This window comes from Sinorhizobium sp. BG8 (assembly GCF_016864555.1).
GTDB lineage: Bacteria > Pseudomonadota > Alphaproteobacteria > Rhizobiales > Rhizobiaceae > BG8.
Genome location: NZ_CP044011.1, coordinates 3833553 through 3890985 on the forward strand (window position 1 = coordinate 3833553; position 57433 = coordinate 3890985).

Annotated in this window: 46 protein-coding genes and 2 pseudogenes (1 of these 48 running past the window's edge); 20 read left to right on the top strand and 28 right to left on the bottom strand. The window is 62.1% G+C overall.

Going from position 1 to position 57433, the window contains the following annotated elements; all coding sequences use genetic code 11:
- Positions 1-189: the 5' end (the start) of an ankyrin repeat domain-containing protein gene (locus F3Y30_RS17970; protein ID WP_203426669.1), read on the bottom strand. Its footprint begins 366 nt before the window's first position; the window shows 189 of its 555 coding nt (coding positions 1-189); the start codon lies at positions 187-189; the stop codon falls past the left edge of the window.
- Positions 190-457: 268 nt separating this feature from the next.
- On the opposite strand from F3Y30_RS17970, the gene F3Y30_RS17975 reads away from it, so the two are divergent.
- Positions 458-2386: an adenylate/guanylate cyclase domain-containing protein gene (locus F3Y30_RS17975; protein ID WP_203424056.1), complete on the top strand. Its 1929-nt coding sequence runs from the start codon at positions 458-460 to the stop codon at positions 2384-2386.
- A 79-nt stretch (positions 2387-2465) separates the two neighbouring features.
- Here F3Y30_RS17975 and F3Y30_RS17980 read toward each other — a convergent pair whose 3' ends face one another.
- The 5 genes from F3Y30_RS17980 to F3Y30_RS18000 form a co-directional block, all read right to left on the bottom strand.
- The gene (locus F3Y30_RS17980) at positions 2466-3257 is read right to left on the bottom strand and encodes a hypothetical protein (protein WP_203424057.1); all 792 of its coding nucleotides are present in this window, start codon (positions 3255-3257) and stop codon (positions 2466-2468) included.
- 325 nt (positions 3258-3582) lie between these two features.
- A complete protein-coding gene (locus F3Y30_RS17985; RefSeq protein WP_203424058.1) occupies positions 3583-4155 on the bottom strand; it encodes a transglycosylase SLT domain-containing protein in 573 nt (190 codons plus the stop codon).
- A gap of 131 nt (positions 4156-4286) precedes the next feature.
- Positions 4287-5933 (bottom strand): alpha/beta-hydrolase family protein, encoded by a 1647-nt coding sequence (locus F3Y30_RS17990; RefSeq protein ID WP_203424059.1) that lies wholly within the window; start codon positions 5931-5933, stop codon positions 4287-4289.
- Positions 5934-6041: 108 nt separating this feature from the next.
- Positions 6042-6416, bottom strand: a complete 375-nt coding sequence (locus tag F3Y30_RS17995) for a DUF427 domain-containing protein (protein WP_203424060.1) — start codon at positions 6414-6416, stop codon at positions 6042-6044.
- A 189-nt stretch (positions 6417-6605) separates the two neighbouring features.
- Positions 6606-7082 (bottom strand): Lrp/AsnC family transcriptional regulator, encoded by a 477-nt coding sequence (locus F3Y30_RS18000; protein ID WP_203424061.1) that lies wholly within the window; start codon positions 7080-7082, stop codon positions 6606-6608.
- A gap of 117 nt (positions 7083-7199) precedes the next feature.
- Between F3Y30_RS18000 and F3Y30_RS18005 the strand changes: the two genes are divergently transcribed.
- Entirely contained in the window at positions 7200-7730 is a 531-nt protein-coding gene (locus F3Y30_RS18005; protein WP_203424062.1) for an alpha/beta hydrolase, read from the top strand.
- A gap of 196 nt (positions 7731-7926) precedes the next feature.
- Here the strand turns inward: F3Y30_RS18005 and F3Y30_RS18010 are convergent, their stop codons facing one another.
- The 7 genes from F3Y30_RS18010 to recQ all read right to left on the bottom strand — a co-directional run bounded on the left by F3Y30_RS18010 (position 7927) and on the right by recQ (position 17365).
- Positions 7927-8220, bottom strand: a complete 294-nt coding sequence (locus tag F3Y30_RS18010) for a GYD domain-containing protein (protein ID WP_203424063.1) — start codon at positions 8218-8220, stop codon at positions 7927-7929.
- A gap of 147 nt (positions 8221-8367) precedes the next feature.
- Positions 8368-9198, bottom strand: a complete 831-nt coding sequence (locus F3Y30_RS18015) for a DUF930 domain-containing protein (RefSeq protein ID WP_246752787.1) — start codon at positions 9196-9198, stop codon at positions 8368-8370.
- 248 nt (positions 9199-9446) lie between these two features.
- The gene (gene rpoD / locus F3Y30_RS18020; protein ID WP_203424064.1) at positions 9447-11504 is read right to left on the bottom strand and encodes an RNA polymerase sigma factor RpoD; all 2058 of its coding nucleotides are present in this window, start codon (positions 11502-11504) and stop codon (positions 9447-9449) included.
- A 443-nt stretch (positions 11505-11947) separates the two neighbouring features.
- Positions 11948-12985, bottom strand: a complete 1038-nt coding sequence (gene tdh, locus F3Y30_RS18025; RefSeq protein WP_203424065.1) for an L-threonine 3-dehydrogenase — start codon at positions 12983-12985, stop codon at positions 11948-11950.
- Between the two features lie 32 nt (positions 12986-13017).
- Entirely contained in the window at positions 13018-14205 is a 1188-nt protein-coding gene (locus tag F3Y30_RS18030) for a glycine C-acetyltransferase (RefSeq protein WP_203424066.1), read from the bottom strand.
- 134 nt (positions 14206-14339) lie between these two features.
- Positions 14340-15371 (bottom strand): heparin lyase I family protein, encoded by a 1032-nt coding sequence (locus tag F3Y30_RS18035; RefSeq protein ID WP_246752788.1) that lies wholly within the window; start codon positions 15369-15371, stop codon positions 14340-14342.
- Positions 15372-15499: 128 nt separating this feature from the next.
- On the bottom strand, positions 15500-17365 hold the full coding sequence (gene recQ, locus F3Y30_RS18040; RefSeq protein ID WP_203424067.1) for a DNA helicase RecQ: 1866 nt from the start codon (positions 17363-17365) through the stop codon (positions 15500-15502).
- A 159-nt stretch (positions 17366-17524) separates the two neighbouring features.
- Here recQ and F3Y30_RS18045 point away from each other — a divergent pair, with 159 nt between their 5' ends.
- Positions 17525-18148: a class I SAM-dependent methyltransferase gene (locus F3Y30_RS18045; RefSeq protein ID WP_203424068.1), complete on the top strand. Its 624-nt coding sequence runs from the start codon at positions 17525-17527 to the stop codon at positions 18146-18148.
- Positions 18149-18219: 71 nt separating this feature from the next.
- Here F3Y30_RS18045 and F3Y30_RS18050 read toward each other — a convergent pair whose 3' ends face one another.
- Positions 18220-19659, bottom strand: coding sequence for a PLP-dependent aminotransferase family protein (locus F3Y30_RS18050; protein WP_203424069.1), 1440 nt, complete (start codon positions 19657-19659; stop codon positions 18220-18222).
- Positions 19660-19697: 38 nt separating this feature from the next.
- Between F3Y30_RS18050 and F3Y30_RS18055 the strand changes: the two genes are divergently transcribed.
- Positions 19698-20435 carry a pyridoxamine 5'-phosphate oxidase family protein gene (locus F3Y30_RS18055; protein ID WP_203424070.1) on the top strand — a complete coding sequence of 246 codons (738 nt, stop codon included), beginning with the start codon at positions 19698-19700 and terminating at the stop codon, positions 20433-20435.
- 31 nt (positions 20436-20466) lie between these two features.
- Here F3Y30_RS18055 and F3Y30_RS18060 read toward each other — a convergent pair whose 3' ends face one another.
- The gene (locus F3Y30_RS18060; protein WP_203424071.1) at positions 20467-21279 is read right to left on the bottom strand and encodes a transporter; all 813 of its coding nucleotides are present in this window, start codon (positions 21277-21279) and stop codon (positions 20467-20469) included.
- 180 nt (positions 21280-21459) lie between these two features.
- On the opposite strand from F3Y30_RS18060, the gene F3Y30_RS18065 reads away from it, so the two are divergent.
- Positions 21460-22452 carry a threo-3-hydroxy-L-aspartate ammonia-lyase gene (locus tag F3Y30_RS18065; RefSeq protein ID WP_246752789.1) on the top strand — a complete coding sequence of 331 codons (993 nt, stop codon included), beginning with the start codon at positions 21460-21462 and terminating at the stop codon, positions 22450-22452.
- A 96-nt stretch (positions 22453-22548) separates the two neighbouring features.
- Here the strand turns inward: F3Y30_RS18065 and dnaG are convergent, their stop codons facing one another.
- Complete coding sequence (gene dnaG, locus F3Y30_RS18070; protein ID WP_203424073.1) at positions 22549-24525, bottom strand: DNA primase; 1977 nt, start codon at positions 24523-24525, stop codon at positions 22549-22551.
- 176 nt (positions 24526-24701) lie between these two features.
- Here dnaG and F3Y30_RS18075 point away from each other — a divergent pair, with 176 nt between their 5' ends.
- On the top strand, positions 24702-25574 hold the full coding sequence (locus F3Y30_RS18075; protein ID WP_246752790.1) for a hypothetical protein: 873 nt from the start codon (positions 24702-24704) through the stop codon (positions 25572-25574).
- An 83-nt stretch (positions 25575-25657) separates the two neighbouring features.
- On the opposite strand, the gene F3Y30_RS18080 is transcribed toward F3Y30_RS18075, so the two are convergent.
- A complete protein-coding gene (locus F3Y30_RS18080; RefSeq protein ID WP_203424074.1) occupies positions 25658-26107 on the bottom strand; it encodes a GatB/YqeY domain-containing protein in 450 nt (149 codons plus the stop codon).
- 322 nt (positions 26108-26429) lie between these two features.
- Between F3Y30_RS18080 and carA the strand changes: the two genes are divergently transcribed.
- Both carA and F3Y30_RS18090 read left to right on the top strand, forming a co-directional pair.
- Positions 26430-27638, top strand: a complete 1209-nt coding sequence (carA, locus tag F3Y30_RS18085; RefSeq protein ID WP_203424075.1) for a glutamine-hydrolyzing carbamoyl-phosphate synthase small subunit — start codon at positions 26430-26432, stop codon at positions 27636-27638.
- 481 nt (positions 27639-28119) lie between these two features.
- Positions 28120-28467 (top strand): antibiotic biosynthesis monooxygenase, encoded by a 348-nt coding sequence (locus F3Y30_RS18090; RefSeq protein WP_203424076.1) that lies wholly within the window; start codon positions 28120-28122, stop codon positions 28465-28467.
- 52 nt (positions 28468-28519) lie between these two features.
- On the opposite strand, the gene F3Y30_RS18095 is transcribed toward F3Y30_RS18090, so the two are convergent.
- The 3 genes from F3Y30_RS18095 to F3Y30_RS18105 all read right to left on the bottom strand — a co-directional run bounded on the left by F3Y30_RS18095 (position 28520) and on the right by F3Y30_RS18105 (position 32457).
- Positions 28520-29938, bottom strand: coding sequence for an MATE family efflux transporter (locus F3Y30_RS18095; protein ID WP_203424077.1), 1419 nt, complete (start codon positions 29936-29938; stop codon positions 28520-28522).
- Between the two features lie 192 nt (positions 29939-30130).
- Complete coding sequence (locus tag F3Y30_RS18100; protein ID WP_203424078.1) at positions 30131-31381, bottom strand: TCR/Tet family MFS transporter; 1251 nt, start codon at positions 31379-31381, stop codon at positions 30131-30133.
- A gap of 149 nt (positions 31382-31530) precedes the next feature.
- On the bottom strand, positions 31531-32457 hold the full coding sequence (locus tag F3Y30_RS18105; RefSeq protein ID WP_203424079.1) for a LysR family transcriptional regulator: 927 nt from the start codon (positions 32455-32457) through the stop codon (positions 31531-31533).
- Between the two features lie 96 nt (positions 32458-32553).
- Between F3Y30_RS18105 and F3Y30_RS18110 the strand changes: the two are divergent.
- Positions 32554-33548 (top strand): annotated as a pseudogene (locus F3Y30_RS18110) (aldo/keto reductase).
- 57 nt (positions 33549-33605) lie between these two features.
- On the opposite strand, the gene F3Y30_RS18115 reads toward F3Y30_RS18110, so the two are convergent.
- Positions 33606-34553, bottom strand: coding sequence for a neutral zinc metallopeptidase (locus F3Y30_RS18115; protein ID WP_203424080.1), 948 nt, complete (start codon positions 34551-34553; stop codon positions 33606-33608).
- A gap of 600 nt (positions 34554-35153) precedes the next feature.
- Here F3Y30_RS18115 and F3Y30_RS18120 point away from each other — a divergent pair.
- A complete protein-coding gene (locus tag F3Y30_RS18120; protein WP_203424081.1) occupies positions 35154-36182 on the top strand; it encodes a zinc-dependent alcohol dehydrogenase family protein in 1029 nt (342 codons plus the stop codon).
- A gap of 43 nt (positions 36183-36225) precedes the next feature.
- Here F3Y30_RS18120 and F3Y30_RS18125 read toward each other — a convergent pair whose 3' ends face one another.
- Positions 36226-37794, bottom strand: a complete 1569-nt coding sequence (locus tag F3Y30_RS18125; RefSeq protein ID WP_203424082.1) for a DUF2272 domain-containing protein — start codon at positions 37792-37794, stop codon at positions 36226-36228.
- A 521-nt stretch (positions 37795-38315) separates the two neighbouring features.
- Here F3Y30_RS18125 and carB point away from each other — a divergent pair.
- The gene (gene carB / locus F3Y30_RS18130; RefSeq protein ID WP_203424083.1) at positions 38316-41801 is read left to right on the top strand and encodes a carbamoyl-phosphate synthase large subunit; all 3486 of its coding nucleotides are present in this window, start codon (positions 38316-38318) and stop codon (positions 41799-41801) included.
- A 215-nt stretch (positions 41802-42016) separates the two neighbouring features.
- Here the strand turns inward: carB and F3Y30_RS18135 are convergent, their stop codons facing one another.
- Positions 42017-42286, bottom strand: coding sequence for a hypothetical protein (locus F3Y30_RS18135; RefSeq protein ID WP_203424084.1), 270 nt, complete (start codon positions 42284-42286; stop codon positions 42017-42019).
- A 235-nt stretch (positions 42287-42521) separates the two neighbouring features.
- Here F3Y30_RS18135 and greA point away from each other — a divergent pair, with 235 nt between their 5' ends.
- The gene (gene greA / locus F3Y30_RS18140; protein ID WP_203424085.1) at positions 42522-42998 is read left to right on the top strand and encodes a transcription elongation factor GreA; all 477 of its coding nucleotides are present in this window, start codon (positions 42522-42524) and stop codon (positions 42996-42998) included.
- An 83-nt stretch (positions 42999-43081) separates the two neighbouring features.
- Positions 43082-44152: a glycosyltransferase family 4 protein gene (locus F3Y30_RS18145; protein ID WP_203424086.1), complete on the top strand. Its 1071-nt coding sequence runs from the start codon at positions 43082-43084 to the stop codon at positions 44150-44152.
- Between the two features lie 18 nt (positions 44153-44170).
- Here F3Y30_RS18145 and F3Y30_RS18150 read toward each other — a convergent pair whose 3' ends face one another.
- Positions 44171-45250, bottom strand: coding sequence for a polysaccharide pyruvyl transferase family protein (locus tag F3Y30_RS18150; RefSeq protein WP_203424087.1), 1080 nt, complete (start codon positions 45248-45250; stop codon positions 44171-44173).
- 67 nt (positions 45251-45317) lie between these two features.
- Here F3Y30_RS18150 and F3Y30_RS18155 point away from each other — a divergent pair, with 67 nt between their 5' ends.
- Entirely contained in the window at positions 45318-46205 is an 888-nt protein-coding gene (locus F3Y30_RS18155) for a 3-deoxy-manno-octulosonate cytidylyltransferase (protein ID WP_203424088.1), read from the top strand.
- Here F3Y30_RS18155 and F3Y30_RS18160 read toward each other — a convergent pair.
- Both F3Y30_RS18160 and F3Y30_RS18165 read right to left on the bottom strand, forming a co-directional pair.
- Positions 46132-47166 (bottom strand): glycosyl transferase, encoded by a 1035-nt coding sequence (locus F3Y30_RS18160; protein WP_246752791.1) that lies wholly within the window; start codon positions 47164-47166, stop codon positions 46132-46134. The genes F3Y30_RS18155 and F3Y30_RS18160 overlap by 74 nt on opposite strands.
- A gap of 5 nt (positions 47167-47171) precedes the next feature.
- A pseudogene (locus F3Y30_RS18165) lies at positions 47172-47638 on the bottom strand (Lrp/AsnC family transcriptional regulator).
- 235 nt (positions 47639-47873) lie between these two features.
- On the opposite strand from F3Y30_RS18165, the gene trxB reads away from it, so the two are divergent.
- The 6 genes from trxB (at position 47874) to F3Y30_RS18195 (ending at position 54303) form a co-directional block, all read left to right on the top strand.
- Entirely contained in the window at positions 47874-48848 is a 975-nt protein-coding gene (gene trxB / locus F3Y30_RS18170; RefSeq protein WP_203424089.1) for a thioredoxin-disulfide reductase, read from the top strand.
- A 145-nt stretch (positions 48849-48993) separates the two neighbouring features.
- Complete coding sequence (locus F3Y30_RS18175) at positions 48994-49890, top strand: LysR family transcriptional regulator VtlR (RefSeq protein ID WP_203424090.1); 897 nt, start codon at positions 48994-48996, stop codon at positions 49888-49890.
- Positions 49891-50468: 578 nt separating this feature from the next.
- Positions 50469-50762, top strand: coding sequence for a metalloregulator ArsR/SmtB family transcription factor (locus F3Y30_RS18180; protein WP_203424091.1), 294 nt, complete (start codon positions 50469-50471; stop codon positions 50760-50762).
- 60 nt (positions 50763-50822) lie between these two features.
- Positions 50823-51944 carry an alkene reductase gene (locus F3Y30_RS18185; RefSeq protein WP_203424092.1) on the top strand — a complete coding sequence of 374 codons (1122 nt, stop codon included), beginning with the start codon at positions 50823-50825 and terminating at the stop codon, positions 51942-51944.
- A 185-nt stretch (positions 51945-52129) separates the two neighbouring features.
- Positions 52130-53080, top strand: coding sequence for a transglycosylase SLT domain-containing protein (locus F3Y30_RS18190; RefSeq protein ID WP_203424093.1), 951 nt, complete (start codon positions 52130-52132; stop codon positions 53078-53080).
- 107 nt (positions 53081-53187) lie between these two features.
- Complete coding sequence (locus F3Y30_RS18195; protein ID WP_203424094.1) at positions 53188-54303, top strand: calcium:proton antiporter; 1116 nt, start codon at positions 53188-53190, stop codon at positions 54301-54303.
- A gap of 308 nt (positions 54304-54611) precedes the next feature.
- Here F3Y30_RS18195 and F3Y30_RS18200 read toward each other — a convergent pair whose 3' ends face one another.
- On the bottom strand, positions 54612-55766 hold the full coding sequence (locus tag F3Y30_RS18200; protein ID WP_203424095.1) for a GGDEF domain-containing protein: 1155 nt from the start codon (positions 55764-55766) through the stop codon (positions 54612-54614).
- 136 nt (positions 55767-55902) lie between these two features.
- A complete protein-coding gene (locus F3Y30_RS18205) occupies positions 55903-57105 on the bottom strand; it encodes a pyridoxal phosphate-dependent aminotransferase (protein ID WP_203424096.1) in 1203 nt (400 codons plus the stop codon).
- Between the last annotated feature and the right edge of the window lie 328 nt (positions 57106-57433).

Here is a 57433-nt window from a genome sequence, read left to right on the forward strand (position 1 = left end):
ACCGCGATCCAGGAAGAGCAGGACGACATCAGGATGGCCGGCGAGTGCGGCTATCAGCAGCGGAGGTTCCCCGGCCTCGTCGGGTTCGGCGATGCTCCTGCCCTGGTCGAGCAGCTGTTTCGCGCGAGCAACGTCCCCGTCCCTCGCAGCATCATGCAGGGGACCTGCAAAAGCGGCCGATACTCCCATGGCGAGCCCGGCAACGGCAGCAAAAATAAATTTCACCGTGCAACCTCCGCCCCAGCTTCGGTTTCGGTTTTTACATGTGCGGAATATGTTCAATGTATCACATGCGCGTCGCTCTGATCAACGATCGCGCCCGCCCGTCCTGCTTGGGTTGTGCCGAACGTCACACGCGACGAAACCTATTGCCGAAACGGCTTGCCGGGCGCAGGTTGCCCCGGAAAGGACGATTCGCGCGGCCCATGCCAGCGGGAGGACTTGAACAGGAGGCGCGATGAACGAACCCGCTGAAAAAACGGGATCATCCGGCAGAATGAGCTCGCTGCGGTCGCTCTTCAGCGCGATAACGGTTTTGCTGCTCGTCGCCGTTTCCGGAACACTCGTCGGGCTTGCCTACATCAGGGGCAAGGAAGCCGCGATAGAGCGCGTCAACGCCGAGATGCACAGTTTCTCCGATCGCCTTGTCGGCCGGCTGGAGGTACTTTCGGGTGATACGACCGCGCTCGTCGGCCTCGTTGCTTCCGTCGCAAATTCGTTTCTCGCGCCGCCCACGGAGCGCATGGACGACAAGGTCACGGCACTGCGCGAAGCGCTTGCGCGTTCGCCGCACATCGATGGCCTCTATGCGGGCTATCCGGATGGTTCGTTTTTCCAGGCCGTAAGCCTCCGGGATGAGGCCTGGCGCAGCCTTCTGGATCCTCCTGATGGAGCGACGCTGGCGATCCGGGCAGTTGGCGCCACCGATCAGGGCAAGGCCCAGTTGCATCTGCTGTTCTTCGACGCCGACGGAAAGAAGATCGGGCCGGACCGGCTGGCATACTCGGCGTTCGATCCACGGACCCGACCATGGTATCGCCTGGCGGTAGACAAGACCTCGCCTGTCGCCTTTGGCCCCTATGCCATGTACACCACCGGCGCCCTCGGGGTCAGCATTTCGCAGGCCCACAAGGGCAACGGGAAGATCGTCATCGGCGCCGATGTGGTGCTGAACCAGATCACCGACTTTCTCCGCCAGGAACGGTTGACGCCGGATTCGATTGCGCTCGTCGCCGACAACCGCGACAAGCTGATACTGCATTCCGATCCCGTCATCATGAATCGTATCCTGTCCTCCAAGCTGGAACGAGATCTCGACGACACCGTAGACTCCGATCCCCTGATGTCTGCCATGAAACGGGCGCATCCGGCGCTCGGGACTCTCGCGTTCATCGACGTCAACGACCGCACCTATGTCGTCATGGCGACGGCGATCGAATCCGCCCTGCTCTTTTCCGGCTATACGGCGGTGATCGCCGCTCCTCTCGATGAATTGATGGCATCGGCCAACAGGGACGCAGTGCAGGGGCTTACGATCGCCGGAACGGTAGTCCTGCTCGCAATCGCCTGTGCGCTCGTGCTTGCCCGCATGATCACACAATCCCTGCGCCAGCTGACAGCCAGCGCGAATCGCCTGCAGAATCTCGACTTCTCCACGCCCATCGACGTGTCGTCCCGGGTGCGGGAGATTTCGACGCTCGGCAACGCGATGAACCGCGCGCGCGACGCGATCTTCTCTTTCGCGCTCTACGTGCCCAAGGAACTGGTGCGAAGGGGCATGGAATCCGGTGAATTCTCGGGCCGGACGGCACGCCGCCAGGAGGTCACTGCCCTATTTACCGACATCTACGATTTCACCACGATCAGCGAGCGCCATGCGCCGGAAGAAGTCGTGAGCATGCTGTCGGAATATTTCGACATTCTGAACGAGGCCGTGAAGGCCGAGGGAGGCACGATCATCCAGTTTCTCGGGGATTCGATCTTCGCGATGTGGAACGCACCCGCGCCCGATGAACGGCACGCGGAGAAGGCCTGTCGCTGCGCGCTCTCCATGGAAGGCCGGCTCGAGGCGTTCAACGCCAAGCAGAAGGCTCTCGGACTACCCGCCTTCCGGACACGTTTCGGGATCCATACCGGTCCGGCGGTTGTCGGCAGCGTCGGTGCCAGGGACCGGCTGCAGTACACGGCGATGGGCGATACGATCAACGTCGCCTCGCGGCTGGAAGGGTTGAACAAGACCTACGGCACGGAAGTGCTGGCGAGTGCCGCAGTGGTGGCCCAGTGCGGTGGCTGGATCCGCTTCCGTCCGCTCGGAGAAGTGCACGTGAAGGGACGAGAGACCGCGCTGGAGGTCTTCGAGGTTGTCGGCGCGAAGGACGACCTGTAGAGGCCGGCGCCGGCAACCTGCGTAACGTGGGGCCAACCGGCCGAGACCGGTGCCAGACCTCCGAGCGTCCCGTCTCGCTTTAGAAATTCACCACAAGGCCAAGAATGGGACCCTGCTGAATGACGTCGAATTCAAATCCGCCACTGCTATAGTCGACGCCCAACGCACGGTAGCCCGCGACGGCCGAAATGGTGTTGTTGAAACGATAGCCGATCGCCGCTGCCACATCCCAGTCGATATCGGCGCCGCCCGCTCCCACGAGCCCCCATCCCGTGAGGTAGATCTCGGGCGTAATCGAGTAAGTCGCCTTCAAGCCTGCCAGCGCATCCACCCAGGTGTCGCCGTCGCTCTTGGACACACCATCAAGAATACCGCCGTCGAACGAAAGGTCCGTGTCCACCGACCAGACCCTGGCACCGCCGATCACGTCAAGCCGGCCTGCATTGTCCTCGAAAAGCGCATAGCCGACACCGAGGAACGCCGCGAAGGTTTCGCTGTCCACATCGACGCTTTCGGCAAGAATGCCTCTCGGGGTCCCCGCAGAACCGGAGATCTTCGTGTAGATAACATCGCCGACGATACTATAGGGCCCGTAGCGTGCCTCGCCCATCGCCATCGCGCCGAAGTCGAGATGGTCCCAAATGTCACTGAAACTGGAATCGACATGGACGGCCGGGAGCCCGAAGCTCGCCAGATCGCCGGAAAGGCCTGCCGCCCAGAAATAAGGTTCGAACGCGAAGGTCCAGCCGCTCTCCGTCGTAGTCTCCTGAACCTGAGGCGTCATGGGTGAAACGATGTCGGCGGCCAATGTCGGGCCTGCAAGAGGAAGGAAGCCGACACACGCGAGCACGCAGATAGAACTCGATTTCATGTTACCCCCTAGCGATTCGCTATACTCAAATCCCCATTCCCTTCATGAGCATGATCGAAAAAGACGATTCATCCAACTTCTTTCTTGCGGGAGCCCTCCTCGGGTTTTCCACGTTGCGAGGCTTGGGGGTATGCGGTGTCGTCGAAATCGGCTGCCCCAAAGGGGTAACGCAAAGCCGCTTCATGACTTCCGGCAGTCGATTGGCACGCGTGGAAATTGCCCGTTGAGCTAGCCGACGCACATAAGGCCTCCCACACGGGGAGGCCTTATGTGGATGCAGTGCGCCGGTCAGGGCAAGCAGGCCTGCTAGTAGGCGGACCGGCCGTCAGGCGCCGCAGTTGCTCAGCTGGTGGGAGTAGGACTTCGCCATTCTCGCGGTGCGCCCGGCACCGACCTTGGCCTGGTCGCTCCATTTGCCGCGCGAATAGCCGCCGTGCCCCATGTAGTAGGCGATGTAGAGACGATAAGGATCGTTGAGCGCGATACCGTTCTTCTCGTGGCTCTTGTGGTGGTACCAGCCGATGAAACGGATGGCATCGGCAAAATCCGTTCGCCGTGCGCTCCATCGCCCTGTCTCGCTCTTGTAGCGATCCCAGGTCCCATCGAGGGCCTGCGAGTAGCCATAGGCGCTCGACACGCGCTTCCACGGAATGAAGCCGAGAAGCTTCGTGCGCGGAGGCTTGGCGTTATGCCGGAACCCGGATTCCGTATAGATCGTCGCCATCAGGACCGGTACCGGCACGCCATATTCGCGCTCCGTCCGATAGGCGGCGCGACGCCAGTTTCCGAATACGCCGTCACGCTGCTCGAATACCGCACAGGCATTGGTAGTCTGCCGCGGAACAGTGCCGCAGCCAGCAAGGATCATCATGAGGGCGACGACAAATACGCCACGCATCGCTCAACCTCTCGTTTTCGAGAGATTGATAATTGGTAAAGCTTAAAGTTTGGTTTTTAGACAATACCTTAACACATGCGGGCAGGTCCGTGGGCAAAGCTGGAAAGTGGCGCAAACATGCCCGGATCCGGTCAGCGGTCGGCCCTGAACTTGTTCTTCAGCCGCGCTATATTCTCCGCACTCCACCCCTCGATCCCGAGAACCGCGACCCAGCCGTCAATGTAGTGCTCGCCTGCGAAGACATGCCCGAATCCCATGGGGGATGTCGTGGACATCGCGAGGTCGAGACCGAGCTGCAGGAACGTCACGACCGGATACCACTTGAACTGGGGCGACACATCGGGGCCGATCGGTGCGACCATCCATTCTGGGCGCCGGTAGAGCGACTGATAGGAGAAGAAGGTTATCGGATCGCTCGCATATTGCAGGTAGACGATGCGCATCGCCCCCCAGGGTGCGTTGGCCTCCGAGAGTGCATTGCGCTGGCTGGTGAAGCGCACGAACGATCCGTCCTTCACCCGAGGCAGCCAGGCCGGCGATGCCGGATCGCGCATGTTGGTCATGGACCGCCATATCCGGCTCGGAAACGGAGGCCCCGCCCAGAATGCGCCCTGGTAGGGATCGCCGATGACCTCGAAGAGTTCGGCCGATTGCTCTGAACTCAGTGCCCCGAGACTGAGCCCGTGCAGGTACAATTTCGGACGCGCGTCCTTCGGCAGGCTGGTCCAGTACCCGTAGACCTCGCGGAACAACGCCTGTGCGGCCTGTGCTCCATAGTCGGGCTCTACAAGCAATGAAAGCCAGCTCGAGAGGTAGGAATACTGGATTGCGACGCTCGCGACATCCCCGCGGGTCAGGTACTCGACGGGACCGATCCCCTCGGGATCGACCCAACCGGTTCCCGTGGGCATGATGACGATGAGTGTCGAGCGCTGGAACCCGCCAACACGGATCAATTCCTGGAGTGCGAGCTTCGCGCGGTCCTCAGCGCTCGCGGCACCATTCAGCCCCACATAGACGCGGATCGGTTCGAGCGCCTCTCCGCCGAGAAACGCCGACAGCTGGTCCTTCGTCGGGGCGTTGGCCACGAATTCCCGCCCTCTCCTGCCGAGATCTTCCCAGGTAACGAGCGATGCCTCGCTGCCCGTTCGCGCGGGGTCGGTCGGTCGCGGGGTATCGGGCTCGATGAGCTCATCCAGTGCGCGCAGGGAAGAATCGGCCGCGTGGAGTGCGAACCGGAAAAGGACGCCTTCCACGGCGCTCCAGAACAGTACGACCGCGAGAACGCCTCCGATGACATAAGAAAGACGCGTCGGTGCGAAGCGTTGCGATATCCGTGAAGAGGCGAAAAGCACGAAACGGAACAGCCGAGCAAGAGCGATGAGGACAAGGAAAGCGACGAGCGCAATCAATCCGACCTTGAAGGGATGCCCGGTCTCCACCGGCTCGAGATGCATGAGCGAGCGGATGGAGTTCTGCCATTCCGCGGTGCGCCAGAGAAATACCGCAACAACGATTGCGCAGGCCGCCGATGCCAGGAGCTTGATCAGGCGGGCAACGCGACTGCGGGGCACCGGAAGTTCGAGATAGACCCAGATGGCATAGAACAACACGCCGAGGCCGTAGCCGATGGCGAGCGACACGCCGGACAGGACGCCCTGTGTGACGTAGGTGCGCGGCAGCAGGCTCGGAGTGAGCGAGGCGGCGAAGAAGAGTGTTCCGAGAAGCAGGCCGATGGACGAGAACGAAAACCAGAATCTGGCAAGCCAAAGCTGCATGTCATCGTCCCCGGTGTGCGTGCGTAAGGATGCGGGCACAACTTGGCACGGGCTCGCAGCCGACGCAATGCGGCGAAGGTTCAGCCTCCGCCGCCTGCCAAGTCCCCGTCAATCCTGTGCGATGCGATCGACGCGATCTGGATAGAAAGCCAGATGGTCCTTGATCGCAACGACCGACTGATAGGGCGCCTCGTAGCTCCAGGCCGCATTGACCGCCCCTTCGCCGCCGAAAGGAATGCTGTAATACGAACACTGGCCCTTGTAGGGGCAATAGGTCGTGTGCAGCGATGTCTCCAGCAACGACATGTCCACATCGTCGCGTGGGATATATTGCACCGGTGGGTAGCTCGCCTCGCGAAGGGTCAGAGCCCTGCGGCTATCGGCGATGACGCGGCCCGCAAGCGTCACGACAACGCGCGCTGGATTGGCTTCGATCGTGATCGGATGATCCGGTCCGGGAATTCTGACGGGCTTTTCCGGCATCGTCAGGTGTCCTTCTATTGAAAGTGTCACTTGGTTGACGCGCGGGGGCTGCCATTACATCGAAAGATCGCAATTCCGTCGAGCGCCGTCATCCGCGATCGTCTTGCGAAAGATGGCAATTTTGAAAGCGTTCGAAGCGATTGCCGGACCTCAAGGCACACAAGAGCGCCGATTGGGGGAATTGCCCCCCTAGCCGCGCTGCAGGAGAGCCCGTCCGATCGGCTTCGGCGCCTCGCTGCGAAGAACCAGCGAGGTGGTGACCGAACCGTATCGGGCGATCGAATCGACGATCGTCTCCAGTTCTCCGGGGGAAGGCACGAGCACCTTCAAGAGGAAGCAATCCTCCCCTGTCAGTCTGAGAACCTCGATGACATGCGGCATTTCCGCGAAACGTTGCAAGCACGTGCGGATGTGTTCGTGCGTGGTGCGAAGCCTGATCACCGCCATCATGCCGAGGCCTAGCGCGGCAGGCTCGACCCGCGCGGCATATCCCGAGAGGATGCCGCGCTCCTCCAGCCGCCTTACCCGCTCGGATGTCGCCGGCTGCGAGAGCCCGACGCGTCGGCCGAGTTCGGATATGGCAATGCGGCCGTCGGACTGAAGGATCTCGATGATGGCGATGTCGGTCGGATCGAGAGCCGGTGATCGCAATGAGGCGTCGGACATGGCGGGACCTTGAATGTATTTGTCGGACGGATGTTTTTCCGATGACTCTGCATAGCCCATGGACGCCCGATCCGCCAGAATCCGGTTGGTTTCGATTGGTTTCAATGAGGACAAGGCATGAAGGACGCAATCATACTCCCCGGCATCGGCGGTTCCGGCGCAAGCCATTGGCAGAGCATATGGGAGGAAAGACATCCAAGTCTCCGACGTTTCGAGCCCGCGGATTGGAACAAGCCGGAACTTGACGACTGGTGCGAGGCGCTCGAGCGCGCCGTCGCCGCGTCCGCGGAGCCGCCGGTCCTCGTCGCCCACAGCCTCGCATGCCTTCTGGTCGCCCACTGGCAGGCCCGCAGCGGCACTCAGGTAAACGGCGCGCTTCTCGTCGCGGTTCCCGATCCCGCATCGGACGCGTTTCCGCCCGAGGCAAGCGACTTCGCCGACCCGCCGCGGGCCCCGCTTCGCTTCCGCTCGCTTATCGTTGCCAGCACCGATGACCCGTATGGAACGACCGACCACGCCCGGGACATGGCTGCCCGATGGGGAAGCGATATCGTCTTAGCAGGTGCGCTCGGCCACATAAACGGCAGCAGCCGCCTCGGTGACTGGCCGGACGGCTGGGCACTGCTTCGGGAATTTGCATCGAAATAGCCGCAAGCAACTGCGCTCGCGGCCGGTTCTTACCGCCGGCCGTTCCGAAGCGCGGGGCCGCCCTCGTTGCGGTCTCTTTTCAATGCCCCGTCAGAGCAGGCGACAATACGCCTTTGTCGCCGAGCGCCGGTCTCGGCGTGCAACGCCAACCCGGGCAACGTCCCTGCGCTTTGCCGTGCCCCTCGAAACGCGAGGATCAGCCAAGCGAGCTGATCAATTCGCGATAGGCCTTCTCCGGGAATGCTTTCAGGGTCTTCGTGCGAACATTGCCGGCCATGCCCAGGCTGAGGCAGAAGCGTGCGGCGACCGCGTCGTCCGGCGCCTCACAGACGGCAACCATGTCGTGGTCACCCATGGTGAGATAGAAATCCTTGAAGGAACCGCCCATGTCTCCGAGAAGTTTCTTCGCCGCGTCGAGACGCTTCGGCGAATCCCGAACGTTCTTGATTCCCTGCTCCGTCCAGTTGATCAGAACGATATACATAGTCATGGCACACCTCCCCTGCTCGCGTCCGAAGGATGCGGCGGCAATGCCCAAGCCCACTATCCAATATACGCCCGTGGCAGATGGGCCACAAGGAATGCGACGGCGCGGAGTCGGTGCCTGGTCCCCACGTTCCGGGGCGGATCTCTTGCCCTAACGCGTCGGAAAGCCCCTCTTCCGCCATTCGCTTTTCGGGACTTCATTGCCCACGGCAAAAGCGAACGAGAGGACCCTTGTTGCGCCTTCATCAACCTCGCAGCGGAAGCGCAGATCGTACCAGCGACGGTCGGCGTAGAAGGCCGCGCGGCGCACTTCCAGCACCGTTCCCTTTGACAATCGGAAGGAGGGGATCATCTGCGGATCGTAGCGAGGCGCCCCATGCCGAAGCTGCGCGTAGAGTTCAGAGCTGCACAGCTGCCCGACGCGATCCCCGCGGGGAAGATCGCCCATCGCGGTCATTGCCACCGGATTGTCGGTGGCTTCCGTGGAGAAAATCTTCTTGGCTTCGGGAAGCGGCTCCTCCGGCACATCTGCCGCCTCGGCGGCCTCCGCTTCGCTCGCCTCCGCTTGCGTCGTATCCGATTGTTCTTGCGGAGGCTTGGCCTCTTCCTTCGTCAGATCGCTCGTATCCTTCCGTGGACCGGCGTCCTTCTCGCCGAAAGCGACCACCGGCCGCAGGACAGGAATGGGCACACGCGCCGGCGGCTGCTCCTGCGTTTCCTTGGTCTGCTCGGGCTGCTGAGCTTCGGCAGGCTTTTGTTCCGGAGCGGGTTGCTCCTCGGCCTTCTCCTCAGCCTTCTCCTTCTCCTCCTCCTTCTTCTCCTCCTCCGGCGGCGTAACGAGTTCGACGTTGACGCTCTCTTCCTTCGGTGGGGTGAAGTCCGGCAGCGGAAGACGCACGAGCAGGACGACGAGGATCATTGCGTGAAGCACGACCGAAATGATCACACCCCAGCCGGGGATCTGCCAACGCTCTTTTCCCATCCGCCGCAACATCCAAAGCACCTGCCGTCCCGAAGAACGCCACTCCGCAGGAGACTCGTCCGGGGCCGAAAACGAAACCCGGCCAGTTTGGCTGGCCGGGCTGCAATATCAATAGGGACTATCCGCATGAAGAGCAATGCGGCAGGCCATCGGGTGGTTCGGGGCATGGCTCCAACGGAAAAGGCCGGACGCTATGCCCGGCCTTTTCCAATCCTATGAGCGATCGTCTCGATAAGCCGAGCGATCCGTTAGCTGTCGAGAAAGCTTCTCAACTTCCTGGAGCGGCTCGGGTGCTTGAGCTTCCGGAGCGCCTTCGCCTCGATCTGACGGATACGCTCACGAGTGACCGAGAACTGCTGGCCGACTTCTTCGAGCGTGTGGTCGGTGTTCATGCCGATACCGAAGCGCATGCGCAGGACACGTTCTTCACGCGGGGTCAGCGAGGCGAGAACACGGGTGGTCGTCTCGCGAAGGTTCGCCTGAATGGCGGCGTCGATCGGCAGAAGCGCATTCTTGTCTTCGATGAAGTCACCGAGATGCGAATCTTCTTCGTCACCGACAGGGGTTTCGAGCGAGATCGGCTCCTTGGCGATCTTCAGGACCTTGCGGACCTTTTCGAGCGGCATGGCGAGCTTTTCGGCCAGTTCTTCCGGCGTCGGTTCGCGGCCGATCTCGTGCAGCATCTGGCGCGATGTGCGGACGATCTTGTTGATCGTCTCGATCATGTGCACCGGAATGCGGATCGTGCGTGCCTGGTCGGCAATCGAGCGGGTAATCGCCTGCCTGATCCACCACGTCGCATAGGTCGAGAACTTGTATCCGCGGCGGTACTCGAACTTGTCCACGGCCTTCATCAGGCCGATGTTGCCTTCCTGGATCAGATCGAGGAACTGCAGACCGCGGTTCGTGTACTTCTTGGCGATGGAGATCACGAGACGAAGGTTGGCCTCGACCATTTCCTTCTTGGCGATGCGCGCCTCGCGTTCACCCTTCTGCACCATGGACACGATGCGGCGGAACTCGGCGATCGAGATGCCGGTCTCGGTTGCCAGATTCTGGATTTCCTGGCGGATGTCGCGAATCGTCGAATTCTCGTTCTTGGCGAACTCCTTCCAGCCCTTGGCCGCAAGGTTCGCGATCGACTTCATCCAGTTCGGATCGAGTTCGGCACCGGAATACTGCTCGAGGAACGACTCGCGCTTCACGCCATAGGATTCGGCAAGCCGCAGCAGGCGGCCTTCGTTCTGCATCAGGCGCTTGGAGATGTCGTAGAGCTGTTCCACCAGGCTGTCGACGCGGTTCTGGTTCAGAGACAGCGACTTGACGGCGGTGATCAGCTCGTCCTTGAGCTCCTTGTAGCGGCGCTCCTGGGCGGGCGACAGCGTACCGGTTGCGGCAAGGCGTGCTTCAACCTGCTGGTCCTGCAGCTTGCGCAGCTTGCGATACGTGTCGGCGATGCTGTCGAGCGTCAGCATCACCTGCGGACGGAGTTCCGCTTCCATCGCGGCAAGCGAGAGGTTCGACTCGTCGTCGTCCTCTTCCTCCTCCTCCGGAGGCATCATGTCGCCGCCGACATTGGTGATGTCGTCATCGTTCGCCGCAGTGCGGGTCTTGCGGGCCTTTTCCTTCTCTTCGGCTGCCTTGCGGTCGGCCTCGATCTTTTCCGGGCTCTGGAACTGCGGCGCAGCCTTGGCTTCCGGACCGGAATAGGTCGTTTCGAGATCGATGATCTCGCGAAGCAGGGTCTGCCCCTCGTTCAGTTCGTCGCGCCAGATGATAATGGCCTGGAAGGTCAGCGGGCTCTCACAGAGACCAGCGATCATGGTCTCGCGGCCGGCCTCGATGCGCTTGGCGATAGCGATTTCGCCCTCGCGCGACAGAAGCTCCACCGAGCCCATCTCGCGCAGATACATACGCACCGGATCGTCCGTGCGATCCGTCGGTTCCTTCTTCTTGGCCGTGGCCAGCGCCGTGCCGCTCGAAGGCGCGAGTTCGCCGCCTTCGCTTTCGCTGTCGTCGCTCGAATCGTCGTCGTCGCCGCCCTGGGCGCCTTCCTCGGCATCTTCATCCTCGATGACGTTGATGCCCATGTCGGAAAGCATGGCCATCGTGTCCTCGATCTGCTCGGAGGTCACTTCCTCCGAGGGCAGTACCGAGTTCAGCTCGTCCATCGTGACATAGCCGCGCTTCTTCGCGGCCTTGATCATTCTCTTGACTGCGTCATCGGAAAGATCGAGAAGCGGGCCGTCCGGTGCGCCTTCGCGTTCAGCTTCCGCCTCTTCGTTTTCTTTGACTTTTGTCGCCATTTATTTCGTCGCCTTCGTGAAGCATCCAGTTTTGGAACGATGCGGGACTAGCGGACGACCATTGTCGCCACGCGTCCTGCGAGTCAGCGTCCCAGACCTAACGGAATGACAATTAAATCCTGATTAACCACGCCCTGACCCTCAAGGTCGCGGCCCTGTTGCCTCGGCAACATGATTGACATGATTTCCCGATCCGCCGTACCCATCCACCTGTGCTAGGAATGGTGATTCCCAGAATTTTTCGATCCGTCAAGCTTTTCCGGCAAAAAACCGGCAATACCCGTAGGTTTTGCGCTATTCGGTGGAAAAGCCGCCCATATGCGGGTTACAAGGCATGATGTAGTGAGCGTCTTCTAAAAGACAAGGGCAGCCAGCGCCATGGCGTCGTCCTCAGGTTCGTTTGCCGCGATTCGCACCGATACGCAATGCCTCTTTCCACAGCATTAGTACCAGTCCATGACGACCTTTCCGGAGTTGCCGGATCGCATGGCCTCGAAGCCGTCACGGAAGTCGTCGATCGCGATGCGGTGGGTGATGATCGGCGAAAGGTCGAGGCCGCCTTGTACGAATGCGATCATCTTGTACCAGGTCTCGAACATTTCCCGCCCGTAGATCCCCTTGAGGGTCAGCATCTTGAAAATGACCTTGTTCCAGTCGATGCCGAAGCCGTCCGGCGCGATGCCGAGAATGGCGATCTTGCCGCCGTTGTTCATGGCGTCGATCATAGAGCGAAAGGCGGGCGGCGCGCCCGACATTTCCAGCCCGACGTCGAAACCCTCCGTCATGCCGATCGTGGCCATCACGTCCGCCAGGTCCTGCTTTGACGCATCGACCACATGGTCGATGCCGACCTTGCGCGCGAGATCCAGCCGTACGGGATTGATGTCGGTGATTACCACCTTGCGGGCACCCGCGCGCTTGGCCACCATCGCGCCCATGATGCCGATGGGCCCGGCACCGGTGACGAGCACGTCCTCGCCCACGAGGTCGAAGGAAAGTGCCGTATGCACCGCATTGCCGAACGGATCGAAGATCGCTGCCACCTCGTCCGGCACCTCGACGGGGATCGGCACCACGTTGTGTTCGGGAATGCAGACGAACTCGCCGAACGATCCTGGCCGGTTGACGCCGACGCCCTGGGTAAAGTGGCAGAGATGTCCCCTGCCCGCGCGGCAGTTGCGGCACTTGCCGCAGACGATGTGCCCTTCCCCGGAGACGCGTTCGCCGACGTGATACTTGGTGACGGCCGAGCCCGTCTCGGCGATCTCGCCCACGAACTCGTGACCGACGACCATCGGGACGGGAATCGTCTTTTGCGCCCAGTGGTCCCAGTTCCAGATATGGACGTCAGTGCCGCAGATCGCCGATTTCTTCACACGGATGAGAACGTCGTTGGGTCCGGGTTCGGGAACAGGCACTTGCTCCATCCAGAGGCCTGCTTCAGGCTTCGATTTAACAAGGGCACGCATCATGTTCGACATGACGAAATCTCCGCAAGCGATTCAGAAGACTCTCAAATCACACCCAGTTCACGTCCCACTTCAGCAAAGACGGCGATCGCGCGCCTCACGTCATCCTCTTCATGGGCGGCCGACATCTGGGTGCGGATGCGGGCCCGCCCCTTCGGCACGACAGGGAAGGAAAAGCCGACCACATAGACGCCCTTCTCAAGCATGCGGGCAGCCATCTCCTGGGCGAGCGCCGCATCGCCGAGCATAACGGGAATGATCGGGTGACCCTCGCCCGCAAGCGTGAAGCCCAGCTTCGTCATCTCCGAGCGGAAGAGCGCCGCATTGGCGTATAGCCGCCCACGCAGGGCATCCCCGTTTTCCACCAGATCGAAGACCTTGAGCGAGGCGCCGGCAATGACCGGTGCCAGCGTGTTGGAGAAGAGATAGGGGCGCGAACGCTGGCGAAGCCAGTCCACCACTTCGCGCTTGGCCGACGTGTAGCCGCCGGACGCGCCGCCAAGCGCCTTTCCGAGCGTGCCGGTGATGATGTCCACCCGCCCTTCGACGCCGCAGTACTCGGCCGAGCCGCGACCATGCTTGCCCACGAAGCCGACGGCGTGGCTGTCGTCCACCATGACCATCGCGTCATATTTGTCCGCAAGATCGCAGACCCCTTCGAGGTTGGCGATAATGCCGTCCATGGAGAATACCCCGTCGGTGGCGATCATCCTGAAGCGGCAGGCCTCCGCCTTCTTCAGCTCTTCTTCGAGTGCTGCCATGTCGTTGTTCGCGTAGCGAAAGCGTTTCGCCTTGGAAAGCCGCACGCCGTCTATGATCGAAGCATGGTTCAGCGCATCCGAGATGATTGCGTCCTCTTCGGAAAGCAGCGTCTCGAAGAGACCGCCATTCGCATCGAAGCAGGAAGAATAGAGGATCGTATCCTCCATCCCGAGAAAGCTGGAAATGCGCTCCTCGAGCTGCTTGTGCTCTTCCTGCGTACCGCAAATGAAGCGCACCGACGCCATGCCGTAGCCGTAGCGGTCGAGCGCCTGCTTGGCGGCCTTCGCCAGTTCCTCGCTGTCGGCGAGCCCCAGATAATTGTTGGCGCAGAAGTTGAGGACTCGCGCGCCGGAGGAAACTTCGATCTCGCCGGCCTGCTTGGACGTGATGACGCGTTCGGATTTGTAGAGACCGGCGGCCTTGAGGTCGGCAAGTTCAAGGCGGAGGTGGGTGAGGAATTGGGATGTCATGGCAGCGGGCCCATTTCCGGAGGAGGAGTGATCCACGGTTCAGTTGCTGAAATGACTATCACGCCGCCGCCGGCTTGTCCTCATCTCGCATTGGCGCCAAGGAGCATCGGCCGCTCCCTTGTGTCGCTCTGCCTTCAATCGGGCGCAAGCGTGCCATCCGGGTCTACATCTGCCTTCTTCTCGCTTCTGGCATAGCGGGAAAGGCGCGTGAGCGTGGTGAACCAGGCCGGGTTGCGGTAGGGACCGAACTTGAAGAACTGCCGGTCCTCCGCATCGAACGGCCGGAAGCCGATCCGCCCCGTGGTCCGGGAAATCTTGCGACCGTTCGCCCAGATCTCGACCAGTGACTGCTCGTCAGCTCCGATGCGCAGATGATAGACCATCGTCGTCCACTTGCCGAAGGGATCGGGCAAGGGGGCGAAGACCTCCACGCTGATGTCGCGGGCGCACGAAACCTCGGCCTCCTCTTCCCCCGGAGCGACGGTGTGGGTAACCCCCTTCAGATCGTGCCCGATCGAAAGCGGAGGCGACGACTGTATCTCGTCAAAAAGGGTCGGCGCGTTGAGGTCGTGCCCATCGCCGTACCCAGGCCGCGACCGGGCGGTCTCCTGCGCGGCGATGACGACGCGGCAGAGCACGTCCGCCGGATTGCGCTCCGGCAACTCGTTATCCTGTTCGATCGTGACCTTGAATATGCGCTCGTTGAAACGCTGGGCGAGGAGTGGCGCATCCTTGGGCGGATCGTCCTGCTTCCATTGCCCGATGACGAACCGCCCGGTACGCGAAGTGATGCTGTCGTCGACGAACATGTCGAAACGATACCAGATGTCGGTGCCTATCGGCTTCCAGACAGCTTTCGCTTCCCAGAGTTCCGCCCGCTCCTGGCCATCCGCCGTGTAGGAGCCATCCTCGTTGCGGCATCCGGCGTGCGACTGGGGCGAAAGCAGAGCGCCGGTTGTACGCCGGTTTCGGACGGTCGCCGTCGCCGCTGACCGTCCTTCGCCGTCCACCGGTCCGAAGGTGAAGCTGTTCTCGCTCCGGCTGCAGACAAACCAGTTTGGCGAGGGGCTACCGCTCCCGAAATCATCGAAGATCGCCTGGGCCGCTGCAGGGCAGGCCTGGGACGCCATGAAGCAGGTGATCAGAGCGGCAGGACCTGCACGCACATAGCTCTCCCTCGGAAATCAAGTGTCAAACGAGGCTGCCTCCCGGATGGCCGAACTTAGCATAACGCAATTTTCGGTCCCCTGCGGCGGCAAGCGACGAATTTTGCGACTGCCGTTTCGGGTGCGCGTTATCCGCCCTCCAGATACGCCTCGATGACCGCCAGGAACTGGTCGCCGTATCGATCGCGCTTCGCCTCGCCTATGCCGGGAATGTCGAGCAGTTCGACATCGTCACGCGGGCGCTCTTTTGCCAGCGCAATGAGCGTCGTGTCGGGAAAGACGACATAGGGCGGCACGTCCATCTCCTGAGCGATCGATCTCCGCTCGGCCCGCAGCAGTTCGAAGAGTTCGAGATCGGAACCGGAGAGCGCAGACCGCTCGCGTCCGGCGGAAGTCCTTGCGCCACGAGCCGCCTTGCCCGACGTCAGGCGATCCTTGCGGAACAGCACCTGGCGCTCGTGCCGGAAGACCGCCCGGGACTCGGGTTCGAGCTGAAGTGCACCGTAAGCGGCATGATCGACCTTGATCAGTCCGGCAGCGAGAAGTTGGCGGAACACGGATTGCCAGGTTCGGGCGGGAATATCCTTGCCGGCTCCGAACACCGGCATGCTGGTGTGGCCGAAGCGCTCGGTCTTCTCATTGACGTTGCCGGTGAGCACATCGATCACGTGGCCGGCGCCGAAGCGCTCGCCGGTGCGGTAGACTGCGGCAAGCGCGGTGATGGCGGCTTCCGTTCCGTCCCAGGTCTCGACCGGATTGCGGCAGGTATCGCAATTGCCGCAGTTGCCCGGATGAGCCTCACCGAAATGGCCGAGGATCGCCTGTCGTCGGCATCCCGCCGTTTCGCAGATTGCGAGTAGCGCATTGAGCTTCGATCGTTCGATGCGTTTGATTTCCTCCGCCGCCCCGCCTTCGTCGATCATCCGGCGGCGCTGGAGCACGTCAGCCATCCCATAGGCCATCCAGACCTCGGAGGGCAGTCCGTCGCGCCCTGCCCGCCCCGTCTCCTGATAGAAGGCTTCCACAGAGCCCGGAAGATCGAGATGGGCGACGTAGCGCACGTCCGGCTTGTCGATGCCCATGCCGAAGGCGACCGTCGCCACGAGGCAGAGATTTTCCTCCTTGAGAAAGGCGTCCTGATTGGCGTCGCGCACGGCGCGGTCGAAACCCGCATGGTAGGGCAGCGCGCGAATTCCCTGGACATTGAGCCATTCGGCCGTGTCCTCGACCTTGGCGCGCGACAGGCAGTAGACGATGCCGCTCGCCCCCTCGTGCCTGGACAGAAATCGCAGGAGCTGCTGGCGCGGCTGGTCGCGCTCGGCGATGTGGTAGGTGATGTTCGGCCGATCGAAGCTCGTGCTGAAGATTCTGGCGTTGTCCAACGCCAGCCGGGCGACGATATCGTCACGCGTATGGGGATCGGCAGTTGCGGTGAGCGCGACACGCGGAACGCCGGGATGGGCTTCCGCCAGGAGCCCGAGTTCGCGGTACTCCGGACGAAAATCGTGCCCCCACTGGGATACGCAGTGCGCTTCGTCGATCGCAAAGAGTGCGATGCGGCTCGTACCGATCATCTCGCGAAAGCCGGGGGTGAGGATCCTTTCGGGGGTGACGTAAAGAAGGTCCAGCTCGCCGGCAGCAAGCGATCGTTTGACCGCCGCCGCTTCCTCGCGCGACAGCGAGGAATTGAGCGCCGCGGCCCTGACGCCAAGCTGCTTCAGGGCTTCAACCTGGTCGCGCATGAGCGCAATCAGCGGCGAGATGACGATGCCGACGCCTGGCCGGCAAAGTGCCGGAATCTGGAAGCAGAGGGACTTGCCGGCACCGGTCGGGAAGAGCACCACGGCATCGCCCCCTCCGGCGACGTGCTCGACGACGTCCTGTTGCCGGCCACGGAACGCGGAATAGCCGTAGACCCGCTTGAGTACCTCGAGGGGGTCGCGAACCGTTGCGGTCGCAAAGAGTCTGTCTATGGAATGGGAGGAATCGGACATGATGCCTGCAATTCTATGGGAACGGATCTGCGGAGGGAACCGCGCCACTGCGAACGAAACCATTGTGCGTTAGAATAAGAGTGGTGGGACGAAGCGGGAATGACGGGAGCACTCGTGGTCTCCTGCACGGTGGAACCTCAAGCACGAGGGAGCGACACCATGAAAAGCGCCGGATCGAAGGCACATTGGGAAGGCGTCTACGCCACGAAGGCGGAGCAGGACGTCAGTTGGTTCCAGCCTTCCCCAACGCTATCGCTGGAACTGATCGCCGGCCTTGGTCCCGCTGCAGATACCGGCGTCATCGACATTGGCGGGGGTGCCTCACGCCTTGTCGATGAACTCCTCGCCAAAGGTTTCGAGACCATCGCGGTGCTTGACCTCTCCGAAAAGGCCCTGGCGGTGGCGAAGGCGCGCCTCGGCGGCCCGGCGGCACGGGTCAGGTGGATCAACGCCGACGTGACGACGTGGCAACCGTCCGGGACCTACGACATCTGGCATGACCGGGCAGCGCTCCACTTTCTGACGGACGAGCGCGACCAGGAGGCCTATGTTTCCCGGCTGCGTCAGACCGTGAAGATTGGCGGGCATGCCATCATCGCCACCTTTGCTCCGGACGGACCGGAGAAGTGCAGTGGCCTGCCGGTCCTACGCCACAGCCCGGAAAGCCTAGCTGCAATGCTGGGCGACGATTTCACCCTCATCGAAAGCCGCCACCTGGAGCATTGTACGCCTTGGGGGACAAAGCAGTCCTTCCAGTACAGCCTGTTTCGGCACGATGCATGAGCGCCTCGGCAGGCATCGCGGGAAAATCGGCGCGATCCATGACAAGGTTCTCAGGATGACACTCCGCTCCTTCAGAGCAGGCAGGCGAACCGGCTCGCCGCGAGGCGAAACTCCTCAGGCGAAAAGCCGGAGAAGCCTATGACAAGCCCCTGCTGTGGCGGGTGCGAGACATACATGGACGAGAGCGCCCGGGCTCCCAACCCTGCCGTTGCGGCTGTGGCAGCGGCCTCGACATCGGAGGTCGGCACTTTCAGCCGGGCCACGAGGTGCAGCCCCTGGTCCGGGACGATCACCTCCAGGGCGGCGGATCTCGTGCCCGAGCGCAGCCCCTCGACCAGCCCATCCCTTGCCGCCTCGGTTCGCCTTCGAGCCCGGCGCAGGTGGGCGGCGAAGTGGCCTTCCCGCAGGAGGTCGGTCATCGCCCCCTCCGCCAGCGTTGGCGGATACCTGTCGGTACGCATGCGCAACGCGACGACCTGGCTCAAGAGCGGTTCGGGTATCACGGCGTAGCCGAGCCTCAACCCGGGAAACAGCACCTTCGAAAACGTGCCGAGGTAGATGACGCGATCAGAACCGTCCAGTCCCTGCATGGCCGTCAATGGCGCCCCGGCGAAGCGGAACTCGCTGTCGTAGTCGTCCTCGATGATCCACGCGGCATTGTCTCTCGCCCACTCGATGAGCGCGAGCCTGCGGCGCATGCTCATTGTCACCCCGAGTGGAAACTGGTGAGAGGGAGTGACATAGACCGCCCTCGCTCGGGGCATGAGGTTCCGGCCCAGTTCCGCATCCAGTCCTTCCGCATCCACAGGAACGCCCGCGATGCGCATGCCGGCCCCCGTGAAGGCGAGGCGCGCGCTTGGATAGCACGGATCCTCCAGCCAGACGCCGTCCCCCGGCCGAAGTGCCGTGCGGATGATGAGGTCCAGTCCTTGCTGCGTGCCAGAGGTGATGACGATGGAGGCTGCATCGCACCGTACGCCGCGCGCGCTACGGAGATAGGAAGCGATCGCTTCCCTCAGTTCCAGGCTTCCCAGGGGATCGCCGTAGTGGAAGTGGGCTGGCACCGGCCTGGCGAGATGCCACGACAGCAGCTTGCGGAAGGTACCGAGGGTGCGTGGATCGGAAACCGCGACGCCAAGCGTGCCCGGAAGCGGCAGTGCACTCTCGGCAGTACGAGCGCCATTCTCGGACGAGGGCCGCAGATGCGGCACCCGCTCCGCCACGAAGGTCCCCGCCCCTACCCTTGCCTCGGCGAAGCCATCCGCGGTCAGCATCTCGAACGCCGCCACGACGGAGGCACGGGAGACCTTCAGCCGAGCCGCAAGGTCGCGGGTCGGCGGAAGCTTGCCGCCCGGCGGAACGGCACCCGTCTCGATCAGCCTCCTGATTGCGCCATAAAGCGCGGCCGTCCTCGGGCCGGCATCCGGGAGGACCGGGACAAGCGCCGACCAGTCCGGTGAATTGGTCCAGATTTTTCTCTTCGAATTGGAACTTTTTCGAGCCAATGCCATGGCGCAAGCTAAGGTGACGAATACAGGAAGGCAAGGCCATGTTCAGACAGACGACACCGGATACCCAGTCCTACCCCGTAACGGAGCGCAACCGCGTGAAGCGCCTGCACGAGCGCGGCAGCTATGACCGGGCAGCCGTCCACGCCATTCTCGATGCCTCCCTGCTCTGCCACGTGGCCTATGTGATCGACGGGCAGCCCTATTGCACGCCGACCATCTTCTGGCGCGAGGGCGAGATGCTCTACTGGCATGGATCGTCGGCAAGCCGCATGCTCAGGCACCTGAAACAGGGAACGCCGGCCAGCCTGACCGTATCCCACCTCGACGGCCTGGTCCTGGCGCGTGCCGGCTTCAACCACTCGGCCAACTATCGTTCGGCGATGTGCTTCGGCGTGGCGCGCATCATCGATGATCCGCAGGAGAAGGCCGAAGCTATCCGCGGCGTCGTGGATCGCTTCTATCCGGGACGAAGCTCCACCCTGCGCCCCGTCACGACCCAGGAGGTCAAGGCGACAACGGTCATCGGCATGCACATCGACGAAGCCTCGGCAAAGGTCCGGGCCAAAGGCGTTGGCGACAACGAGGAAGATTACGGCCATCCGGTCTGGGCCGGGGTCATCCCGGTCAGGACCATCGTCGGCGAGCCGCAGGTGTGTCCCCGCCTCGTAGACGGCGTCGCCCCGCCGGATCTCTTCTCGCTTTATCAACCCGGCGAAACACTCGACCAGGCACTCTCGGAGGCGCAGAGCATCTACGAGCGCGAGGCAACCGCCTGAAGGGTGGCACAGTGATCCGGACGGAAAGCCGCTATTTCTTCGGGAACATGAAAACCAGGGCGGCCCTCAGGCCCCATTCCGGGCCGCCGGGCGGTGCGTCGGCATAGTATCTGACGCCGAACTGCAGGCTGACCGGCTGGGTTCCGAAATGCGTCACCTGCGCGAACATCAGGTTGATCGGCACCGTCCATTCGGAATGCTCCCAGTCGTAGGTCGATTCCGTGTTGAGCGTCACGGAACGTCCGTGCCCAAGTGCATAGGAAACGAACGGCTGCAGGAAGGTCTGGTTGACGTCCTCGCGGTCGCCGTCACCGGCGACCGACCAGATGTGGTTCGCAAGCCCGCCGACCGTCCATGGACCATGCTGGACGAGAGCGACACCTGTCGGGCCCAGCCCGAACTTGCCGGTGCCGAGCGCGTCGTCCGAGGCGGTTGGAATAAGAAAAGCCGGCCCGAGCCCCCAGATCAATCCTCCGGGACCGGGCTGGCTCGGGCTGAAAAAGAAGCTCTGGGTGATGTCGCCAAGCCCGAAGAGATCGCTGTCACCCGGAATGTAGTCGCGGTAGGAGATCGGCAGTATCGTCCTCGAGATGATGTTCCATTCATCGTTGAGCTCGATCGGTACGACCGGCTGGAAGTTCATCGTATAGGCAAAGCCGTCATCATCAGGACCGGCACCGAAATCGAAATTGCTCTGGAACGGGACACTGATGAGGGACGCAACCGGATTGGAGAGCTGCTTCGACAGCGCGTCTGCGTCCGCTTGCTGCGCGAGCGCAGCTCCGGCCGTGGAGAGCAGCGGTCCGAATGCGGCAAGAATCTTGGCAATTCCCGGGAAATTCATCAGCTTTTCCCTCCACCTTTCCGGAAATATTGCACGAGGCCGGCGATTCGACCAGACGAGCCCCTGGTTCCGTGGTGGCGCGGATAACAGCGCGGTTTGCTTCCCCGCTGTGCCCGTGGAAAGATGTCTCGCATCGACCGATCGTTTCCGATTCGAGCCGTCAGTACCTTGGAGGCATGTTTGACCAGCATTTCCGACGTCAGCGAGGCCTTGAGGATCCCGACCTTCGAGGATGTGAAGGCCGCCCGTGAACGCATATTCGGTTTCGCCCACCGCACGCCGGTCCTGACCTCCCGGACGGCCGACGAACAGGCGTCCGCCAGCTTGTTCTTCAAGGCGGAGAACCTGCAACGCGTCGGCGCCTTCAAGTTTCGCGGCGCCTACAACGCAATAGCAGCCCTCGACGCAAGCGCGCGGCAAAGAGGCGTCATCGCCTTCTCCTCGGGCAATCACGCCCAGGCAATCGCCTATGCCGCGAAGCTGCAGGGGGCTCCGGCGACGATCGTCATGCCGAGTGACGCCCCGGCGATCAAGATAGCCGCCACGAGGGGCTATGGCGCGGAAGTCGTGTTCTACGACCGCTATACGGAGGATCGCGAGGCAATAGGTCGGAGACTTGCGGCCGAGCGGGGAGCCTCCCTCATTCCCCCCTACGACCACCCGGACGTGATCGCCGGACAGGGCACTGCCGTCATGGAACTGATCGAGGAGGTGGGAGAACTCGACCTTGTCGTCGTGCCGCTCGGCGGAGGCGGCCTGCTCGCCGGCAGCGCGCTCAGCGTGACGGCTCTCCTCCCCGATTGCACGATCATCGGCGTCGAGCCCGAAGCTGGCAACGACGGCCAGCAATCCCTGCGCAAGGGCGAGGTCATCCGTATCCCCGTGCCCAAATCCATCGCCGACGGCGCTCTGACGCCGAGTGTCGGCAACTGCAATTTTCCGATCCTCAAACGCGATGTCGACGATATCGTCACTGCCAGCGATGCCGAACTCGTCGCAACCATGCGCTTTTTTGCCGAACGCATGAAGATCATCGTGGAGCCGACGGGCTGTCTCGCAGCGGCGGCCGTGCTGCAAGGAACGATCCCCTGTGCCGGAAAGCGGGTCGGCATCGTGCTGAGCGGCGGAAATGTGGACCTGGCGACGTTCAGCGCGCTGGTGGAAGCGCGCTGAATTCCGCGGCAGCAGCGGGGAGCGCTTCGTGCTGCCTGACCGACATCGCGGGAACCGGACAGCCCGTCCTCCGCAAGTCGGCCCCGCGCCGGCGCATCATCCCTTCGCGGGTCCCTTGACCCTGCCGGAAAGGACGCCGAAGCCGTCGATGATCGCTTCCTGGTTCTCGAGCCGCACAGTTTCAAGCTGGACTTCCTGAAGCGCGCGCAGGATTTGCGGAACCCTGTCGTCGTCCCCTTCTTCCGTCGCCTGCGCGAGTTCGCGCTCGAGTTCGCGACGCTGCCAGAGCAACGCCCGTGTGCGCTTGTGCAGTGCCATCGCCTGGAGATAGCCCTCGCGTGCATCCTCCGGCGCGGCTTCCCCCGTTGCCGTCCATATTCTGGAATTGCGGATCTGCTGGTCGAGCCCCTTCAGCATGGCGTCAAAGCCCGCCGCCTCCAGTTCCTCCACCAGCCGCTCGCGGTCGAGCCGCACGCCTGCAGCCGCCGCGATCCCAAGTACGGCGGACCAGAAGCGCTGAAGGTCCCGATTTTCGAATTCGATTGCGGCGATCTCGTCATATTCCTCGAAGAGGATCTGCGGGTGGTTGACGATGGTGAGGGCGAGCACGCTTTCTCTCAGCGCCGGCAGATCCTGCGCGCCGCGCACCAGTGTCGAGCGGGCAAGCCGGTCGGATATGCCGGCGACCGCTGCGCCACCGCGCGCGCCCTGCTGCCCGCGCCCGCCCGGCTGACGCTGTCGGCCACCAAAGCCGCCCCGTTCGCCCACCGGTTGCTGGGCTGGCCGGAAGAAGGCGTTGAGCCGGTCGCGCATGTCCTGCTGATAGTGCCGCCTGACATCCTCGTCCGCGATCACGCCGGTTATCTGCCTGAGGCGCGCCTCGAGTTCGGCGCGGCTTTCCGGCGTCTCGAAGGTGCCGCTGCCGGCCTCCCGCCCCCATATCATGTCGGCAAGCGCGCGGGCATTGGCCAGCACCTTGTCGAACGGGCCCCTTCCCTCATGGCGCACGAGGTCATCCGGATCCTTGCCATCAGGCAGCATCGCGAAGCGGACCGTACGGCCGGGCTTGATGTGCGGCAGCGCCAGATCCGCGGCACGGTTCGCCGCACGGACGCCCGCCCCGTCGCCGTCGAAGCAGAGGACGGGCTGCGGCGTCATCTTCCACAGCAGTTCGAGCTGGTTCTCGGTAAGCGCCGTGCCGAGCGGCGCGACCGCGTTCTCGACGCCCGCCTGATGCAGGGCGATCACGTCCATGTAGCCCTCGACCGCGATGATCGTGCCCGGTCCGCTCGCAGACTGTGCCGCACGCCGGGCTCGGGTGAAATTGTAGAGGACGTTGCCCTTGTGGAAGAGTTCGGTCTCGTTCGAATTCAGGTACTTGGCCGGCGCATCCGGAGACATGGCCCGGCCGCCGAAGGCAATCACCTTCTCGCGCGAAGAAAGGATCGGAAACATGATGCGATCGCGGAAGCGATCGTAGGAAACAGGGATTTCCGGCCCGTGAACGACGAGACCGCAGGCCTCGATGCTTTCCTTGCCGACCCCTTTGCCCGCCAGGAATTCCTTCAGCGCGTTGCGGCTTTCAGGTGCATAGCCGAGCCGGAAGGTTTCGATCGTGCGACCGGTGAGACCGCGATCGCGAAGGTAAGCCCGCGCCCGGGCGCCGTTCGCCGTCTGCAGCTGGTCCTGAAAGAATCGGGTCGCCATCTCCATGACGTCGAGCAGCCCGGTGCGTTCCTTGTCCCGCCGCTCCGCCTGCGGATCGGCCGCCGGCAACGGCACGCCGGCCATGTCGGCGATCGTTTGCACCGCCTCGGGAAAACTCAGCCCCTCGAGTTCGGTCAGAAACCGGAAATGGTCTCCGCTCACGCCGCATCCGAAGCAGTGATAGTTGCCCTTGCGGTCCTGGCAATGGAAGCTCGGGGACTTTTCTCCGTGGAAAGGGCAGCACGCCCAGTAGTCGCCGCGAGACACGTTCGTCTTCTTGCGGTCCCAGGTCACGCGTCTGCCGATCACGTTCGAAATCGGAACGCGGTCACGGATGTCGTCAAGAAAGGCGTTGGAAAAGCGCATGGGTCCCTCGGCAAGCTCATCATATAGACGCGCTGCGGTTCGCTCGCCACCCATTGTCGCGCCGCCCACAGCAATTCACAGGGTGAGAACGTCGCAGGTACCGCATCTGTGAAAGACAACCCTTGATCGAAAGAGCATTCGAGTCTAACTGGGGGCCCACGCACGGTTCCCGTCCGATGGACCAGACAGACATGCCGATTTCCGCCGATACCCTTATCGCAGACGCGCGTTTCTTTCCCACAGTGCAGCAGGGCGCCCGCACACTCCTTGACATATACCGCGAAAATCCGCGGCTGACGGCGATCTTCGGAAGCCAGCAGCGATGGCTGATGGCCCATGGCGGTTTCGGCCTTCATTGCGACCACGATCCGGCCGATCCGGCAAGCGGCCTCTATGCCAGCCGCTTCATCAGCCTCATGGTGCGCAAGAACGTGGCGAGCCGCAACACGGCGGCCGCGTTCATAAACGAAATGCTCGCCTATCGCTTCATCCGGCCCATGGACCTCAACAGGGCGTCCAAGCCGAGGCACCTGGAGCCGACAGAGACGACGAGCGAGGCCATGGCGAGCTGGATTGCCGTGCATCTTGCGCTTCTTGACGACTTCGACGGCGAAAGCCGACATGAAGCGCTCCGACGCTCTCCCGATTTGCTCTGGCGGCTACAACCCGCGATCGCATTCGCGTTGATCGACAGCGCCATCATTCGCCATCCGGGACCGACCTTCGATCTTTTCACCTGGGCAAGCGCGGGTGGTCTTCTGATGGATCGCCTGTTCGCCTCGATCGTCGTTCCGGGGGAAGACACCGACCAGCCGGATCGTTTCTCGGCCGGCAGCCTCTCGTTCAGCGAGATCTCTGGCAGCTACATGATCTCGCGTACCCATGTGAAGCGCCTGTTTTCCGCCGCCGCCGAACTCGGGAGCGTCGGCTGGAGCGGTCCGACCGGCAACAGTGTCGTCTGGTTGTCGCGCAGCTTCCTCAATGAGTATCAGCTGTTCCAGGCCGAAAAGTACGCAATCATCGACCGCGCCCTCGCCGCGGCGCTATAGCGCCGTCCCTTCCCCCATCTGAAAACGCAAAGGCCGTGAGTTGTGCCCACGGCCTTTGAAATGCTTCGGTCTGTCCCGGCCTGTTACTTCAGCAGGTCCTTCACCATGCCGGATGCCTTCGCGAAATCCATCTGGCCCGGATAGCGTTCCTTGAGCGCGTTCATGCATTTGCCCATGTCGCGCAGTCCGTGCGCGCCGGTCTCGCGAACCACGCTGGCGCACAGTTCCCGGACCTTGTCCTCGGCGATCTGCTGGGGCAGGAACTGGTTGATGACGGCGATTTCCTCGCGCTCCTGATCGGCAAGGTCCTGGCGTCCTGCCTCCTGGTAGATGCGGGAGGATTCCTCGCGCTGCTTCACCATCTTGGCGAGGATCTGCATGATGTCTTCATCACCGACAGGATCCTTGCCGACTCCGCGATTGGCGATGTCACGATCCTTGATCGCTGCCTGGATCAGCCGGACGGTGGATAGCCGCCGCGTGTCCTTCGCTTTCAAAGCATCCTTCAGGGCGTTTGCGAGTTGCTCGCGCATGTTTTTTCTCCGCTGGAAGCCACGCCAGGCATCAAGCGCGGCGACGGCTTCTCGTCTTGTTATTGGGCATCCTCATAGACCAGCACAGGCACCGCAATCAAACGGATTGCGTAACCTGTTGAATCTGAAGACATTATAATTCCGGACAATTCACAGGGATCGGTTGACCCGGACCCGGGCATTGTCTATTTTCCGGCACCTGCACGAAAATCGGCATGAGGTGGAACCGACGCGGCTCGCCGCGCGCCCATGCCCGCGAGATAAATGGCGCCTGGCCACGCGGCTTTCAAGCCCGTCCGCCGGCACCGGAAACGGGATAGACATGACCGCGACACCCGCATGGACCACTGAAAAGCCGACCGCACTGCTCGTTCTTGCCGACGGCACGGTCATCGAGGGCAAGGGCATCGGAGCGACGGGGAAGGTTCAGGCGGAAGTCTGCTTCAACACCGCCCTGACCGGCTACGAGGAAATCCTCACGGACCCTTCCTACCTTGGACAGATCGTCACCTTCACCTTCCCGCATATCGGCAACATCGGCACCAATGAGGAAGACATCGAGGACCTGACGCCGGCGGCACGCCGCGGAGCCGTCGGTGTGATCTTCAAGGCCGACATCACCGATCCGTCCAACTACCGCGCCGCGAAGGATCTCGATGGCTGGCTCAAGGCCCGCGGGATCATCGGTCTCTGCGGTATCGACACCCGGGCGCTCACGGCCTGGATCCGCGAGAATGGCGCACCGAATGCCGTCATCGCTCACGACCCCGCCGGCGTGTTCGATCTCGACACGCTGAAGGCAGAGGCGAAGGCATGGAGCGGGCTCGAGGGGCTCGATCTCGCCAAGGTTGCCACCTCCGGCCAGTCCTCGCGCTGGTCCCAGAAGCCCTGGGTCTGGAATGAAGAATACTCCGATCTCGCGGAAGCCGACGTGAAGTATCACGTCGTGGCTCTCGACTACGGCGTGAAGCGCAACATCCTGCGCCTGTTCGCCGGTCTTGGCTGCAAGGTCACTGTCCTGCCGGCCACCTCGACCGCTGCCGACGTGTTCGCACACGAGCCCGATGGCGTCTTCCTTTCCAACGGCCCGGGCGATCCGGCTGCGACCGGCGAATATGCCGTTCCCGTCATCCAGGACCTGATCAAGACCGACATCCCGATTTTCGGCATCTGCCTCGGTCACCAGATGCTTGGCCTTGCCGTCGGAGCGACGACCGAAAAGATGCACCAGGGCCACCATGGTGCAAACCACCCGGTCAAGGACCACACCACCGGCAAGGTCGAAATCGTCTCGATGAACCACGGCTTCGCGGTCTCGTCGGATTCGCTTCCGGACGGTGTGGAGGAAACCCACGTATCGCTGTTCGACGGCTCCAACTGCGGCCTGCGCCTAACCGGCAAGCCGGTCTTCTCCGTACAGCACCATCCGGAGGCCTCGCCCGGCCCACAGGACAGCCACTATCTTTTCCGCCGCTTCATCAACCTCGTGCGCGCACGCAAGGGAGAAGAAGCGATCCCGGAACGCGCATAACCCGCGCACGGTAACGCCTGCAAAGCACGCTCCCTGATCCACTGCCGTGTGGCATCGCCAGCGCATGTCACACGGCTGTGGTCACCCGTTCCGCAGACGTGCATCAAGACAGTCATCTAAGGCGTGGACAGCGAACCCGAGGGATCGCTGCACGCCTTGGTCCGGGTCGACGCGTCAGGCGCCGAGCACGTGCCGCCATCGAAGGCCGATAGTGGCGCTCCAGGACGATCATTCGCCCCGCGGCTAGACTCAGTTCCATTTGGAGCCATCCGTCCGTTTTCCGCCTCGCGCCTCTGGCGCCACCGCATCGGACAACCGCAATCATCTCCCTGATGGTCTCTTCGGCGAGTGCGAACCTTATTGACCGAGCCTCCGCTACTCCGATCCCCGACATGGGCTGGAAATTCCCTTCCCTTACCGCTTGACCTCAACTTTGGTTGAGGAACTAGAGACTCATCCGCAACCTCGGGAGATTTGACGGATGAGCGCAATGATCTACAGGATCGACAAGTTTGTGGTGCCGGCGGGGGCTCGAGAGGAGTTCCTAGCAAATGTCATGCGAACAGATGCCCTGCTGCGAACCCAGGAGGGCTTCATCGAGCATACGGTGCTCGAGCAAGTTGGCGGGCCGGGCGAGTTCAATATCGTGACCATGGCCCGGTGGGAAAATGCCGACGTGGTCGAACGCGCCCGCACGGCGATTGCTGCGGCCCATCGCGCTGCAGGCTTTGATCCGCAGGCCCTGTTCAAGCGTCTCGACATCCGTGCGGACATCGCCACCTACCGTGACGTCCAGGCGGCTTCACCGAATATCACGGCCGCACGATAGCGGCCGTGGCAGGCTCCATTGGAGCTTTCACTTACGAAAGCGAACGCAGCCGCTACGGCACGGGCGCGTGCTGCGTTTCCAGCAGAACGCGCGGAACCGCGACCTCGCGCGCCATCAGGCGGAAGAAACGCCAATTGAGCAGCACCGCGGCGGCGACGAGGCCGCTCAGGAACCCGTACCACACTCCGATACCGCCGAGGCCGACGGGAAAGGCGAGCAGAGAGGCACAGGCAAACCCGATCGGCCAATAGGAAATCAGGGCAAGGACCATCGGAATGCGCGTATCCTTCAATCCGCGCAACAGACCGGCCGCGACCACCTGCAGCCCATCCACGAGCTGGAAGATGCCGGCGATGATCACCAGCGGCACGGCATAGGCGAGCACGGCTGCCGAGTCCTTGTCACTGCGATCGAGATAGACCCCCGCCAGCGTTTCCGGCATGACCGCAAAGAGTACGCCACCCATGGCGGCAACACCGGTCGCGAGCACGAGCGCTGCCCAGGCAGCGCGCACCAGCGCGACACGATCGCCCCGCCCGTGTGCCACGCCGACGCGCACGGTCGCTGCCTGCGCCAGACCGAAGGGAAGCATGAACGCGATCGACGAAAGCTGCAGGGCGATGCCGTGCGCCGCCAGTTCGATAGTGCCGATGATGCCCATGAGCAGCGAGGCCACGGTGAACAGACTGACTTCCGCCAGAATGGTGAGGCTGATCGGCAGGCCGAGATGAACGACCTCCCGCAGAGCCGGCCAGTCCGCGCGCCAGAAGCGGTGGAAGAGCTGGTAGCCCCGAAGCTCGGGCCTCGCGCGGACATAGGCGACCATCAGCAAGAAACTGAGGCAGTTCACGATGAGGGAGGCCAGAGCCGCTCCCTCCATTCCAAGCGCTGGCAATCCGAAATGACCGAGAACCAGACCGTAGGCGAGGAACGCGTTCACCACGAGAACGACCAGGGTCAGGTAGAGAATGATGCCTGCCCTGCCATGCGCGCTGACCAGCCCGCGCAGCACCATGAACAGAAGTGCCGGCGCCATGCCCCAGTGTGCGATCTGCAGATAGGCATGCGCGAGCGCCGCCACCTCCGGCTTCTGTCCGGCGAGGAGCAGGATTTTCTCGGCGACCAGGAAGATCGGGACGACGGCCAAGGAGTAGAACAACACGACCCACATGCCCATGCGAACCGAACGGCGCACCGACACCGCGTCGCCACGTCCATGGGCCTGAGCCGCCATGGGGATCACCGCCGCGGCAAATCCCGAGCCGAAGATGAAGAGCGTGAAGAAGAACTGGCCGGCAAGCACGATCGCAGCGAGATGCGCGGCGCCGAGCCGCCCCAGGATGACCACGTCGGTAGCATGGATGCCGAGCTGGGCAAGTTGCGCACCGATCAGCGGGATTCCGAGCGCCAGCGTCGCCAGGAAATGCGATTTCCAGCTGTTGTTTTCCCGGAATACGGTTGCGTGCTGCATAACTCCACCCTTTCGGGCATTTCCGACCACACATTCACCCGGGGATCAATGCAATAGAATTGATCCATCGATGAAAACTTCGGAAAAGCGGCTGAAACGGCCGCCGTTTGGCACAAGTCTCCGTGATTCCCGGCCGCATTCTCGCTTTTTAGGCTGGAGAAGCGCATTCCTCTCAGTTTTCGAACAATGCTCTCAACCGACCGTCACCGGAGATGCGCCTGCCGCCTGATCGCTCTGGCGCACGCGGAGAATGAACACGGCGGTGCCGGTTGCCAGGATGAGCGCGCCGAGAAGGTAGGATGCACCCGAAAAATCGACGATGGCTTCCTCTCCCGTGAAAAGACCGAACATCTGCGTGAAGATCAGGGGTCCGATGATCGTGGTGATGCTGGACAGGCTGGTCAGTGCCCCCTGGAGCTCTCCCTGCGCCGAGGGCGGCACCTTTGCCGCGGCGATCGAACGGAGCGGCGGATCGGCGAGGTTTTCCAGCGTCGTCAATACGATAACCGCATAGACCATCCACCCCTGCCAGGCGGCGGCATAGCCGAGAAGCCCCATAACGGAGAAGGACAGGCCCAGTGCTGCCGTGCGCCATTCGCCGAGCACCGGCACGATCCGCGGCAGGATGAACGCCATCACGAGGGCGCCACCGATCCCGAAGACCCCGAGCGACAGCCCTATCTGTCCTTCGCTCCAGCCGTAGCGGTATGCGCTTACGAACGGCCAGACGGAAGGATAGACAGAATGGGCGAGCCAGTAGCAGAAGAAGACGATGCCGATGGGAAGGATACCCGGATAGTTTCGCATCTGCTGCAGCGCGCCGAGCGGGTTGGAACGGGATAATTCGAAGCGACGGCGGTTTTCCCGCCCGAGGCTTTCCGGAAGGACCGCACAGGCGACTGCGAAATTGAGCATGGCGAGGAGCGCTGCCCCATAGAAGGGCACGCGCGGCCCGAATTCCCCGAGTATGCCGCCGATAACCGGCCCGAGCGCGAAGCCCGTACCGAAGGCGATCCCCATTAGCCCGAAATTTCTCGCTCGTGTCTCATCGGTGCTGACGTCTGCGATGTACGCAGCCGCCGTTCCGAAGCTTGCCCCGCTTATGCCCGCAAGAACGCGGCCGACGAACAGCATCCAATAGCTGGTGGCAAGCGCGCAGATGAGATTGTCGATCGCAAAGGTGAGCACGGAAGCAAGCAGCAGTGGGCGACGGCCGAAGCGATCGCTGAGATTGCCGATCAATGGCGCGAAGAGAAACTGCATCGCGGCGTAGACAAGGAGCAGCCAGCCGCCTTCCACTGCCGTCGCGCTGACGTCCTCTCCGGTCAGTTCGTGGAGATAGGTGGGCAGGACCGGCATGATGATCGCAATGCCGATCACGTCGAGGAACATGATCATGAAGACGACGACAAGTCCACGATGGGCGTTTTTTCGACTGATCATCGGGCACCCGCAAATGGTTCAGGCGCCCGCACCCGGCGCAGAATACGTCAGTGGACGCTTGTATTTCATAGCGAACAGAGAAACAATACGTGAACATCGCAAAGTTTTTGATGCAGGAATGCAGAAAATTGATGCTCGCCGCGAGAAGGTCACTGCCCGGCCCGCGCACGGCCAGTCGACATCCGGCGCTCTTCCTTAAGGAAATCGACAAAGGCCCTGAGGGGCGGCGGCACATGCCTTCGGCCCGCATAGTAGAGGAACGGCCCGGAAAACTCCGTGTTCCACCCGTCGAGCAGCGGAACGAGAGCGCCCGATGTCAACGCCGGCAACAGGGGTTCCTCGAACGTGCAGATGACCCCGAGGCCGGCGACCGCCGCCTCGACCTCCATGTCGAGTGAATTGGCGACCAGCGGGCCCGTCGGCGCGAGTGTCACGGTCTCACCGTCGCGTTCGAATTCCCAGGCAAGCGCGGATCCACTGTTGAAGCGATGGCGTATACAGTCGTGATGGAGGAGTTCATTCGGATGTAGCGGCGTTCCCCTAGCGGCGAGGTAGGCCGGCGAGGCAGCCGCGACGTATCGCTGCCTCCGAGGGCCGATAGGCACGGCGATCATGTCGCGCTCCAGCCGCTCGTCATAGCGTATGCCGGCATCGAAGCCGGCGGCCAGCACGTCGATGAAACTGTCCTCGGCGACCACCTCGAGCGTGATCTTGGGGTAGGCCTGTAGAAAACGGTTGGCGATGCCCGGGAGGAAGGTGCGCGTGGCAATGGTCGGCACATTCAGGCGAAGCGTGCCCGCTGCATCCCCTCGCGCGCTTTCGAGCTGGTCAAGCGCAGCCGATACTTCACTGAGTGCGGGTGCCAGTCGCTCCATCAGTCTCAGGCCGGCTTCCGTCGGCGTGACGCTGCGGGTGGTGCGGTTGAGCAGGCGCACGCCGAGCCGCTCCTCGAGCCGCCTGAGCGCCGCGCTCAGCGCCGAGGCCGAGACCCCGCGCTTCCTCGCGGCGGCACGAAAGCTGCGCTCCCTCGCAACAGCAGTGAAGGCATCGAGGTCACCGAGAGGGAGGTCATCCATTGTTCAAAATTCCGCACAGCCTGTTCTCTGTGCACCGGATTATCGCACAAAAGCCAGTCGGATAGAACATGTTCCGCAACGTGCAGGAGAAAGACGATGAAGCAGTATCAGTTAGGAACAACCGGGCCGCAGGTGTCGGCCCTCGGGCTCGGCTGCATGGGTATGTCGGGCATGTACGGTCCGTCCGACCGGGCAGAAAGCATCGCAACGATCCACGCAGCGCTCGACGCCGGCATCAACCTGCTTGATACGGGTGATTTCTACGGCATGGGCCACAACGAGATGCTGATCGGCGAGGCGCTCAAGGGGCGCAGGCGCGAGGAAGCCGTGATCAGCGTCAAGTTCGGGGCCCTGCGGGATCCCGCGAGCGGCTGGAGCGGCTACGATTCTCGCCCGCTGGCCGTCAAGAATTTCCTCGCCTACACGCTCACGCGCCTCGGCGTCGACTACATCGACATCTACCGCCCTGCCCGCCTCGACCCGAACGTCCCGATCGAGGATACGGTCGGCGCCATCGGCGACATGATAAAGGCCGGCTATGTGCGCCACGTGGGCCTATCGGAGGTCGGCGTCGATACAATCCGACGTGCGGCAGCCGTACACCCCATCGTCGATCTCCAGATCGAGTATTCGCTGATCTCCCGGGGATCGAAGACGCGATCCTGCCCGCCTGCCGTGAACTCGGCATATCGGTGACTGCCTACGGCGTCTTGTCCCGCGGCCTGATCAGTGGCCACTGGCAAAAGGACCAGGGCAAGACGAAGGGTGACTTCCGGGCGTACAGCCCGCGCTTTCAGGCGGGGAACATCGAGCGGAACCTCGAACTTGTCGAAACCCTGCGCGGGATCGCGGAGGAAAGGGGCATTTCGGTCGCGGAGCTCGCCATCGCCTGGGTGGCGGCGAAAGGTACGGACATCGTTCCGCTCATCGGCGCAAGACGTCGCGACCGCCTGGCCGAAGCGATCGGCGCGCTGAATGTCGAGCTCTCGGCGAGCGACCTTGCAGCAATCGAAAAGGCCATTCCCAGGGACGCCGCCGCAGGCGCCCGTTATCCGGACGCGCAACTGGCGCACATGGACAGCGAGAAATAGGCTCGGAAGTCACGGCGGCCGATCTGCCTTCCCGCTTGGCGGGAAGGCAGACGGAATTCAGATCTGGCCGGAGAACGTGTCGCAGTCCGATACACGGCCGCTGTCGAAGCCGCGCTTGAACCAGGCCCGGCGCTGGTCCGAGGTACCGTGATTGAAGCTCTCGGGAACGACATAGCCCTGCATGCGCTTCTGCAGCGTGTCGTCGCCGATCTGCGTCGCGGCGTTGAGAGCCTCTTCCAGATCACCCTGCTGGAGCAGGCCCTTTTGCTCGGTGTACTTGCCCCAGATGCCGGCATAGCAATCGGCCTGCAACTCGACACGGACGGACATCTGGTTGGCCTCGGCCTCGCTCATCCGCTGGCGCATCTGGTTGAACTTGGGCAGCACGCCGGTGAGATTCTGGACGTGGTGGCCGACTTCATGGGCAACGACGTAGGCCTGGGCGAAATCGCCCGCCGCATCGAACTTCTGCGCGAGCTCATCGAAGAAGTTCATGTCCAGATAGACCTTGTGGTCGCCCGGGCAATAGAACGGTCCAGTCGCGGCCGAGGCGAAACCGCAGGCCGATTGGATGCTGTCGGTGAAGAGCACGAGCTTGGGCTCTTCGTAATTTGCCCCATTGGCCTTGAAGATGCCGTTCCAGGTGTCTTCGGTCTCCGCCAGCACCGTCGCCATGAACTGCTTGGTCTCTTCCTGCTCGGGCGAATTCGCGGCGCGGCCGCTTTCCGTCTGCTCGAAGCCCGGGACATTGACGCTTGTCCCGCCGCCGCCCTGACCGAGGACCTGAAGAAGGTCGACGCCCATCATCTTGAGCACGAAGTAGATAACGACGAGAAAGATAATCGTGCCGAAGCTCATGCCGCCGCCGGCGCGACGGACGCCGCCGCCCATAGGAATCCGGAATCCGCCTCCTCGGCCGAAGGGATTGTTGCCCATGCCGCCCGGCGCACCGGGTGCGCGCTGATCCTCGACGTTGTCAGATTGGCGGCGACCTTTCCATTCCATGATCGATCCTCCTGGCATCCTTGCGATGCTCTACCTTAGGATCGTTTATATGCCGGAGCCGCAATGCTTGTAAAACGCTATCGCCATAAGACACCAAGAGTTTCAGGCTGCCTATCGCGATCCTTTTGCCCCTTGTCGAGCCAGCCGGACTGGCGCAGCGCAAGCCCGCCCCCCGCCGCGAAGACAGAAGCAGCACGCCCGCCGTAAGCACGTCCTGAAGCTCGGCATCACCTTCAAAGACGCTCGCATACATCAGCCGGCCAGGAAGGAATGTGAACAGTTCCCTGTGCGCCATGATGTCGTGGTTGCGCGGGGTGAGATAGGCCCCGGACGGCACCGGTGATGACGTAGACTGTGAGAATGTGGATGGGGCCGAAGTCGGCGATCCAGTTCATCTCGTGAATGAAGAATGTCGCGACGCAGGTCGACATCATCAGCACGAGCGAGATCTTCCCTAGGAAGCGATGGCGGCCCCGGCCGCCGCCTCCTCGACTCCGGATAGACAGGGCGTGCGGCGGCCTATCGCGGCACCCCTGCTCCTTGACCAGCCTCAACTTTCCCGATCCTATGCCCACAAGAGGAGACTGCAGGGAGGAATGCATGAAGGCGGCGCGGCTCGAAGCGATCGGAAAACTCGTGGTCCGCGAGGTCGAGAAGCCATCGCCGGGACCCGACGATCTGCTTGTCCGCGTAGAAGCCAGCGGCATCTGCGGCACGGACAGGCATCTGTTCGCAGGCGAGTTCCCTTCCCGTCCGCCTGTGACCCTCGGACATGAGTTTTCCGGGATAATCGAGGCGGTCGGAGAGCGTGTCGAGCGCTTCCGGCCCGGAATGCGGATCACCGGGGATCCGAATATCCACTGCGACCGCTGCCAGCAGTGCCGGCGCGGGCGCATCAACCTGTGCGAAAATCTGCAGGCGATCGGCATCCACCGCGACGGCGGGTTCGCCGATTACGTGGTAATCCCGCAGAACCAGGCCTACGAGCTGCCCGCCTCGCTCGACCCTGCCTTCGGCGCATTCTGCGAGCCGCTCGCCTGCTGCCTGCACGGTGTCGACATGGCCGGCATCAGGACCGGCCAATCCGTCGTCGTGCTCGGCGGCGGGGTGATCGGACTGCTGGTCGTGCAGCTGGCACGGCTCGCCGGCGCCACGTCGGTAGTCCTCGTCACCCGACAGGCAGTGCGGCGCTCGCTTGCGGAGGAACTGGGCGCGACGTCCTCCGTCGATCCGGCGGCGGGCGATGTCGTGGATCAGGTGGCGGGCGCAGACGGTCTACTGCCCGGAGGAGCCGATGTCGTGTTCGAATGCGCTGGTGTCGGCGAAACCGTCGCCGAGGCGCCAAAACTTGCCCGCACCGGCGGAACGGTCGTCATCCTCGGCGTGATGCCGAAGGGTGAAAAGGTCGAGATGGAACCCTTCGATATTCTCTTCCGCGAACTGAGGGTCCTCGGCTCGTTCATCAACCCCTCGACACATGCGCGCGCGGCGGCCCTCATTTCATCGGGCACCATCGAGGTAGGCAGGCTGATCTCCCGTCGCATCCGCCTCGAAGACCTGCCCGAGGCGGTTGCAAACCCTCCGCGCGCCGGCGAGGTGAAGGTGCTCGTAATGCCGGGCGGAGACTAGATCGACGGGACCGCCCGGGTTCCTGGCCGGCTTCTTCCTTTGCCTACGCAGGAACGAGATAGCTCGCGAAGACATAGCCGTCCCGTCCGCCATCGCCCTCGAGATCGACGAGTGCCCATACGCCGCGCGGCGTGTCGACGAACTCCAGCGCGTGGAGGATAGTGCCGTAGTCGAGCACCTGCTTGATTGTGAAGGTGGTGTCCGGCCCTGCCCTCAGGTTGAGGTCTGGCCGTGCGCGAACGACATAGCGTCCCGGCAACCGCGGCCCGGTTCCAGCCCCGCCGGCCATGCGATTTTCGAGGATGCTGATGTAGTGGTTGGTGTTGGCGCGCTGCCTCACAAATCCGCCCGCCGTCAAGGGCACCAGCTTCCGTCCGACGGTATTGCTCTCGTTGCCGCCGATCGTGATCGCATGGCGCACGCCGTTGCGGGTCTCGAAACCCACAACGATCGCGCTGTGCGAGGGATACTGGCTGTGCGTGCGCGCATAGCTGAAGCTGAAGTCGTAGCCCGGCTGGTTGTTCTGGATGATGTCACCGATCTTCGGCGCATATTCCGTGATCGCATATCCCCTGAAATCTCCGCGGTCATGCTCCTCGTTCTTGATCGCGGTGAAGACGAATTCGCTGTGGCGGATGTTGAAGTTGAACTGATCCTGAGTCGCGCCCGAGCGGCGGACGCAATAGGAAACGAACGCGGCGGACCAGGCGTCCTCCGTTGGGCTGAAGTGGGCCGGATTGGCGTTGGCCGCCCGCCAGTAGTCGTCAATGTGAGAGCGGAGCGGCTCGTCGCCCTCCGCAATCCCGCCGTATGTGGCGAGTTCACCCTGAGCCACGTCGACGACCGACCGTGTCGTCCCGCCGCCAGTCCCGGTCCCTACCGGGCCTGGGCCTGTACCCACATCTTCATCCTCGGGTTCTGTCGCGGGGGTCGGAACAGCCTTGGACGCTTCCAGGAAACGGGCGATGTGCTCTCCGTAGTAGACGCCATTTTCGTCTTCGAAGCCCTGCTTCAATCCACGGTCCTCGTCGAAATTGCCGAATCCCGTGTTGTAGACGATCGCGACATAGCAGAGTTGCCGATCGCTGAGCGATGACAGGTTGTGATAGCCGAGGTTGCGCAGCCCCTTCTTGAGTTCCTTCACGGCTTCATCGAGGCAGCGGCTGAAATCGGCCCATGCCTGGCTGAGGAAGTAGTCTGGATCTTCCTTGTAGAACTGCAGGTCGCGCTGGAATATGCCGTAGCCGTGGCAGAACTTGTTCGGGTTGCGGCCAGCGTTGATGTACTCCTGGATGCCCGTGGCTTCTCCCATCTCCACGAGAAGATCGTGTGCGAGCTCGAACATCTGCTGCCCGTTTTCGCGCGCGACCAGTGCGGCCTTGTTCCTCGGAAACGCCGATCGGCGCGGCGCATCCAGTGTATCTCCGACGGAGAGCCTCAGGACGTCCTTCATCGGCAGTCCGCGGGCAACGAGCTTGCGCCAGATGTATCCCGTCTCTTGCAGGGCAATGGCGCACAACAGGTCCAGCGTCAGCGGCGTTCCTGTAAGGGCCTCACGGACTTCTGCGGCGAAATTACGCTTGAACCACTTGATGTCATCTCTGACTGCCATGTCTGCCTCCACAATTGTGCAATAGGCCGAACGGGGTAGTGGGTAGATCAAAGTATCTTCATAAGCTAATTGACGACCGGCAAATCCGTCCAGTGACGACGCGCACAGATCAAGCAAAACGGATATGTCGTTGCTGCGCTGCAGCATGTATTTTCAGAAGATCCGTTCCCGAAGAATGAGCTTCTCCTTGAGAGCCTTCAAATATCCTGAAAGGAAATACCAGCGCGCCAGAAAATGAGCATGGACTTGAGCCCGGCATCGATGACTTCTCGATGTATTCCTGGGCAGCGTCGAAAGTCCCCCAGCAGAACCTCGCTCCATCTGCGTTCCGCCACGTCGGACGAAGGATCGGCCCGCCTCCCCTACACTTTCCTGTCGATTCCACAATTTTCGGGGTTTCGCTTGGCAAAGCATTTGCCTATAAGCCGCTTCTAGCCTTTTGAGACTGACAGCACGCGCCCCGGCCGGTGACCTCCCACCCTGGCCGGTTTTTCGCGCACGCGGAAGAAACGGATAGAACCATGCCCAAGCGCCAAGACATCAAATCGATCCTCATCATCGGCGCGGGGCCGATCGTCATAGGCCAGGCTTGCGAATTCGACTATTCCGGCACGCAGGCTTGCAAGGCGCTGAAGGAGGAAGGCTATCGGGTCATCCTGGTCAACTCCAACCCGGCAACCATCATGACCGATCCGGGGCTGGCGGATGCCACCTATGTCGAACCGATCACGCCCGAGGTCGTCGCCAAGATCATCGCCAAGGAGCGCCCCGACGCACTGCTGCCGACGATGGGCGGCCAGACCGCGCTCAACACCGCTCTCTCCCTGAAGCGCATGGGCGTTCTCGAGCGCTACAATGTCGAGATGATCGGCGCAAAGCCGGAAGCAATCGACAAGGCCGAGGACCGCGCGCTTTTCCGCGAGGCAATGGCGAAGATCGGGCTGGAGACGCCCAAGTCGCTGCTCGCCAATGCCACCGAGATCAAGGACGCCGACCGCAAGAAGCACGAGGCCGAGCGCGCGAAACTCAAGGCCGAGCTCTCCGGCCCGGAACTCGACAAGGCGCTGGATGAACTCGAAAACCAGTGGAATCTCGGCGAGACCGACCGCAAGCAGCGCTACATGAGCCATGCCATGGCGATCGGCGCACAGGCGCTCGATGAGATCGGCCTTCCCGCCATCATCCGTCCCTCGTTCACGCTCGGCGGCACCGGCGGTGGCATCGCCTACAACCGCTCGGAATTCTTCGAGATCGTCAACAGCGGTCTCGATGCATCTCCGACCACGGAAGTCCTGATCGAGGAATCGGTGCTCGGCTGGAAGGAATACGAGATGGAAGTTGTCCGCGACACCGCGGACAACTGCATCATCATATGCTCGATCGAGAACATCGACCCGATGGGCGTCCACACGGGCGACTCGATCACCGTGGCCCCGGCGCTGACGCTGACGGACAAGGAATACCAGATCATGCGCAACGCCTCGATCGCGGTTCTGCGCGAGATCGGCGTTGAAACCGGTGGGTCGAACGTTCAGTTCGCAGTCAACCCGACCAACGGCCGCCTGGTCGTCATCGAAATGAACCCGCGTGTGTCGCGCTCCTCGGCACTTGCCTCCAAGGCAACGGGCTTCCCGATCGCCAAGATCGCTGCGAAGCTCGCGATCGGCTACACGCTCGACGAGCTTGAGAACGACATCACCGGCGGCGCGACGCCCGCGTCCTTCGAGCCCTCGATCGACTACGTCGTCACCAAGATCCCGCGGTTTGCCTTCGAGAAGTTCCCGGGCGCCGAGCCTACCCTGACGACCGCGATGAAGTCCGTCGGCGAGGTCATGGCGATCGGACGCACCTTCGCCGAGTCCCTGCAGAAGGCTCTGCGCGGCCTCGAAACGGGATTGACCGGCCTCGACGAGATCGAAATCCCCGGCCTTGGCGACGGCAACGATCGCAACGCCATCCGCGCCGCCATCTCGACGCCGACCCCGGATCGCCTGCGCATGGTCGCCCAGGCATTGCGCATGGGCATGAGCCCGCAGGAGGTTCACGAGGGATCGAAAATCGACCCGTGGTTCATCGCCCAGTTCAAGGCGATTGTCGACATGGAAGCCCGCATCCGCGAGCATGGCCTGCCGGAAGATGCCGCGAACCTGCGCATGCTGAAGGCCATGGGCTTCTCTGACGCACGGCTCGCCACGCTGTCGGGCAAGCGGCCGAAGGAAGTCGCGGAGATCCGCAACAGCCTCGACGTCCGCCCCGTCTTCAAGCGGATCGACACCTGCGCCGCCGAATTCGCCTCGCCGACCGCCTACATGTACTCGACCTACGAGGTCCCGTTTAATGGCAAGGCGCGCTCCGAGGCCCAGATTTCCGATCGCCGGAAGGTGGTCATCCTCGGCGGCGGTCCGAACCGCATCGGCCAGGGCATCGAGTTCGATTATTGCTGCTGCCATGCCGCCTTCGCGCTGAAGGATGCCGGCTATGAAGCGATCATGGTCAACTGCAACCCCGAAACGGTCTCGACCGACTACGACACGTCCGACCGCCTCTACTTCGAGCCACTGACGGCCGAAGACGTGATCGAGATCCTGAAGGCGGAACAGGAAAATGGCGAACTCGTCGGCGTCATCGTGCAGTTCGGCGGACAGACGCCGCTGAAACTTGCCGAAGCGCTCGAGAAGAACGGCATCCCGATCCTCGGCACCGCGCCTGACATGATCGACCTTGCCGAAGACCGCGACCGCTTCCAGAAGCTCTTGCAGAAGCTGGACCTTGCCCAGCCGAACAACGGCATTGCCTATTCGGTCGAACAGGCTCGTCTGGTTGCCGGCGAGATCGGCTTCCCGCTGGTCGTGCGCCCGTCCTACGTGCTTGGCGGTCGCGCCATGCAAATCATTCATTCGGAAGGCCAGCTTCAGACGTACCTGCTCGACACCGTTCCGGAACTCGTCCCGGAAGACATCAAGCAGCGCTACCCGAACGACAAGACCGGCCAGATCAATACCCTGCTCGGCAAGAACCCCCTGCTCTTCGACAGCTACCTGACCAACGCCGTCGAAGTCGATGTCGATGCGCTCTGCGATGGCAAGGACGTCTTCGTCTCCGGCATCATGGAGCACATCGAGGAAGCCGGCATCCACTCGGGCGACTCGGCGTGCTCGCTGCCGGTCCACACGCTGTCGAAGGAAATTGTCGACGAGCTGGAACGCCAGACCAAGGCGTTGGCAAAGGCACTCAATGTGGGCGGCCTGATGAACGTGCAGTACGCCATCAAGGACGGCACGATCTACGTTCTTGAAGTGAACCCGCGCGCCTCGCGTACGGTGCCCTTCGTGGCCAAGACCATCGGAGCACCGATTGCCAAGATCGCCGCTCGCGTCATGGCCGGCGAAGGCCTCGATGCCGCCATCGGCGCCTATGGCGAGAGGCCGGACCCGCGCAACCTGAAGCACATTGCCGTCAAGGAAGCCGTATTCCCCTTCGCCCGCTTCCCGGGCGTCGATACGCTGCTTGGCCCGGAAATGCGCTCCACCGGCGAGGTCATCGGTCTCGACACGGATTTTGCGCTCGCCTTCGCCAAGTCGCAGCTCGGCGCCGGCGTCGACCTGCCGCGTGAAGGCACGGTCTTCGTTTCGGTCCGTGACGAGGACAAGGAACGCGTGCTGCCCGCCATCAACCTGCTGACCGGCATCGGCTTCAAGGTCATGGCAACCTCCGGCACCGCCCGCTTCCTCGCCGAAAAGGGCATCGAGGCGGTCAAGATCAACAAGGTTCAGGAAGGTCGCCCGCACATCGAGGACGCCATCCGCAACCGTCAGGTCCAGCTGGTGATCAACACGACCGACGGCAACAAGGCGATCTCGGACTCCAAATCGCTGCGCCGCGCCGCCCTGATGCAGAAGGTGCCCTACTACACGACGATGGCTGGTGCCGTTGCTGCAGCCGAGGCAATCCGGGCACTCAAGAAGGGTCAGCTCGAGGTGCGTCCGTTGCAGAGCTACTTCGCGTAATACGTGAACTTACGATCAACTTCGCCTCCCGACGCAGAGAGATTGCGCCGGGAGGTTCTGCAACCGAAACTTGAAGTTTCGGAATCAATGTCTGCACCTGATTCCATAGACCGTTATTTTTGTTGAATTAATGCATGCCGGGAGAAACGGGGCCTCTCCCTTCACTCCGCTTCATACTCCACGCGATCGGCCTGATTTCACCTTCGAGGCGATAATCACCCCCCAGATGCGCCGGGCTCGGCCTCGAACCTGCGAATGGCTGCGCCGAGAATGGCGCGTATCTCGTCATCGGCGATCTGTTGGACCGCGAATGTAGCATCGGGGTCCATTCCGGGATCCTCCTCGTGATCGGCCACGACCTCGGCGTCCCGCGCGAAGGCTAGAATCGCGGATCGCGCCTCCGGGAGATGCGCAAGCACCGAAAAGAGCGATACGAACAATCTGCGGTGGGCGTTCAAACGCCCTTCTACTTCAGGGTTTTTCATGATGATCCTCCCTTTGCCCGCTGATTCAACAACAAGGCACAACCATTGTTCCACGAAAGTATGTGGTTCGCGCCATTTCGCCGCGTGCAAAAAATCTGGCTTTTGCCTCGGCCGATCTGCTATAAGCGCCGTTCGAATACATCCAGCGGTTCCGGTGCATCTGCTCCGGAGACCGTTTTCTTTTGCGTTTGTCCACCTGGATTAAGTGGCAAGACGTGGGCTGAAGGACAGTACGATGGTTGATAAGGTACCGATGACCCAGGGCGGTTTCGTCAAGCTGCAGGAAGAACTGCGCTGGCGCCAGCAGGAGGAGCGCCCACGAATCATCGAAGCCATTTCCGAAGCACGCGCCCACGGCGACCTCTCGGAAAACGCTGAGTATCATGCGGCCAAGGAAGCCCAGAGCCACAACGAGGGCCGCATCACCGAGCTCGAAGACCTGGTCGCGCGTGCGGAAGTCATCGATCTCTCCAAGATGTCCGGTTCCACCGTCAAGTTCGGCGCCAAGGTGAAGCTCGTCGACGAGGACACGGAAGAGGAAAAGACCTACCAGATCGTCGGCGACCAGGAAGCCGACGTGAAGGCCGGCCGCATCTCCATCTCGTCCCCGATCGCCCGTGCGCTGATCGGCAAGGAAGTCGGAGACTCGATCGAAGTGAACGCGCCCGGCGGCTCCAAGGCCTACGAGATTCTCGCCATCAGCTGGGGCTGAGATCCGAACCGGCGAGCCGGGTTTTCCTGTGCTCGCCGCTCTCCACGGACTTCCGCATTCACGCATATCCTGAAGGTTGCCAAGTGGCCGACATCCGGGACATCGAGATCATCGCGCCCAATTTCAAGCGCCGTCTTTCCGGCGTGACGTCGACGATCGTCCAGCTCGTCCCCGAACAGATCAAACTTGGTCAACGCATCGCCGTTCTGGGACCGGGGCTGCCCGAAGACCTGCCCCATCTGCGCTATCGCGACCTTTGGCGACTCTGGCGCGCGCCGCGTGGGCAGAGCGACCGCATCTGGCACGCCAGGCGCAACACGGAGATGCTCGGCGGGATTGTCCTGCGCCACCTGTTGCGCATGCCGCTGAAGCTCCTGTTCACCTCCGCCGCCCAGCGCAGGCATAGCAGCTACACCCGATTCCTCATCCGCCGCATGGACGCCGTGATCGCGACGAACGCGCGATCAGGCTCGTTCCTTGAAGTCCCGCACACCGTTATCCGGCACGGCGTCGACATCGAGCGCTTTCATCCCCCCTCCACCGCCGACGACACCATCGCGGCGACGGGGTTGCCGGGTCGCTATCTCGTCGGCTGTTTCGGCCGGGTCCGCCACCAGAAGGGGACCGACCTTTTTGTCAGGGCGATGATCGAGCTGTTGCCGTCGGCGCCTGCCTGGACGGCCGTGATTTGCGGGCGCGTGACGGTCGAGCACCAGGCCTTCGCAGTCGAGCTGGAGCGCGCCGTCGCTGCTGCAGGTTTGTCCGACCGCATCCGCTTCCTCGGCGAGGTGGACGACATCAAGCCGTGGTACCGGCGACTGTCGCTCTATGTGGCACCCTCACGCAACGAGGGGTTTGGCCTGACCCCGCTCGAGGCCATGGCCTCCGAAACGGCGGTGGTGGCAAGCGATGCCGGCGCCTACGCGGAGATGATCGTTCCCGGCGAGACCGGCGCCGTCGCACCCGCCGGCGCCTACGAGCCTCTGCGCGACGCGATCGCCGCCTACCTCTCTGACCACGACAGGGTCGAACGACACGCGACCAATGGCTTGCGGCATGTGCACGCTGACTTCCCCCTCGTCAAGGAAGCTAAGGCAGTGGGAGCTGTCTACGATGGGCTTCTGGAGCGCCGAACGTCCAAGCGCGAAAACTAGGTGCTCACCCCTTTTCGCTCAGCGCCAGATGGCCTCCCCGACATTGGGAAATATGTCGCTCGCCTGTTGGCTATCCATCCAGGCGAAGAGTTTGCGGAACTCACTCTCATGGTCCGGCAGTTTTTCAATCAGTCGCGGTAGATCGCGGGGACTGTCGGCGATAGGAACATTTACGTCAGCGGCCGCAATCAACCCTTTGATCTTATGTGTATTGCCTTCCGAAGCGGCGAAGGGACGTTTTGCAACGCAAGCGGCGTAGACGGCGTGATGGCGGCCGGTAACCAGGAAATCCGCGCTCCTCAGAGAGGCGACGGTCTTCGACCAACTCACCCCCTTCATCGGGACGTAGCGCGCACCGAAGAGAATTTCGGGACTGTTCTGGAAGGCGTCGGACTCCCGCCAATAGAAATCCGTGATTGCTGGCCCGGTCGGCGGTAGATTTCCGGATTTGCTGCGGTCCAAGGGCATGAAGTAGGAAGCGTCGATAACGACGCGCGATTCCACGCCATGTCGGTTCAGCAGATCATCGCGGCTGAGGCTCTCGCGAACGTAGATGCCGGACAATCTGCGGAGAACATCGTCATAGGTATTCTCGTTGTCCTGCCACACCGAATTCACGAGAAACGCAGGGACCCCGGCATTCACCGCCTTCTCCAGCACCTTCATCTTCCGTTGGAAGAAAGGACCCGAATGATGCATGGAACCTTCGCCGTTTACCACTAGAACGTCGTAGGGCTCGTACGCCTTCACAACAGTCCAATTCTTGCTTTGTGCCACGTGGCACAGACTCTGGTAGACCGCTTCGCTTCCGCAATGATACCGGGAGTGATTTCCGAGGATGCGCACGCGGATCCTTCGTTCGTCTCTAGTGCGCGCGAACTCCGGATTGAGAAAGTCGTCGTCGCTCTCTGCCTTTTTCCTGAGCCCAAGCCTGGCACGCAGTTTTCGAAAGTTTCCCATGATGCCCCGGTCGATCGTTAGGAATTCAGGCGGACGTAGCGGTTGAGAAATCAATTTGCAACAGTTGGAAACATCCCGCATCGCGATCGGCGCCAAAAAGGCAACCGGACAACTCAGTAGACCGGAGCGGTTGGACATTGGTCGGACAACTCAGTAGATGGAAGAATACTGCAAGCGCCAACGAGCAACGAGTGGACTAATCGAGATGAACGCAATTGACCGCCGCGAGTCACCTGCAGAAGGCTTTGACCGACCTACAACTGCAGGCCGCCGCACTTCAGAAGAGTGGGTCCAGTTCTTCTCCGCCTTCTCGCATATCGTGCTGGTGGCAAATAGCGACGCCAACGAGATATCGACCCTCAGGACTACCTATCCGGACACGGCGCTTTTTGTCTTCTTCAACAAGGTCGACAAGGTGCTGAGCGAGCCGTTCCATGGCAACACGCTTCTGATTACCCGCAGCAACCAGGCGGGATCCGAACTTGTCTACCGAAACATCCTCGATCGCATGGTGAGCCTTCTTCCCTGCCCCGGGTTCACCGGCGTCATGAACGTGCGCGCGGATTCGGTGGAGGCGATGAACAGCATCGAGGATTTTGGCAATGTTCCCGCCGGTCTGCTGGATCTCGCTTCCTACTTCGAGCAGTTCTATCCGCTGGATCACAACTGCAGCACGGGGTTCGCGATGGCCGTATGGATCTGCGAGCACGTTCCGGGGCCGAAGCTCGTGCTGAGCGGGTTCACCGCCCAGAGGAGCAAGTGGAAGCTGTTCCATATCCACGACTGGACGTTCGAGCAGACATTCCTGAGACTGCTCGCCCTCAAGGGCCGCCTGGAAATGGTGGGAACGAGCGTGCGCAATTCGTACGCACTGCTGGCCGATCACTTTCCCTACCTCAGCAAGGACGACGTTGCCTTCGGCGTGGCCGAGACGCTGTCGCTCCGTCTGGAGTCTACGAACCGCAGCGTCGACAAGCTGATTTCCATCACCATGCCGCTCCGCGTCATCTACAACGGCATCATGGGCCTGAAGCGCAAATCGAAGAAGGAGCGCATTCTCGCCGCCCGCCGCAAGCTCGCGGAAAAACAGTAACGCCGGAAAGGCGACCGGTATTCATTCCGGAAGGCTTGCGCCGCCGTCGCTCATTCCCCCGCCAGAGCCGCGCGTCATAGGCGATGCCAGCCTGCGCGAGCGCCGAGACCGGAGAGAAATTTCGCAATCGTATGCCGCGTTCGTCTGCGATGGCCTTGGCCAAAGTGAAGTGCCCGAGAATACGGCTTTCGGCTTCGGCTATTCCGGAATAGGCGGTCTGACCGGCGGTCTCGTAGAAGCGTGGGGCCGTTGCGTTGCGGATGTCGATGCCGGCAAATCCGATCCCGGCCGGGCGAAGAGCCATGGCGAACTGCAATGCCGACACCGCCACCGATCCGCCCTGAAACACGCCGCGGTCGGGGTCGAGCGAGAAGCCGAAAGTCCCCGTCGCGTCGGTGCGCACAAAATCGAGCACGCGGAGCTGCTCCAGGCTGCGCCGGCTGAGGCCATAGGGCTTGCGGATGTCGTCGATCAGCACGATGCGCTTGTTTTCCAGCCAGTCCGGGTCCTTCTCGCAAAGCGCCCGAAGCACGGCTACGGAAAACAGGCAGACCTGCCCGGCATCGATCTTGCTGTGCATGAGGTCGAAGTGGCGCCACACGAAGCGCTCGTCCTCGACGGCCACAGCAAGCGGCTTGGGGATCCGTTCACCGATCAGATGAATGGCGCCATTGAGCAGGATTGCACTTGCAGGCTCGGTTCCCGACAGATCCGTATGCACGACCGAAGGGCCGGATCCGACGATGCGAAGGCTCCGCCCGCTTGCATCCACGAGCGCGGAAAGACTTTCAAGCGTCCCGACCCGCCGGCCGCGATAGAAGATTGCTTTGCCGCCGGACTGCGTTGGCGCTAGCCGCAAACCGGGAAACCAGTCCTGCACGTGAGCGCGGGCGCCGCCGAGAAGCAGGCGGGTGCCCAGCTTGATCAGCGACCGTGCGAACGGGCGATCCGAGCGCGGCATACGCTTTACAACTCCACCAGGCCCGCCTTCTTGACCTGGCGTATCGTCAACATGGTGCGGACGGTATCGACCTGATCGTTGGCGGTGAGGACCTCGATCACGAAATCCTGGAAGCGGGTGAGGTTTTCCGCCACGCAGTGGAGCAGGAAATCGCTGTCGCCCGAAACCATCCACGCCTGCCGCACGACCGGCCATTCCGCTGTCGCCGCGGCGAACGCCTTGAGCTGTGCTTCGGACTGGTGCTTCAGCCCGACCATGCAGAAGGCAACGAGATCGAAGCCGAGCGATGGGGCATTCAGCATGGCATGATAGCCCTCGATGATGCCCGCCTCCTCTAGCTTGCGCACCCTCCTGAGGCACGGGGGGCCGAGATGCCGGCCTTGGCGGCAAGCTCGACGTTGGTCATGCGGCCGTCGGCCTGCAATTCCTTGAGTATTTTGATGTCGATAGCGTCGAGTTCGGCACGAAACACGTTTGAGGTATCCAGCTGCAAGTCTTCGGGAAATGATCAGAATCGCCGCTCTCGCGCAAGATTATTGCAGAATTAAGAACAAAAATGTCACAGCCCCATCCCATCTCTGTTAGCAAACGGCGGGGTGCCCTTGAATATGCCATGGCCCTGCTCATAAATGAGCGTCAAACCCGACAGCGAGCCCGCCGGCGCGCGCTTCCGCGCGCGGCAGGGCCACAGAATAAGGAAAGCAGCCATGTCTGCACGCCACGTAAAAGTTCTCATCATCGGCTCCGGCCCGGCAGGCTACACCGCAGCCATCTATACGGCGCGCGCCATGCTCGAGCCGGTACTCATCGCCGGGATGGAACAGGGTGGCCAGCTGATGATCACCACTGACGTCGAGAACTATCCGGGCTATGCCGATCCTGTTCAGGGTCCGTGGATGATGGAGCAGATGCTGAAGCAGGCCCAGCATGTCGGCGCGGAGATCGTCAACGATCTCGTGACCGGGGTGGACCTCGATGTGCGCCCCTTCCGCATCCGGACCGACAGTGGAACCGACTGGACGGCCGATGCGCTGATCATCGCGACGGGCGCCAAGGCAAAGTGGCTGGGCATCGACAGCGAGCACAAGTTCATGGGCTTCGGCGTTTCGGCTTGCGCCACCTGCGATGGGTTCTTCTATCGCAACAAGGACGTCATCGTTGTCGGCGGTGGCAACTCAGCCGTGGAAGAGGCACTCTACCTCTCCAATCTTGCGAAGACCGTCACCGTCGTGCACCGCCGCGACTCCTTCCGCGCGGAGAAGATCCTGCAGGAACGGCTGTTTGCCAAGCCGAACGTGAAGATCATCTGGGATCACGAGGTGGTCGAGTACCTCGGCGCCGAAGCGAAGCCACCGATGCCGGCTTCGGTCAACGGCGTGAAACTGCGTAACACGCGCACAGGCGAAACGACCGACATGGTCACGGACGGTGTCTTCGTGGCGATCGGGCACGCGCCGGCGGTCGAGCTTTTCAAGGACAAGCTGCGGCTGAAGCCGAACGGCTACCTCTGGACGGCTCCCGATTCGACGGCAACCGATATACCGGGCGTCTTCGCTGCCGGCGACGTGACCGACGATATCTACCGACAGGCGGTCACCGCCGCCGGCATGGGCTGCATGGCCGCGCTGGAAACCGAAAGATACCTTGCGGAACACATGCCTGTCGCAATTGCGGCTGAATAGAAGCCGCCAACAGCCGAGGGCAAGATTCGTCGTGCATCATCGGCAGGATTGGGAACAGCAAGGCCAGGACAGCCGTCCTGTCCTTGATCAGCGACACGGGCGGGAAACTGAACGTTCCCCGCCTTGAACACATATGGGGGAAACCATGCCGCTCGACTGGGACAAGCTGCGGATATTCCACGCCGCGGCCGAGGCCGGTTCATTCACGCACGCGGCTGACAAGCTGCATCTTTCGCAATCCGCCATCAGCCGGCAGGTGAGCGCGCTTGAACAGGACGTCGGCATCAAGCTGTTTCATCGTCACGCGCGCGGCCTGATTCTCACCGAACAGGGCGAGATCCTCTATCGCACGGCGCATGACGTGCTGATGAAGCTTGAAAGCGTCCGGGTCCAACTTACGGAAACGACCGAGAAGCCGCGCGGCAAGCTGCGCATCACCACGACGGTCGGCCTCGGCCAGGGCTGGCTGACCGACAAGGTGCAGGAGTTTCTCGCGCTCTATCCGGACATGCAGGTCCAGCTCATCCTCGACAACGAGGAACTCGACGTCAGCATGCGCCATGCCGACTGCGCGATCCGTCTGCGCGAACCGCAGCAGTCCGACCTCATCCAGCGCAAGCTCTTTACCGTGCACATGCACGTCTATGCGGCCCCCGCCTATATCAACCGTTACGGCGAGCCCCAGTCGATTGACGATCTCGACAACCACAAGATCATCACTTTCGGTGTCCCGACACCGAGCTACCTGCTCGATGTCAACTGGCTGGAAGTCGCCGGCCGCGATTCCGACAATCCCCGCCCCTCGATCCTGCAGATCAACAGCCAGACCTCGATCAAGCGTGCCTGCCTGCTCGGTATCGGCATTGCGGTGATGCCGGACTACATCGTCGGCCGGGATCCGGGACTGATTCAGCTGCCGATCAGCGCCGACATTCCTTCCTTCGATACCTATTTCTGCTATCCGAGCGAAATGAAGAACGCTGCGAAGCTCAAGGTTTTCAGGGATTTCATCGTCGCCAAGGCTCGCAACTGGAACTTCTGATGCCGTTTGCACAGGCCTGATTGGCTAGGAATGCAGCAGACGCATGGCTGGCATGCACACAAAATGATTGATGTATGCTCAAAAAACCAGCATACCGCACCCAGCTGATGCATCTGGTGGCTTTTTCCTCCCAGTGCCACCGCAGCAGCTGTTCCCCTCTGGAGGTTTATTTACCTTCAAAACTATAAAGGGCCCAAGTTTATCTTGTGGCCCTCTTTTTTTGCCTGAAATTCGTCAAGGAATATTTTTCTTCTTCAGACTGAACTTTTGTCGTTTCCACCCTTGAAGCCAGAAGCAGATAGCTCCATATCTAGTATAGTTGATGCACATGGCGGTCTTTCTCCTCCCAGTGCCGCCGCGTCAGCTGTTCCCCTCTGGAGGTTATTTTACCTTCACAACTGACAAGGGCCCAAGCATCGCTTGAGGCCCTCTTTTTTTGCCCCCCCGTTCGAAGCAGGGCCTGAAGCCTGCCGTGAACCCCGTCGGCGCCCTTCCCAACGCTCACAGCTTCGTGATTTGTATATCGACAATCATCGATATACAAATCGTGACATCGCGATGAACAGATATGACCGCCCATGGACACCGACGAAATTCTCAAGGCGCTGGCGCATCCCACCAGAGTGGAGATCCTCAACTGGCTGAAGTCTCCGGAGGAGCATTTCTCCACACAGGAGCACCCGCTCGAAATGGGAGTCTGCGCAAGCCAGTTCGGACGCTGCGGCCTGTCCCAGTCGACGGTTTCGTCACACCTTGCGACGCTGCAGCGCGCGAAGCTGGTGACGGTCCGCCGCGTGGGCCAGTGGATGTTCTACAAAAGGAACGAAGAGACCATCGCGGCATTTCTCAAACATCTCAACGCTTCGCTCTGACCCCAGCGAAGGGTCCAGGACGACACAGCTAATCCTCCCAGGAAACGTGAAGGACTTCCCATGACTACACTTTTCGACCCGATAAAGATCGGTGACATCGAGCTCGCCAACCGGATCGTCATGGCGCCGCTTACGCGCAACCGCTCGCCAAAGGCAGTACCCAATACCCTGAATGCCACCTACTACGAGCAGCGTGCCACTGCGGGCCTTCTGATCACGGAGGCGACCGCAATCACCCACCAAGGTCAGGGATATGCTGATGTGCCCGGGCTCTACACTCCCGAGGCGCTGGACGGCTGGAAGAAAGTAACCGACGCGGTCCACGGCGCGGGCGGCAAGATCGTCGTGCAGATGTGGCACGTCGGCCGCATCTCGCACACCTCGCTGCAACCTAACGGCGGCAAGCCGGTCGCACCTTCGGCACTTGTGGCCAAGTCCAAGACCTATCTCGTCAACGAGGACGGAACCGGCTCCTTCGCGGAAACCTCTGAACCGCGTGCGCTGGAGATCGGTGAGCTCCCGGGGATCGTCGAAGACTATCGCAAGGCCGCCCGTGCCGCGATCGACGCCGGCTTCGATGGCGTCGAGATCCACGCCGCCAACGGCTATCTGATCGACCAGTTCCTGCGCTCCGGCAGCAACAAGCGGACAGACGCCTATGGCGGGTCGATCGAAAATCGCGCGCGCTTCCTCTTCGAAGTGGTCGACGCGATCACCGCCGAGATCGGAGCAGGCCGCACGGCCATCCGCATTTCGCCTGTCACCCCGGCCAACGACGTCTCCGATCCGAATCCCCAGCCGCTGTTCACCTACGTGGTGGAGAAGCTCGCAGGTTACGATCTCGCCTACATCCACATCATCGAAGGTGCGACGGGCGGGCCACGTGACCATCAGCAGGGCGACAAGCCCTTCGACTATGCGGCGCTGCGCACGGCCTACGAAGCCAAGGGCGGACATGCCGCCTGGATGGTCAACAACGGTTACGACCGCCAGATGGCACTCGACGCGGTGGCGGAGGGACAAGCCGATCTCGTCGCCTTCGGCAAGCCGTTCATCGCCAACCCCGATCTTGTGCGGCGCCTGAAGGAAGGTACGGCTCTGAACACGCCGGACCAGAAGACCTTCTACGGCGGCGGCGCCGTCGGATACACCGACTATCCGGCGCTCGAAAACGCCGCCTGAGACGGTATCCGGGATCTGTTTGATTGGGTGGGTCGCGCACGCCGCGGCCCACTTTTTTGCATCCTGCGTAACGGGCCGCAACGTCGACGGCGGGGAAGCGCAAAGGATACGGCAAGACCGGCGCTTTTTCCCCGTCCCCAAACAGTGCTATCAAGTATGCGAGGCGCCCCGGGGATGACGACGCGATGCGCACAGGTCGATGGCAGCATGGACGTAGCGGCAAAACGGCCGGCCTCGCTCTCGCGATCTTGTCGCTTGTTGGGTCTCACCAGCCGGTCATCGCGCAGCCTGAATGGAAGGCACCCCCGACCTGTATCTTTTCCGCTCCCTCTCCCGGCCAAGGCGAAGCGCCGCTCTGCGTCCGGAAGGAAACCTATAGTCACGACATCTGCGTCGCGATCGAGAGGTACTCCCAGGCCAACGGAATTCCACCGGATTACTTTGCCCGCCTGATCTGGCGCGAAAGCCTTTTTCGTCCCGATGCGGTAAGCCCGAAGGGCGCGGAGGGAATAGCCCAGTTCATGCCTTCCACCGCCCGTCTGCGCGGCTTGAACGACAGCTTCCACGCCCTAGAGGCGCTCGGCAAGTCGGCGGAGTATCTCGGCACGCTTCGGGATCGTTACGGCAACCTCGGCCTTGCCGCGGCTGCCTACAACGCCGGCGAGGCCGGCCTCGAGAACTTCCTCGACGCCGGGCGCCTGCCCTATGAGACACGGGCCTATGTTCTCGCCGTGACCGCGCATTCCGCCGAGGAGTGGAAGGATAGCCCTCCGGAGAAGGTCGAACTGCAGTTGGACAAGAACAAGCCCTTCCTCGACGCTTGTATCGACCTCGCCAACAGCCGGACCCTCAAGGACATCGACTTCGAGGACGAAGGCGTGTGGGCACCCTGGGGCGTGCAGCTGGCCGCACACTTCCAGAAATCCGTGGCGCGCAACCTCTTTCGTCTCGCGGTTGAGAGGCTACCCGCACCGATCAATGCCGAGCAGCCATTGATCCAGCGGGAGCGCAACCTTCGCTTCGGCCGGCGATTCCGCTATACGGCCCGTATTGGCCGCGATACGCGTGGCGAAGCGGAGAAGCTGTGCGCGGACATCCGCCGTCACGGCGGTGCCTGCATCGTCTTCCGGAACTGATCGGGGAGCCATGCATCGGCCTTTCCGCCCGTTGCCAAGCGGTCAGTCTCGTCTATCCTGATACGCGGCTGCGTCGACAACAGTGTGCACCTAAAACAGGATGGCGCATGCACGAGAATACCGGAACATCCCTGATCTCGCTCGTCGGCAAGGAAAGATCTCTCGTCTTCGCACTCGCGGTCGCAGTGCTCGCCTTCTCGAGCGAGCACTGGCTTCTCGCCTCAGGTCGGGTTGCGACGCTGGTCGCCGCCACTGCGCTCGTGGCGACGATCGTCCTCGTCTCCACGCGTGTGGCCCACCACGCCGAAGTTCTCGCGGCAAAGGTCGGAGATCCCTACGGCACGATGATCCTCACGCTTTCGGCCGTGCTGGTAGAGGTCATCATCCTTGCCATCATGATGCAGGCCGAGGCGTCGCCGACGCTCGTACGCGACACGATCTATTCTGCGGTCATGCTCGACATCAATGGCATCCTCGGGCTTGCCGCCCTTCTCGGAGGTATCCGGCACGGCGAGCAGCCCTACAACGACGATTCCGGAAAGACCTATGGCGTGATGATCCTAACCGCGATGAGCATCTCGATGATCGTCCCCGAGTTCGTTCCGCGCGCCAGCTGGCATGTCTATTCCGTCTTTACTATCGCCGCCATGGTCGCCCTCTATGCGCTGTTCCTGCGCATGCAGGTCGGCAGGCACAGCTACTTCTTCAGCTATGCCTATCCACGGGCCGAACGTCTGGACTCCCTCGACACTTCTGAAGAGCCGCAGGAGCCTGCCGGATTGTCGATCACGATCATCATCGCCGGCGTCATACTCATCGGCGCCCTCGCCGAAGTGATGTCTGCATTGGTGAACGTGGGACTGAAGGACACCGGCGCGCCACCGGCACTCATGGCCCTGGTCGTTGCCGCGATTTCCGCGGCACCCGAAATCTTGACCGCGATGCGTGCCGCGCTCTCCAACCGCATGCAGGCTGTCGTGAACATCGCCATGGGCGCTTCGCTCTCGACGGTCATTCTCACCGTGCCGGTGATGGAGGCAATCGCGCTCTATACCGGGCAGCCTTTCGTGATGGCCATGTCGCCGGTGCAGACGGTCATGGTCCTTGTCACGCTGATCGCCGCCGCCATCAACCTCAATGACGGCGAAACCAACGCTATCGAGGGCATGACCCATTTCATCCTGTTCTCGACCTTCATCATGCTGACCGCAATCGGTCTTTGAGGCGACTACCCTCGCAGAGTGGCAAACCGCAGCCGCCGCAAGGCCTTATCGGACAACGCCAGTCGCAACAATTATTTATGATAAAACAATTACTTAATTCATCGCGTTGAATCAGTTTCACTGTGAGTTGAATCAGTTTGCGAACACAAGCAGCGAATAGCGGCGGGTGAGACACGCCGAGAGTGCCGAGGGTCAAATTGGAGCGAACCGCCGGCCCGAACAGAGTCAGCTCGCCTACCCGCCGACGCGGGTCGCGGCCCTGCTCTGCGACCATGATGGCGGAACGTTCGATCGAACCCTGAACGGCTCTAGGCAGCAGCCGCGGACTGGGACGTGAAGAGGACAGACCTGTTGCGTCCCGATTTCTTCGCTTCGTAGAGCGCGATGTCGGCCATGCTCAGAAGGCTGTTGCAGCCGTTGTACCGGTGTCGACTTGCGGCGACGCCGATGCTGACGGTCAGCGGCACCCGCTCGCCATCGCTTTCGACCACCGTCGCGCTGACGACGTCCCTGAGCCGCTCCGCCATTGCCATCGCCTCTGCAGCATTCGCCTTGGGCATGTAGAGACCGAACTCCTCTCCGCCCAATCGGGCAAACCTGTCGCCCGGCCGCAGATGTCGGCCGATCACCTCGGCAAAACTTACAAGAACGATGTCGCCCGTGTCATGGCCGAAGCGATCGTTCACCTGCTTGAAGAAATCCAGATCCATCAGCAGCAGGGCGTTGCCTTCCAACATGACGGGAGGCAGCTTTGACATGAACCAACGGCGATTTCCGATCCCGGTCAGCATGTCCGTTTCGGCGGCATGGCGCAGCTTTGCTTCCGCCCTCTCCTTCACCAGAATGATCACGAAGAGCGCGACGGCAAAGTGGCAGATGATGCGGAGGAAGAATGCGTATCGGGGCGTCATCGGCGCCACATCCGGCCACAGGAGACCCACGACGACCAGCAGTGCCAACAGTGACGCGGTTGCGATCGATCCCGCCAGCATGGCGCGCACGGGCAGTGGCTCCTGCCTGCTGTCCTGCAGGACGCAGAGCGCGGAAGCTGCGAGAAACACGCAGGCCGAAGCGTTGGAGATGCTGCCGCGCATCTTGTCCACGAGGTGGAACTGCGTCGCGAACTCGAATACGACGCAGATGGCCGGGACGATCAGCACCGACCAGTCCGCACGGCACGGTTTCTGGCTGCTCAGCCTGCGCAAGCCTACCCAGAACAGGGCATGACCCGTCACGCCGACCGCCGAAACGCCGAGCGCCCAGACATCGCGGGGAAGAACCCCGCGTTCGCCCAGGCCCGCGAGCGTGGAAGCCAATGCCAGCGACAGGAAACTGAAGGCAAGCGTCCCCAACCCCTCTCCGCCGCGGGACTGCCAGCGGGCGTAGAGAAAGCACACCGTCCCTACCACGAAGGAGCATTGGTGGAGCAGAAGGACTGTCGCCAGGTCGAGCTGATTGTCCATGGAACCGGGGCACGCGTTGGATGCCTGTCATCGACAGGCATTGCCAGTTAGGGATTGGCGGATGGAGGCCACTCCACCCGACACTCACAAAAAAGCCCGCCATCACAGCGGGCTTTCGATTTCAAGACTGCGGATATTACTTGCAGGCGGCGCAGAAGCGCTGGATGCGCTTGCAGGCTTCCTCGAGGTTGGCTTCCGATGTCGCATAGGAAATGCGGAAGTTCGGGCCGAGGCCGAAGGCCGAACCGTGCACCACGGCGACACCTTCGGCTTCGAGCAATTCGGACACGAAGTCCTCGTCCGTCTCGATCACTTTGCCCGAGGGTGCCGTCTTGCCGATCAGGCCCTTGCACGAAGGATAGACGTAGAAGGCTCCCTCCGGAGACGGGCACTCGATGCCCTTGGCCTGGTTGAGCATGGAGACCACGAGGTCGCGGCGGCCCTCGAAGATCTTCTTGTTTTCCGGAATGAACTTCTGCGTGCCGTTCAGAGCCTCCACGGCCGCCCACTGGGCGATCGAGCATGCGCCCGAGGTCTGCTGACCCTGGATCATGTCCATCGCCTTGATGAGCGCGAGCGGACCGGCGGCATAGCCGATGCGCCAACCGGTCATCGCGTAGGCCTTCGAGACACCGTTCATGGTCAGCGTACGGTCGTAGAGGCCGGGCTCGACTTCGACCGGGGTAGCGAACTTGAAGTCGCCATAGGTCAGGTGCTCGTACATGTCGTCCGTCAGCACCCAGACGTGCGGATGCTTCATGAGGACGTCTGTCAGCGCCTTCAGCTCGGCATGGGTATAGGCAGCACCCGACGGGTTCGACGGAGAATTGAAGATGAACCACTTCGTCTTGGGCGTGATGGCCTTATCGAGGTCTTCCGCCTTGAGCTTGAAGTTGTTTTCCTGGGTCGTTGCCACGAACACCGGTGTGCCTCCGCACAACGACACCATCTCCGGATAGGAAACCCAGTAAGGGGTCGGAATGACGACTTCATCGCCCGCATTCATGGTCGCCATGAAGGCGTTGAAAAGAATCTGCTTTCCGCCGGTGCCGACGATCGTCTGCGCTGCGGTGTAGTCGAGGTTGTTCTCGCGCTTGAACTTCTTGGCGATCGCCTCGCGGAGCTCGGGGATACCCGAGACCGGCGTGTACTTCGTCTCGCCGCGATTGATCGCTTCGATGGCGGCTTGCTTGATATTGTCAGGTGTATCGAAGTCCGGCTCGCCGGCACCGAGCCCAATGACGTCCCGGCCCTTTGCTTTCAGATCACGCGCCTTCTGCGAAACGGCGATGGTGGCGGAGGGCTTCACACGAGAGAGAGCATCGGCAAGGAAGGCCATGATCGGAATGTCCTGTTCGGGTTCAAAGACTGAGCGTAGGCCATGGGACGCGGGAGCCGCCCATAGCGGTTAGGTCTATGTCGAATGTGCAGTGGTCTTTCAAGCGCCGGAGATGAAAAAAGCGGGCAGTCAGGCGCAAAACCGGGCGTTATGACAATGTTTCATCGATCCCATCAGCGTCTCGCATGCATGACGGAGCCCCAGACAGTACAGTGCCCCGGACATCTGCTAGTTGAAAACCGGGGTACATTGGCAGCCTTTTAGGCGAAAAGTTAACGCCGGTGTAAGGAACGAAAACTACCCTGCATGCGCGCGTCTACGTGCCGTT

What these genes read in the sequence shown, in the direction of transcription:
- F3Y30_RS17975 (WP_203424056.1), top strand. Translation starts at nt 458, where the DNA reads ATGAACGAACCCGCTGAAAAAACGGGATCATCCGGCAGAATGAGCTCG.
- F3Y30_RS17980 (WP_203424057.1), bottom strand. Translation starts at nt 3,257, where the DNA reads ATGAAATCGAGTTCTATCTGCGTGCTCGCGTGTGTCGGCTTCCTTCCT.
- F3Y30_RS17985 (WP_203424058.1), bottom strand. Translation starts at nt 4,155, where the DNA reads ATGCGTGGCGTATTTGTCGTCGCCCTCATGATGATCCTTGCTGGCTGC.
- F3Y30_RS17990 (WP_203424059.1), bottom strand. Translation starts at nt 5,933, where the DNA reads ATGCAGCTTTGGCTTGCCAGATTCTGGTTTTCGTTCTCGTCCATCGGC.
- F3Y30_RS17995 (WP_203424060.1), bottom strand. Translation starts at nt 6,416, where the DNA reads ATGCCGGAAAAGCCCGTCAGAATTCCCGGACCGGATCATCCGATCACG.
- F3Y30_RS18000 (WP_203424061.1), bottom strand. Translation starts at nt 7,082, where the DNA reads ATGTCCGACGCCTCATTGCGATCACCGGCTCTCGATCCGACCGACATC.
- F3Y30_RS18005 (WP_203424062.1), top strand. Translation starts at nt 7,200, where the DNA reads ATGAAGGACGCAATCATACTCCCCGGCATCGGCGGTTCCGGCGCAAGC.
- F3Y30_RS18010 (WP_203424063.1), bottom strand. Translation starts at nt 8,220, where the DNA reads ATGACTATGTATATCGTTCTGATCAACTGGACGGAGCAGGGAATCAAG.
- F3Y30_RS18015 (WP_246752787.1), bottom strand. Translation starts at nt 9,198, where the DNA reads ATGGGAAAAGAGCGTTGGCAGATCCCCGGCTGGGGTGTGATCATTTCG.
- rpoD (WP_203424064.1), bottom strand. Translation starts at nt 11,504, where the DNA reads ATGGCGACAAAAGTCAAAGAAAACGAAGAGGCGGAAGCTGAACGCGAA.
- tdh (WP_203424065.1), bottom strand. Translation starts at nt 12,985, where the DNA reads ATGTCGAACATGATGCGTGCCCTTGTTAAATCGAAGCCTGAAGCAGGC.
- F3Y30_RS18030 (WP_203424066.1), bottom strand. Translation starts at nt 14,205, where the DNA reads ATGACATCCCAATTCCTCACCCACCTCCGCCTTGAACTTGCCGACCTC.
- recQ (WP_203424067.1), bottom strand. Translation starts at nt 17,365, where the DNA reads ATGTCCGATTCCTCCCATTCCATAGACAGACTCTTTGCGACCGCAACG.
- F3Y30_RS18045 (WP_203424068.1), top strand. Translation starts at nt 17,525, where the DNA reads ATGAAAAGCGCCGGATCGAAGGCACATTGGGAAGGCGTCTACGCCACG.
- F3Y30_RS18050 (WP_203424069.1), bottom strand. Translation starts at nt 19,659, where the DNA reads ATGGCATTGGCTCGAAAAAGTTCCAATTCGAAGAGAAAAATCTGGACC.
- F3Y30_RS18055 (WP_203424070.1), top strand. Translation starts at nt 19,698, where the DNA reads ATGTTCAGACAGACGACACCGGATACCCAGTCCTACCCCGTAACGGAG.
- F3Y30_RS18060 (WP_203424071.1), bottom strand. Translation starts at nt 21,279, where the DNA reads ATGAATTTCCCGGGAATTGCCAAGATTCTTGCCGCATTCGGACCGCTG.
- dnaG (WP_203424073.1), bottom strand. Translation starts at nt 24,525, where the DNA reads ATGCGCTTTTCCAACGCCTTTCTTGACGACATCCGTGACCGCGTTCCG.
- F3Y30_RS18075 (WP_246752790.1), top strand. Translation starts at nt 24,702, where the DNA reads ATGGACCAGACAGACATGCCGATTTCCGCCGATACCCTTATCGCAGAC.
- F3Y30_RS18080 (WP_203424074.1), bottom strand. Translation starts at nt 26,107, where the DNA reads ATGCGCGAGCAACTCGCAAACGCCCTGAAGGATGCTTTGAAAGCGAAG.
- carA (WP_203424075.1), top strand. Translation starts at nt 26,430, where the DNA reads ATGACCGCGACACCCGCATGGACCACTGAAAAGCCGACCGCACTGCTC.
- F3Y30_RS18090 (WP_203424076.1), top strand. Translation starts at nt 28,120, where the DNA reads ATGAGCGCAATGATCTACAGGATCGACAAGTTTGTGGTGCCGGCGGGG.
- F3Y30_RS18095 (WP_203424077.1), bottom strand. Translation starts at nt 29,938, where the DNA reads ATGCAGCACGCAACCGTATTCCGGGAAAACAACAGCTGGAAATCGCAT.
- F3Y30_RS18100 (WP_203424078.1), bottom strand. Translation starts at nt 31,381, where the DNA reads ATGATCAGTCGAAAAAACGCCCATCGTGGACTTGTCGTCGTCTTCATG.
- F3Y30_RS18105 (WP_203424079.1), bottom strand. Translation starts at nt 32,457, where the DNA reads ATGGATGACCTCCCTCTCGGTGACCTCGATGCCTTCACTGCTGTTGCG.
- F3Y30_RS18115 (WP_203424080.1), bottom strand. Translation starts at nt 34,553, where the DNA reads ATGGAATGGAAAGGTCGCCGCCAATCTGACAACGTCGAGGATCAGCGC.
- F3Y30_RS18120 (WP_203424081.1), top strand. Translation starts at nt 35,154, where the DNA reads ATGAAGGCGGCGCGGCTCGAAGCGATCGGAAAACTCGTGGTCCGCGAG.
- F3Y30_RS18125 (WP_203424082.1), bottom strand. Translation starts at nt 37,794, where the DNA reads ATGGCAGTCAGAGATGACATCAAGTGGTTCAAGCGTAATTTCGCCGCA.
- carB (WP_203424083.1), top strand. Translation starts at nt 38,316, where the DNA reads ATGCCCAAGCGCCAAGACATCAAATCGATCCTCATCATCGGCGCGGGG.
- F3Y30_RS18135 (WP_203424084.1), bottom strand. Translation starts at nt 42,286, where the DNA reads ATGAAAAACCCTGAAGTAGAAGGGCGTTTGAACGCCCACCGCAGATTG.
- greA (WP_203424085.1), top strand. Translation starts at nt 42,522, where the DNA reads ATGGTTGATAAGGTACCGATGACCCAGGGCGGTTTCGTCAAGCTGCAG.
- F3Y30_RS18150 (WP_203424087.1), bottom strand. Translation starts at nt 45,250, where the DNA reads ATGTCCAACCGCTCCGGTCTACTGAGTTGTCCGGTTGCCTTTTTGGCG.
- F3Y30_RS18155 (WP_203424088.1), top strand. Translation starts at nt 45,318, where the DNA reads ATGAACGCAATTGACCGCCGCGAGTCACCTGCAGAAGGCTTTGACCGA.
- F3Y30_RS18160 (WP_246752791.1), bottom strand. Translation starts at nt 47,166, where the DNA reads ATGCCGCGCTCGGATCGCCCGTTCGCACGGTCGCTGATCAAGCTGGGC.
- trxB (WP_203424089.1), top strand. Translation starts at nt 47,874, where the DNA reads ATGTCTGCACGCCACGTAAAAGTTCTCATCATCGGCTCCGGCCCGGCA.
- F3Y30_RS18175 (WP_203424090.1), top strand. Translation starts at nt 48,994, where the DNA reads ATGCCGCTCGACTGGGACAAGCTGCGGATATTCCACGCCGCGGCCGAG.
- F3Y30_RS18180 (WP_203424091.1), top strand. Translation starts at nt 50,469, where the DNA reads ATGGACACCGACGAAATTCTCAAGGCGCTGGCGCATCCCACCAGAGTG.
- F3Y30_RS18185 (WP_203424092.1), top strand. Translation starts at nt 50,823, where the DNA reads ATGACTACACTTTTCGACCCGATAAAGATCGGTGACATCGAGCTCGCC.
- F3Y30_RS18190 (WP_203424093.1), top strand. Translation starts at nt 52,130, where the DNA reads ATGCGCACAGGTCGATGGCAGCATGGACGTAGCGGCAAAACGGCCGGC.
- F3Y30_RS18195 (WP_203424094.1), top strand. Translation starts at nt 53,188, where the DNA reads ATGCACGAGAATACCGGAACATCCCTGATCTCGCTCGTCGGCAAGGAA.
- F3Y30_RS18200 (WP_203424095.1), bottom strand. Translation starts at nt 55,766, where the DNA reads ATGGACAATCAGCTCGACCTGGCGACAGTCCTTCTGCTCCACCAATGC.
- F3Y30_RS18205 (WP_203424096.1), bottom strand. Translation starts at nt 57,105, where the DNA reads ATGGCCTTCCTTGCCGATGCTCTCTCTCGTGTGAAGCCCTCCGCCACC.